This is a genomic window from Streptomyces physcomitrii (genome assembly GCF_012273655.1).
Taxonomy (GTDB): Bacteria; Actinomycetota; Actinomycetes; order Streptomycetales; family Streptomycetaceae; genus Streptomyces; species Streptomyces physcomitrii.
The window spans coordinates 56919-113620 of the sequence record NZ_JAAWWP010000015.1; the positions used below are offsets into that span (position 1 = coordinate 56919).

The 56702-nt window shown below is 73.5% G+C and carries 51 protein-coding genes and 1 riboswitch (1 of these 52 only partly in view); of the genes, 11 read left to right on the forward strand and 40 right to left on the reverse strand.

Annotated features, from left to right (window positions below; all coding sequences use genetic code 11):
* Positions 1–1588 carry the 3' portion of an AAA family ATPase gene (locus HFV08_RS22335; RefSeq protein ID WP_168541776.1) on the forward strand. It extends 290 nt beyond the left edge of the window, so 1588 of the gene's 1878 nt are visible here — the last part of the coding sequence; its start codon lies beyond the left edge, outside the window; its stop codon occupies positions 1586–1588.
* Positions 1589–1614: 26 nt separating this feature from the next.
* Here HFV08_RS22335 and HFV08_RS22340 read toward each other — a convergent pair whose 3' ends face one another.
* From HFV08_RS22340 to ribD, 10 genes are all read right to left on the reverse strand, one after another.
* A complete protein-coding gene (locus tag HFV08_RS22340) occupies positions 1615–2700 on the reverse strand; it encodes a hemolysin family protein (RefSeq protein ID WP_168541778.1) in 1086 nt (361 codons plus the stop codon).
* A complete protein-coding gene (locus HFV08_RS22345) occupies positions 2697–4022 on the reverse strand; it encodes a hemolysin family protein (protein ID WP_168541780.1) in 1326 nt (441 codons plus the stop codon). Before HFV08_RS22345 ends, HFV08_RS22340 begins: the two co-directional genes overlap by 4 nt.
* A gap of 240 nt (positions 4023–4262) precedes the next feature.
* Complete coding sequence (locus tag HFV08_RS22350) at positions 4263–4739, reverse strand: PH domain-containing protein (protein ID WP_168541935.1); 477 nt, start codon at positions 4737–4739, stop codon at positions 4263–4265.
* Between the two features lie 5 nt (positions 4740–4744).
* On the reverse strand, positions 4745–5593 hold the full coding sequence (gene hisG / locus HFV08_RS22355; RefSeq protein WP_168541781.1) for an ATP phosphoribosyltransferase: 849 nt from the start codon (positions 5591–5593) through the stop codon (positions 4745–4747).
* Positions 5594–5671: 78 nt separating this feature from the next.
* Positions 5672–5944 carry a phosphoribosyl-ATP diphosphatase gene (locus HFV08_RS22360; protein WP_016434182.1) on the reverse strand — a complete coding sequence of 91 codons (273 nt, stop codon included), beginning with the start codon at positions 5942–5944 and terminating at the stop codon, positions 5672–5674.
* 79 nt (positions 5945–6023) lie between these two features.
* Positions 6024–6509: a 6,7-dimethyl-8-ribityllumazine synthase gene (ribH, locus tag HFV08_RS22365; protein WP_168541782.1), complete on the reverse strand. Its 486-nt coding sequence runs from the start codon at positions 6507–6509 to the stop codon at positions 6024–6026.
* Between the two features lie 73 nt (positions 6510–6582).
* The gene (locus tag HFV08_RS22370) at positions 6583–7920 is read right to left on the reverse strand and encodes a bifunctional 3,4-dihydroxy-2-butanone-4-phosphate synthase/GTP cyclohydrolase II (RefSeq protein ID WP_168541784.1); all 1338 of its coding nucleotides are present in this window, start codon (positions 7918–7920) and stop codon (positions 6583–6585) included.
* The gene (locus HFV08_RS22375) at positions 7917–8570 is read right to left on the reverse strand and encodes a nicotinamide mononucleotide transporter family protein (protein WP_168541785.1); all 654 of its coding nucleotides are present in this window, start codon (positions 8568–8570) and stop codon (positions 7917–7919) included. Before HFV08_RS22375 ends, HFV08_RS22370 begins: the two co-directional genes overlap by 4 nt.
* The gene (locus HFV08_RS22380) at positions 8567–9172 is read right to left on the reverse strand and encodes a riboflavin synthase (protein WP_168541786.1); all 606 of its coding nucleotides are present in this window, start codon (positions 9170–9172) and stop codon (positions 8567–8569) included. Before HFV08_RS22380 ends, HFV08_RS22375 begins: the two co-directional genes overlap by 4 nt.
* Positions 9173–10231 (reverse strand): bifunctional diaminohydroxyphosphoribosylaminopyrimidine deaminase/5-amino-6-(5-phosphoribosylamino)uracil reductase RibD, encoded by a 1059-nt coding sequence (gene ribD / locus HFV08_RS22385; RefSeq protein ID WP_168541937.1) that lies wholly within the window; start codon positions 10229–10231, stop codon positions 9173–9175.
* Between the two features lie 187 nt (positions 10232–10418).
* Positions 10419–10549, reverse strand: a riboswitch (FMN riboswitch).
* 160 nt (positions 10550–10709) lie between these two features.
* Between ribD and HFV08_RS22390 the strand changes: the two genes are divergently transcribed.
* Positions 10710–11456 carry an SDR family oxidoreductase gene (locus HFV08_RS22390; RefSeq protein WP_168541787.1) on the forward strand — a complete coding sequence of 249 codons (747 nt, stop codon included), beginning with the start codon at positions 10710–10712 and terminating at the stop codon, positions 11454–11456.
* Between the two features lie 58 nt (positions 11457–11514).
* Positions 11515–12720, forward strand: coding sequence for an MFS transporter (locus HFV08_RS22395; RefSeq protein ID WP_168541788.1), 1206 nt, complete (start codon positions 11515–11517; stop codon positions 12718–12720).
* Here HFV08_RS22395 and HFV08_RS22400 read toward each other — a convergent pair.
* Entirely contained in the window at positions 12686–13132 is a 447-nt protein-coding gene (locus HFV08_RS22400) for an acyl-CoA thioesterase (protein ID WP_168541789.1), read from the reverse strand. The two genes, HFV08_RS22395 and HFV08_RS22400, sit on opposite strands and share 35 nt — an antisense overlap.
* 207 nt (positions 13133–13339) lie before the next feature.
* Between HFV08_RS22400 and HFV08_RS22405 the strand changes: the two genes are divergently transcribed.
* Positions 13340–15508 carry a SpoIIE family protein phosphatase gene (locus tag HFV08_RS22405; protein WP_168541790.1) on the forward strand — a complete coding sequence of 723 codons (2169 nt, stop codon included), beginning with the start codon at positions 13340–13342 and terminating at the stop codon, positions 15506–15508.
* A gap of 90 nt (positions 15509–15598) precedes the next feature.
* Complete coding sequence (locus HFV08_RS22410) at positions 15599–16357, forward strand: DUF5995 family protein (protein WP_246341950.1); 759 nt, start codon at positions 15599–15601, stop codon at positions 16355–16357.
* Here the strand turns inward: HFV08_RS22410 and HFV08_RS22415 are convergent.
* The 7 genes from HFV08_RS22415 to rpe all read right to left on the reverse strand — a co-directional run bounded on the left by HFV08_RS22415 (position 16318) and on the right by rpe (position 23913).
* Positions 16318–18027, reverse strand: coding sequence for a flavin monoamine oxidase family protein (locus HFV08_RS22415; RefSeq protein ID WP_168541791.1), 1710 nt, complete (start codon positions 18025–18027; stop codon positions 16318–16320). The two genes, HFV08_RS22410 and HFV08_RS22415, sit on opposite strands and share 40 nt — an antisense overlap.
* Positions 18028–18146: 119 nt before the next feature.
* Positions 18147–18944 carry a carbon-nitrogen hydrolase family protein gene (locus HFV08_RS22420; protein ID WP_168541793.1) on the reverse strand — a complete coding sequence of 266 codons (798 nt, stop codon included), beginning with the start codon at positions 18942–18944 and terminating at the stop codon, positions 18147–18149.
* 389 nt (positions 18945–19333) lie between these two features.
* Positions 19334–19789, reverse strand: a complete 456-nt coding sequence (locus HFV08_RS22425) for an Lrp/AsnC family transcriptional regulator (protein WP_168541794.1) — start codon at positions 19787–19789, stop codon at positions 19334–19336.
* 192 nt (positions 19790–19981) lie between these two features.
* On the reverse strand, positions 19982–21433 hold the full coding sequence (locus HFV08_RS22430; protein ID WP_040255121.1) for a GuaB1 family IMP dehydrogenase-related protein: 1452 nt from the start codon (positions 21431–21433) through the stop codon (positions 19982–19984).
* 231 nt (positions 21434–21664) lie between these two features.
* Positions 21665–22006, reverse strand: a complete 342-nt coding sequence (locus HFV08_RS22435) for a barstar family protein (RefSeq protein WP_168541796.1) — start codon at positions 22004–22006, stop codon at positions 21665–21667.
* Positions 22007–22093: 87 nt separating this feature from the next.
* On the reverse strand, positions 22094–23137 hold the full coding sequence (locus HFV08_RS22440; protein ID WP_168541797.1) for a sugar-binding transcriptional regulator: 1044 nt from the start codon (positions 23135–23137) through the stop codon (positions 22094–22096).
* Positions 23138–23226: 89 nt separating this feature from the next.
* A complete protein-coding gene (gene rpe, locus HFV08_RS22445; RefSeq protein ID WP_168541799.1) occupies positions 23227–23913 on the reverse strand; it encodes a ribulose-phosphate 3-epimerase in 687 nt (228 codons plus the stop codon).
* 141 nt (positions 23914–24054) lie between these two features.
* Between rpe and HFV08_RS22450 the strand changes: the two genes are divergently transcribed.
* Entirely contained in the window at positions 24055–26208 is a 2154-nt protein-coding gene (locus tag HFV08_RS22450; protein ID WP_168541800.1) for an MMPL family transporter, read from the forward strand.
* A gap of 166 nt (positions 26209–26374) precedes the next feature.
* Here HFV08_RS22450 and HFV08_RS22455 read toward each other — a convergent pair whose 3' ends face one another.
* Positions 26375–27214, reverse strand: coding sequence for a universal stress protein (locus tag HFV08_RS22455; protein ID WP_312885785.1), 840 nt, complete (start codon positions 27212–27214; stop codon positions 26375–26377).
* A 622-nt stretch (positions 27215–27836) separates the two neighbouring features.
* Between HFV08_RS22455 and HFV08_RS22460 the strand changes: the two genes are divergently transcribed.
* Positions 27837–28859, forward strand: a complete 1023-nt coding sequence (locus HFV08_RS22460; protein WP_168541802.1) for a universal stress protein — start codon at positions 27837–27839, stop codon at positions 28857–28859.
* Between the two features lie 132 nt (positions 28860–28991).
* Here the strand turns inward: HFV08_RS22460 and HFV08_RS22465 are convergent, their stop codons facing one another.
* On the reverse strand, positions 28992–29741 hold the full coding sequence (locus HFV08_RS22465) for an NUDIX hydrolase (protein WP_168541803.1): 750 nt from the start codon (positions 29739–29741) through the stop codon (positions 28992–28994).
* A gap of 219 nt (positions 29742–29960) precedes the next feature.
* A complete protein-coding gene (locus tag HFV08_RS22470; RefSeq protein ID WP_168541804.1) occupies positions 29961–31424 on the reverse strand; it encodes an RsmB/NOP family class I SAM-dependent RNA methyltransferase in 1464 nt (487 codons plus the stop codon).
* Between the two features lie 70 nt (positions 31425–31494).
* Here HFV08_RS22470 and HFV08_RS22475 point away from each other — a divergent pair.
* Positions 31495–32450, forward strand: a protein-coding gene (locus HFV08_RS22475; RefSeq protein WP_210430647.1) for an IS5 family transposase whose coding sequence is annotated in 2 segments (ribosomal slippage) — positions 31495–31888 and positions 31888–32450 — 957 coding nt in all. Because the reading frame shifts where the segments join, the coding sequence is not laid out codon by codon here.
* A gap of 344 nt (positions 32451–32794) precedes the next feature.
* Here the strand turns inward: HFV08_RS22475 and fmt are convergent.
* Complete coding sequence (gene fmt, locus HFV08_RS22480; protein ID WP_168541805.1) at positions 32795–33742, reverse strand: methionyl-tRNA formyltransferase; 948 nt, start codon at positions 33740–33742, stop codon at positions 32795–32797.
* Positions 33743–33974: 232 nt separating this feature from the next.
* Between fmt and HFV08_RS22485 the strand changes: the two genes are divergently transcribed.
* Positions 33975–34532 (forward strand): hypothetical protein, encoded by a 558-nt coding sequence (locus tag HFV08_RS22485; RefSeq protein WP_040255114.1) that lies wholly within the window; start codon positions 33975–33977, stop codon positions 34530–34532.
* 435 nt (positions 34533–34967) lie between these two features.
* Here the strand turns inward: HFV08_RS22485 and HFV08_RS22490 are convergent, their stop codons facing one another.
* Complete coding sequence (locus HFV08_RS22490) at positions 34968–37124, reverse strand: primosomal protein N' (protein ID WP_168541806.1); 2157 nt, start codon at positions 37122–37124, stop codon at positions 34968–34970.
* A 232-nt stretch (positions 37125–37356) separates the two neighbouring features.
* Here HFV08_RS22490 and HFV08_RS22495 point away from each other — a divergent pair, with 232 nt between their 5' ends.
* Positions 37357–38022: a hypothetical protein gene (locus tag HFV08_RS22495; RefSeq protein WP_168541807.1), complete on the forward strand. Its 666-nt coding sequence runs from the start codon at positions 37357–37359 to the stop codon at positions 38020–38022.
* A gap of 65 nt (positions 38023–38087) precedes the next feature.
* On the opposite strand, the gene metK is transcribed toward HFV08_RS22495, so the two are convergent.
* From metK to pyrR, 13 genes are all read right to left on the reverse strand, one after another.
* Positions 38088–39311, reverse strand: coding sequence for a methionine adenosyltransferase (gene metK / locus HFV08_RS22500; protein ID WP_168541808.1), 1224 nt, complete (start codon positions 39309–39311; stop codon positions 38088–38090).
* A gap of 348 nt (positions 39312–39659) precedes the next feature.
* Entirely contained in the window at positions 39660–40865 is a 1206-nt protein-coding gene (gene coaBC, locus HFV08_RS22505) for a bifunctional phosphopantothenoylcysteine decarboxylase/phosphopantothenate--cysteine ligase CoaBC (RefSeq protein WP_376770692.1), read from the reverse strand.
* Positions 40866–41062: 197 nt separating this feature from the next.
* Complete coding sequence (rpoZ, locus tag HFV08_RS22510) at positions 41063–41335, reverse strand: DNA-directed RNA polymerase subunit omega (RefSeq protein WP_003970369.1); 273 nt, start codon at positions 41333–41335, stop codon at positions 41063–41065.
* A gap of 83 nt (positions 41336–41418) precedes the next feature.
* Positions 41419–42012, reverse strand: a complete 594-nt coding sequence (gene gmk / locus HFV08_RS22515) for a guanylate kinase (protein WP_168541811.1) — start codon at positions 42010–42012, stop codon at positions 41419–41421.
* Positions 42013–42050: 38 nt separating this feature from the next.
* On the reverse strand, positions 42051–42374 hold the full coding sequence (locus tag HFV08_RS22520; protein ID WP_005319887.1) for an integration host factor: 324 nt from the start codon (positions 42372–42374) through the stop codon (positions 42051–42053).
* A 357-nt stretch (positions 42375–42731) separates the two neighbouring features.
* A complete protein-coding gene (gene pyrF / locus HFV08_RS22525; protein ID WP_168541812.1) occupies positions 42732–43574 on the reverse strand; it encodes an orotidine-5'-phosphate decarboxylase in 843 nt (280 codons plus the stop codon).
* Complete coding sequence (locus tag HFV08_RS22530; protein ID WP_168541814.1) at positions 43571–44674, reverse strand: quinone-dependent dihydroorotate dehydrogenase; 1104 nt, start codon at positions 44672–44674, stop codon at positions 43571–43573. Before HFV08_RS22530 ends, pyrF begins: the two co-directional genes overlap by 4 nt.
* Before the next feature lie 58 nt (positions 44675–44732).
* A complete protein-coding gene (carB, locus tag HFV08_RS22535) occupies positions 44733–48041 on the reverse strand; it encodes a carbamoyl-phosphate synthase large subunit (protein WP_168541815.1) in 3309 nt (1102 codons plus the stop codon).
* Positions 48034–49176: a glutamine-hydrolyzing carbamoyl-phosphate synthase small subunit gene (gene carA, locus HFV08_RS22540; protein WP_168541817.1), complete on the reverse strand. Its 1143-nt coding sequence runs from the start codon at positions 49174–49176 to the stop codon at positions 48034–48036. The genes carB and carA overlap by 8 nt, the downstream gene beginning before the upstream one ends.
* A complete protein-coding gene (locus HFV08_RS22545) occupies positions 49173–49757 on the reverse strand; it encodes a PH-like domain-containing protein (RefSeq protein ID WP_168541818.1) in 585 nt (194 codons plus the stop codon). The genes carA and HFV08_RS22545 overlap by 4 nt, the downstream gene beginning before the upstream one ends.
* Complete coding sequence (locus HFV08_RS22550) at positions 49754–51040, reverse strand: dihydroorotase (RefSeq protein WP_168541820.1); 1287 nt, start codon at positions 51038–51040, stop codon at positions 49754–49756. Before HFV08_RS22550 ends, HFV08_RS22545 begins: the two co-directional genes overlap by 4 nt.
* 5 nt (positions 51041–51045) lie before the next feature.
* Positions 51046–52035 carry an aspartate carbamoyltransferase catalytic subunit gene (locus HFV08_RS22555; RefSeq protein ID WP_168541821.1) on the reverse strand — a complete coding sequence of 330 codons (990 nt, stop codon included), beginning with the start codon at positions 52033–52035 and terminating at the stop codon, positions 51046–51048.
* Between the two features lie 102 nt (positions 52036–52137).
* Complete coding sequence (gene pyrR, locus HFV08_RS22560) at positions 52138–52758, reverse strand: bifunctional pyr operon transcriptional regulator/uracil phosphoribosyltransferase PyrR (protein WP_168541823.1); 621 nt, start codon at positions 52756–52758, stop codon at positions 52138–52140.
* A 243-nt stretch (positions 52759–53001) separates the two neighbouring features.
* Between pyrR and bldD the strand changes: the two genes are divergently transcribed.
* Positions 53002–53505, forward strand: a complete 504-nt coding sequence (gene bldD, locus HFV08_RS22565; protein WP_040255100.1) for a transcriptional regulator BldD — start codon at positions 53002–53004, stop codon at positions 53503–53505.
* A gap of 102 nt (positions 53506–53607) precedes the next feature.
* Here bldD and nusB read toward each other — a convergent pair whose 3' ends face one another.
* The 4 genes from nusB to HFV08_RS22585 form a co-directional block, all read right to left on the reverse strand.
* On the reverse strand, positions 53608–54045 hold the full coding sequence (gene nusB / locus HFV08_RS22570) for a transcription antitermination factor NusB (RefSeq protein WP_168541825.1): 438 nt from the start codon (positions 54043–54045) through the stop codon (positions 53608–53610).
* Positions 54046–54047: 2 nt separating this feature from the next.
* On the reverse strand, positions 54048–54614 hold the full coding sequence (efp, locus tag HFV08_RS22575) for an elongation factor P (RefSeq protein ID WP_040255098.1): 567 nt from the start codon (positions 54612–54614) through the stop codon (positions 54048–54050).
* 48 nt (positions 54615–54662) lie between these two features.
* Positions 54663–55778, reverse strand: a complete 1116-nt coding sequence (locus HFV08_RS22580; RefSeq protein ID WP_168541826.1) for an aminopeptidase P family protein — start codon at positions 55776–55778, stop codon at positions 54663–54665.
* 102 nt (positions 55779–55880) lie between these two features.
* A complete protein-coding gene (locus HFV08_RS22585; RefSeq protein WP_312885787.1) occupies positions 55881–56684 on the reverse strand; it encodes an AAA family ATPase in 804 nt (267 codons plus the stop codon).
* Between the last annotated feature and the right edge of the window lie 18 nt (positions 56685–56702).

Consider the following 56702-nt stretch of genomic DNA (forward strand, 5'->3'; position numbering starts at 1 on the left):
CCTGGAGTCCTCCCGCGATCTGCTGCTGGCGCACGCCTCGCACTGGCTGGACGGGCGGCACGTGCCCGAGCTGGACCGGGCGCTCGCCGGGCTGCCCCCGGTGGACGCCGACCGCCAGGTCCGCTTCCTGCACGCCTGCCGCGCCTATCTGGTCAAGGACTGGGAGCAGCTCGTACGGCACACCGACCCGCTGCTCGACGATCCGCTGCTCGGCATCGAGGCGGGGCTGTTCGGCGGCATGGCCCGGGTCCGCCTGGAGATGTACGGGCAGTCCGAGCCGCTGCTCGCCGCCGCCCTGATGCGCTGCCGCAGCGAGCAGCCCCAGCGCAAGGAGCTGCGCTACTGGCTGGCCCGCGCCCACGAGGGCACCGGCCGCAGCGCCGCCGCCCTGCCGCTGTACCGCGCGGTGCACCGGGTGGACCCCGCCTTCATGGACACCTCCGCGCGGCTCGCCGCGATAGCGGAGGGCGACGGCTACGACGAGGCGGCGGACTTCGCGGCCGTCACGCTGCCCGGGGCCGGTCAGGACGTCCTGGACGGCCAGGACTCCCTGGACCCGCTCTTCCCCGCGGAGGGGCGCGATCTGCGCTCGGCGGGCGAGTCCGGCGGGTCCCCGCCGACCGCCTCGCGCGCGGGCGCGGACCCGGTGCGCGAGAAGGCGGTGTTCCCGGTGCAGCCCGCCGTGCCGCGTCCTGCCGAGGGCCCGGCCGACCCGGCGCTGCTCGCGCGCACTCTCGCCGAGCTGGAGCGGATGGTCGGCCTGGAGCCGGTCAAGCGCCAAGTACGGGCCCTGTCCGCCCAGTTGAACATGGCGCGGCTGCGGTCCGTACAGGGTCTTCCGGTCCAGCCGCCGAAGCGGCACTTCGTCTTCTCGGGGCCCTCGGGCACCGGCAAGACCACCGTGGCCCGCATCCTCGGCCGGGTCTTCCACGCGCTCGGGCTGCTCGGCGGCGACCACCTGGTGGAGGCCCAGCGCTCCGACCTGGTCGGCGAGTACCTGGGCCAGACCGCGGTCAAGGCCAATGAGCTGATCGACTCGGCCCTCGGCGGGGTGCTCTTCGTCGACGAGGCCTATTCGCTCTCCAACGCCGGGTACGGCAAGGGCGACGCCTACGGCGACGAGGCCCTGCAGGTGCTGCTCAAGCGCGCCGAGGACAACCGCGACCACCTGGTGGTGATCCTCGCCGGGTACCCGGAGGGCATGGACCGGCTGCTCGCCGCCAACCCGGGCCTGTCCTCCCGCTTCACCAGCCGGGTCGACTTCCCCTCGTACCGGCCGCTGGAGCTGACCGCGATCGGCAAGGTGCTGGCGGCCGAGAACGGCGACGTCTGGGACGAGGAGGCGGCCGACGAGCTGCGCTCGATCAGCGGGCACGTGGTCGACCAGGGCTGGATCGACGAGCTGGGCAACGGCCGCTTCCTGCGCACCCTCTACGAGAAGAGCTGCGCCTACCGCGATCTGCGGCTCTCCGGCTACACCGCGCCGCCCACCCGCGACGACCTCGCCACCCTGCGGCTGCCCGATCTGATGCAGGCCTACGGCGAGGTGCTCTCCGGGCGCGGACCCCAGGACCCGTCCTCGCGCTGACGGGTCCCGGGGGTCCCGGGTCCGGCTCAGCCCGTGAGGGCCGACCGGGCGCCGCCGGAGCGGGGGCCGCCGACCTTGGGTGCCGGTTCGGCGTCGCGGTGGGCGGGGTCGTGCACCTCGCCGACGAGGAGTTCCAGTACGTCCTCCAGGGCGACCAGGCCGAGCACCCGGCCCGCGGAGTCCGCGACCTGCGCGAGGTGGGTCGCGGCGCGGCGCATCACGGTCAGCGCGTCGTCCAGCGGGAGTTCGGCACGCAGGGTGGTCATCGGCCGCCAGACCTGCTGGGGCACCGCCCGCTCGCTCTCCTCCAGGTCGAGGACGTCCTTCACATGCAGATAGCCCATGAAGGCACCGCCCTCGGCGCAGACCGGGAACCGGGAGTACCCGGTGGCCGCGGTCAGCGCGACGACCTGGCCGGGGGTGACCGAGGGCTCCACGGTGACCAGTTCGGCGCGCGGCAGCAGGACCTCGGTCACCGGCCGGGAGCCGAGCTCCAGGGCGTCCCCGAGGCGTTCCTGCGCCTCCGGTTCGAGGAGCCCGGCCTCGCCCGCGTCGGCGACCAGGCGGTTGAGCTGCTCGCTGGTGAAGACCGCCTCCACCTCGTCCTTGGGCTCGACCCCGAAGAGCCGCAGCACCACCCGGGCGCAGGCGCCGAGCGCGGCGGTGACCGGGCGGCAGAGCCGGGCGAAGGCGACCAGGCCCGGGCTCAGCCAGAGCACCGTCTTCTCGGGGGCCGCCATCGCCAGGTTCTTCGGCACCATCTCGCCGATCACCAGGTGCAGGAAGACGACCACGGCGAGGGCGAGGACGTAGCCGAGCGGGTGGATCATGCCGTGCGGCAGGTGGGCGGCCTCGAAGACCGGCTCCAGGAGGTGGGCCACCGTCGGCTCGGCGACCGCGCCGAGGGTCAGCGAGCACACCGTGATGCCGAACTGCGCGGCGGCCATCATCTGCGGCAGGTGTTCGAGTCCGTAGAGCACCTGCCGGGCCCGGGTGGAGCGCAGCGGCTCGATCTGGCTGCGGCGCACCGAGACGAGCGCGAACTCGGCGCCGACGAAGAAGCCGTTGGCGAGCACCAGGAGTATCGCGAACAGGAGTTGGAGCAGGCTCATCGCGCCGCCTCCGTGGCCTTCGCGGTCTGCACGAAGCGGACCCGCTCGGCCCTGTAGTGCCCGACCTGGCGCACCACCAGCCGCCAGCCGGGCAGTTCGGCCCGGTCGCCGGGGGCGGGGATGCGCCCGAGCAGATCGGCGACCAGCCCGGCGACGGTCTCGTACGGGCCCTCGGGCACGTCGAGGCCTATGCGCTGGAGCACGTCGACCCGGCAGCTGCCGTCCGCGTCCCAGGCGGCCCTGCCGTCCTCCTGCGGGACGGTGGCGAGCTGCGGCACGTCGTGGTCGTCGTGCTCGTCGCGGACCTCGCCGACGAGTTCCTCCACGATGTCCTCCAGGGTGACCACTCCGGCGGTGCCGCCGTACTCGTCGACGACGACCGCCATCGGCTGCGCGCTGCGCAGCTGGGCGAGGAGCGGCGCCACCGGCAGCGTCTCCGGGACGAGGAGCGGGGGCTGCGCGATCCGCACCACGAGGGTGCGCAGCCGCTCCGGGGCCGGGACCGCGAGGGCGTCCTTGAGGTGGACCATGCCGACGATCTCGTCGATGCGCTCCCGGTAGACCGGGAAGCGGGAGAGTCCGGTGGCCCGGGTCAGGTTGACCACGTCCTCGGCGGTCGCGGTGGACTGCAGGGCGCTGACCTTCACCCGCGGCGTCATCACGTGCTGCGCGGTCAGCTCGCCGAGCGAGAGGGTGCGCACGAAGAGGTCCGCGGTGTCCTGCTCCAGGGTGCCGGCCTGCGCGGAGTGCCGGGCCAGCGAGACGAGTTCGCCGGGGGTGCGGACCGAGGCCAGCTCGTCCGCCGGTTCCACGCCGAAGAGCCGCACCAGGCGGTTGGCCACCGCGTTGAGTCCGGCGATCACCGGGCGCAGCAGCCGGGAGAAGAGGTACTGCGGACCGGCCACGAAGCGGGCCACCTGCATGGGGTGGGAGACCGCCCAGTTCTTGGGCACGAGTTCGCCGATGACCATCTGCACCGCGGAGGCGAGCAGCATGCCCACCACCACGGCGAGGGTGGAGACCGCGCCCTCGGGCAGCCCGGTGGCCCCGAGCGGCCCGCCGAGCAGTTCGGCGAGGGCGGGCTCGGCGAGCATGCCGACCACCAGGGAGGTGATGGTGATGCCGAGTTGGGTGCCGGAGAGCTGGAAGGAGAGCTCCTTCAGCGCGGCCACCACGGTGCCGGCGCGCTTGTCGCCGGCCGCGGCCGCCTCCTCGGCGTCCGGGCGGTCCACGGTGACCAGGCCGAACTCGGCCGCCACGAAGAAGCCGTTGGCCAGGATCAGCAGGAACGCTGCTCCGAGGAGCAGCAGGGGGATGATCATGCCGCCGCCTCCACACGGGTGCGGACACGGTCCGCTCGGTGTCGGGAGGGGGCGGCGCAGGTACTACAGGACGATCCGTCCATCGCCGGAGGGAGTCACTCCTCGTTCCGCAGGAGCCCCTGGGCCCGACTCTGGCGTGGGCGGCAGGGGCGGGGCGCGGTGCGCGCCACCGTCCACCAGATTAATCACGAGGTGCCGGGCGGCGGGAGTCCGTCCGGCCGGTCCGCCACGGGTTGTTCGTCACCTCTGGCCCTGTGGTGCCCGGGGTTCACTGCCGCCCCGGGACTCGGCGAGGGCGCGCAGGGCCTGCGCGTCGCGGACGGCGTGCTGCCGGGCGAGGCCGGGCTGGATGCCGAGCACGGGCAGGCTGCTGCCGTCGCTGAGGTCGAGGAAGACCCAGGGGTCGCCGGAGCGCAGGTTCACCCTGACGATCTCCGCCCAGTCGAGCCTGCGGCTGCTGGCGATGTTGACGACCGTCACCCCGGACTCCTCGGCCAGCACCCGCGGCCGGCTCAGCAGGGCGAGGGCGCCCCAGAAGAGCGCCGCGGTGAACACGAAGCTGGTCCGCTCGGCCGGACCGAGCCCCGGCAGCAGCAGCGCGATGACCGTGAGGACGAGGAAGAGGGCGCAGCCGCCGCCGAGCAGGATCGCCCGGGTCCGGCCGGGCCGGAAGGTGCGCGGCAGCGGGGGCGGCTCGGCGGCGGACTCGCCGTTCACGGCGCTCACAGGCGGCAGGCGTGGATGGCGGTGGTGAGGATGGCCCGGGCGCCGAGGGCGTAGAGGCCGTCCATGATGCGCTGCGCCTCCTTGGCGGGGACCATCGCGCGGACGGCGACCCAGCCCTCGTTGTGCAGCGGGGAGATGGTCGGCGACTCCAGGCCGGGGGTGAGGGCCACCGCCCGCTCCAGGTGCTCGGCGCGGCAGTCGTAGTCCATCATCACGTACGTACGGGCGACCAGGACGCCCTGGAGGCGGCGCAGGAACTGCTGCACCTTGGGGGTCTCGGTGTCCTCGCCGGTGCGGCGGATCACCACCGCCTCCGAGGTCATGATGGGCTCGCCGACGACTTCGAGGCCCGCGTTGCGCAGCGAGGTGCCGGTCTCCACGACGTCGGCGATGACCTGGGCGACGCCGAGTTCGATCGCGGTCTCCACGGCGCCGTCGAGGTGGACGACGGTGGCGTCGATGCCCTTCTCCGCGAGGTGCTTGTCGACGATGCCCTCGTAGGAGGTGGCGACCGTCATGCCGCCGAAGTCCTCGACGCCGCGGGCGGTGCCGGGCCGGGTGGCGAAGCGGAAGGTGGAGCGGGCGAAGCCGAGCGGCAGGATCTCCTCGGCGCCGGCCCCGGAGTCGACGAGCAGGTCGCGTCCGGTGATGCCGATGTCGAGGCGGCCGGAGGAGACGTAGATGGCGATGTCGCGCGGGCGCAGGTAGAAGAACTCGACCTCGTTGTCCGGGTCGACGATCACCAGCTCCTTGGACTCCCGCCGCTGCTGGTAGCCGGCCTCATGGAGCATCGCCGACGCGGGGCCTGAGAGGGAACCCTTGTTGGGGACGGCGATGCGCAGCATGCGGGCGGCTTCCTTTGCGGTAGGTGAGCGGAGGCTTCGGGTACGGGTGCGCGTCCGCCGGGAGGAGCGGGCGGCGGCTCAGAGATGGGCGTAGACGTCGTCGAGGGAGATGCCGCGGGCGACCATCATCACCTGTACGTGGTACAGGAGTTGGGAGATCTCCTCGGCGGCGGCCTCCTTGCCCTCGTGTTCGGCCGCCATCCAGACCTCGGCGGCTTCCTCGACGACTTTCTTGCCGATGGCGTGGACGCCCTTGCCGACCAGTTCCGCGGTGCGGGAGGTGGCGGGATCGCCGTGGGCTGCCTTGTGCTGGAGCTCCGTGAAAAGCTCCTCGAACGTCTTCTTGGACATGGTGCGGCCTACTTTACGCGGAGCTGCGGGGCCGATGTGCGGCGCCTCCCTCGCGGGCGGCGCCGCACCGGGCAAGGGATCAGTGCCAGGGCTCGGCCAGGCTGCGCAGGGTGACCGCGGTGGCCACGGCGGCGGTGACCGCCTCGTGGCCCTTGTCCTCGCGGGAGCCCTCGATGCCCGCCCTGTCCAGGGCCTGCTGCTCGTCGTCGCAGGTGAGCACCCCGAAGCCGATCGGCACCCCAGTGTCCACCGAGACCTGGGTGAGCCCCTGGGTGACGCCCTGGCAGACGTACTCGAAGTGCGGGGTGCCGCCGCGGATGACCACGCCGAGGGCGATCACCGCGTCGTAGCCGCGGCCCGCGAGCGCCTTGGCGGCGACCGGCAGTTCGAAGCTGCCGGGGACCCGCAGCACGGTGGGCTCGCTGATGCCCAGCTCGCCGAGGGCGCGCAGGGCGCCGTTCACGAGGCCGTCCATGACCTTCTCGTGCCACTGCGCCGCGATCACCGCGACCCGCAGGTCGCCGCAGTTCTTCACGCTCAGTTCGGGTGCGCCTTTGCCGCTCACGCGCTTCTCCTCGTACGTACCGGGTGGTGGGGGTTGCTGCTGCCGGGCGCCGCGGCCCGGGGGATCGCGGAGGTCACTGGTTGCCGCAGGCCGCGGCCGGGGCCGTCTCCAGCCAGGGCAGGTCGTGGCCCATGCGGTCCCGCTTGGTGCGCAGGTAGCGCAGATTGTGCTCGCCGACCGGGCCCGGCATCGGCTCCCGGCCGGTGACCTCCAGGCCGCCGCGGACCAGGGCCGCGCTCTTCTCCGGGTTGTTGGTCATCAGGCGCAGGCTGCGCACCCCGAGGTCGGTGAGGATGCGGGCGCCCGCGGCGTAGTCCCGGGCGTCGGCGGGCAGGCCGAGTTCGAGGTTGGCGTCGAGGGTGTCGTGGCCGCGCTCCTGGAGTTCGTAGGCGCGCAGCTTGGACAGCAGGCCGATGCCTCGCCCCTCGTGGCCGCGGAGGTAGACCACCGCTCCCCTGCCCTCGGCGGCGATGCGCTCCATGGAGGCCTGGAGCTGGGGGCCGCAGTCGCAGCGCTGGGACTGGAAGATGTCGCCGGTCAGGCACTCGGAGTGGACGCGTACGAGGAGGTCCTCGCCGTCGCCGATCTCGCCGTGGACCAGGGCCACGTGCTCCACCCCGTCGACGGTGGAGCGGTAGCCGTAGGCGGTGAACTCACCGAAGGCGGTGGGGAGTTTGACCTCGGCCTCGCGGCGGACGGCGGGCTCGCTGCCGCGCCGGTAGGCGATCAGGTCCTCGATGGAGATGATCGTCAGACCGTGCTTGCGGGCGAAGGGCACCAGTTCGGGCAGCCGGAGCATGGTGCCGTCCTCGCCCGCGATCTCCACGATCGCCCCGGCGGGCCGCAGTCCGGCGAGCCGGGCCAGGTCGACCGCGGCCTCGGTGTGGCCGTTGCGCGCCAGGACGCCGCCGGGCCGCGCGCGCAGCGGGAAGACGTGGCCGGGGCGCACGAAGTCCGCGGGCTCCGAGCCGCCCTCGGCGAGCAGCCGCAGGGTGGTGGAGCGGTCGGCGGCGGAGATGCCGGTGGTCACGCCGTGGGCGCGGGAGGCGTCCACGGAGACCGTGAAGGCGGTGCTCATCGACTCGGTGTTGTGCTCGACCATCTGCGGCAGGCGCAGCCGCTCCAGCTCCTCGGCCTCCATCGGCGCGCAGATCAGTCCGCGGCACTCGCTCATCATGAAGGCGACGATCTCGGGGGTGGCCTTCTCGGCGGCGACGACGAGGTCGCCCTCGTTCTCGCGGTCCTCGTCGTCGACGACGACTACCGGGCGCCCGGCGGCGATGTCTGCGATGGCCTGCTCCACCGGGTCCAGGCGGAGGTCCTCGGCCCCGGCGGACAGCCAGGCGGCCAGCTCGGGAGCACCGGCGGGCGCCTCGGGCGCCGTGGTCACGGGTGACGGATGGGTGGTCATGCCGGTGCTCCTTCCATGAGGGGCTGGGCGTCCCTGCGGGAGCGCAGCCACCAGTCGCGCAGGCCCCACAGGACCAGGGCGCCGTAGACGAGGTAGATGAATCCGGAGAAGGCGAGGCCGCTGGAGAAGTTGAGCGGGACCCCGACACAGTCCACGAGGAGCCAGGCGAGCCAGAACTCGACCAGCCCGCGGCCCTGCGCCACCATCGCGACCAGGGTGCCCACGAACACGTAGGCGTCCGGCCAGGGGTTCCAGCTGAGCGAGGGGTACGCGGTGAAGAGGCCGCCGACCGCGAGGGTGCCGACGGCCGCGCCGCCGAGCAGGAGCAGCCGCTCGCGCCAGCTCGCGAAGCGCACGGCGACGCTGCCGTCCTGCGCCCGCTGCCGGCCCCTGCTCCACTGCCGCCAGCCCCAGACGGCGGTCACGATGATGACGAGCTGCTTGCCGACGCTGCCGGACTGGTGCACCGAGACGTTGGCGGCGACCAGGACCGCGGCGGACAGCAGCTGGGCGGGCCAGGTCCAGATCGAGCGGCGCCAGCCGAGGGCGAGGCCGAGCAGCCCGACGGTGTTGCCGATCAGGTCGGAGTAGATGATGTGCTGCCCGAAGGCCGTGAAGGCCTCGGAGTTGAGCCAGTCGAGGGCGCTCACCGGGCCGCCTCCCCGCCGTGCGCGAGCAGCCGCTCGACGTACTTCGCGATCACGTCGACCTCCAGGTTGACCGGGTCGCCGGGCTGCTTGGTGCCCAGGGTGGTCAGCGCGAGGGTGGTCGGGATCAGGCTGATGGTGAACCAGTCGGGTCCCGCCTCGACCACGGTGAGGCTGACCCCGTCCACGGTGATGGAGCCCTTCTCCACCACATAGCGGCCGAGCCCGTCCGGGAGCGAGACCTTGACGATCTCCCAGTGCTCGGAGGGGGTACGGGCGAGGATCGCGCCGGTGCCGTCCACGTGCCCCTGCACGATGTGGCCGCCGAGCCGGCCGCCGACCGCGGTGGGGCGCTCCAGGTTGACCCGGGAGCCGGTGGCGAGCGCGCCGAGGCTGGAGCGCTTGAGGGTCTCGGCCATCACATCGGCGGTGAACTCCTCGCCCTCGTGCTCGACCACGGTCAGACAGACCCCGTTGACGGCGATCGAGTCGCCGTGCTGCGCGCCCGCGGTGACCTTGGGGCCCCGCAGCCGGAAGCGGGAGGCGTCGCCGAGTTCCTCGACGGCGGTGACCTCACCCAGCTCTTCGACGATTCCGGTGAACACTCAATGCTCCTTCGGGGAGAGGTTCGCGGTGATGCGCAGGTCGTTTCCGAGGCGCACGGTCTCGGTGGTCCGAAGCCGGAACGCCTCGCCGAGGGTGGTGATTCCGGCGTCGGCGAGGGCGGTGGGCCCGGCGCCGAGCAGGACGGGGGCGAGGTAGCCGACGACGCGGTCGACGGCGCCCGCCGCGAGGAAGGCGGCGGCGAGGGTGGGCCCGCCTTCGAGGAGGACGGCGCGGACCCCGCGCGCGTACAGGGCCGCCAGGAGCGCGGTCAGGTCCAGGCCGCCGCCCGCGCGGGGCAGCCGCAGCGGCTCGGGCAGATGGGCGGCGGCCGGGGCGTCCTCGGCGACGGCGACCAGGGTGGGCGCCGCTCCGTCGAGCACCCGGGCGCCCGGCCGCACCGCGCGCGCCTCGGTGTCCACCACGACGCGCAGCGGCTGTACGGCGCCCTCGACGCCGCGCACCGCGAGGTGCGGGTCGTCGGTGCGGGCGGTGCCGGAGCCGACCAGGACGGCGTCGGACTCGGCGCGCAGCCGGTGCACGTCCGCGCGGGACTCGGCGGAGGTGATCCAGCGGCTGGTGCCGTCGGCGGCGGCGCTGCGGCCGTCGAGGGTGGCGGCGTACTTCCAGGTGACATGGGGGCGGCCGAGCCGGACCGCGGTGAGCCAGGCGGCGTTGGTCTCGGCGGCCTCGTCGGCGAGCAGCCCCTCGACGACCTCGACCCCGGCCTCGCGCAGCCGCCGGGCGCCGCCGGAGGCACCCGGGGTGGGGTCGGCGACCGCGTAGACGACCCGGGCGATGCCCGCGTCGAGGAGTGCCCGGGTGCAGGGGCCGGTGCGGCCGGTGTGGTCGCAGGGTTCGAGGGTGACCAGGGCGGTGCCGCCGCGGGCGCGTTCGCCGGCGGCGCGCAGGGCGTGCACCTCGGCGTGCGGTCCGCCCGCGCGCTGGTGGAAGCCCTCCCCCGCGACCTCGCCCCGGGCGTCGAGCACGACGCAGCCGACGACGGGGTTGGGGCTGGTGGCGCCGAGTCCGCGCGCGGCGAGGGCCAGGGCACGGCGCATGGCGGCCTGTTCGGTCGCGGGCGCGGGGACGGCCACCGGTTCTCCTGCCTCTCGGGCACGGACTCCGGGGCCTGTCGGTGACGACAGAATTCGACGAGCGGCACCGGGAGTCGTCGCCGAGAGCCAGGGTGCGCCTTGCGGGAAGGCGGACCCGAAACCGACGGCGGCGTGCACGAATGCCCGCCCGCCGCGCACTGCCTCCCATCCGGACTTTCACCGTCGGTCCAGGAATTTCACCTGGTCAACCGGCCACTGGATGCGGCCGGGTCGCGGACTGTAACCGCCGGTTCGGAATTGCACCGACCCCGGAGTGCGCTGCTTCTGGTACGCACTCAGTCTGCCATCCCAGGGGCGGGCCGTACGAGTGAACAGCTGTGCGGTGGCTCACAACAGCCCCTCGGGCCGGTCACCGTATCCTTACCCGCAGTGACAAACGCGTGGCCGCGGGCTTGCGCGCAGGCGAAGGGACGGACGAGGGATGAGCACGATTCTGGTCACCGGCGGGACCGGGACACTCGGGAGCCTGGTCGCCGAGAAGCTCGGCGCCCGCGGCCACGAGGTCCGGGTCCTGAGCAGGCACGCCGAGCCCTACGCGGTCGATCTGCGGGACGGCCGCGGTCTCGACGCGGCGGTCGAGGGCGCCGAGGCGATCGTGCACTGCGCGAGCACCCCGCGCGGCGGTGACGAGCGCGCCGCCGGGCATCTGATCGCGGCGGCCCGCAGGCACCGGGTGCCGCATCTGGCGTACATCTCGATCGTGGGGGTCGACCGGGTGCCGCTGCCGTACTACCGGGCCAAGCTCGCCGTGGAGAAGCAGTTGGAGGAGTCGGGGCTCGGCTGGAGCGTGCTGCGCACCACGCAGTTCCACGAGCTGGTCCTGATGATCCTGGAGAGCAGCGCGCGGCTGCCGGTGATGCTGCTGCCGAAGGAGGTCAGCGACCAGCCCATCGAGGTGGCCGAGGTGGCCGAGCGCCTCGCCCGCCTCGCGGAGGGCGAGGCGGCGGGCCGGGTCGCGGACATGGGCGGCCCGGAGGTCCTGAGCTTCACGGAACTGGCCGAGGCCTATCTGCGCGCCTCCGGCCGCCGCCGTCGTACGGTGTCGGTGCCACTGGTCGGCAGGACGTACGCGGCGCTGCGCGAGGGCGGTCATCTGACGCCCGAACACGCCGTGGGCAAGGGCACGTTCGGGGAATTCCTCGGGACGCGGTTCGCGCGCGCCGCATGAACCGGGGGCCCCGGCGGGCAGAAGCTCCCGGGCGATTCCTTGCGGAGGGGGACGGCGGATGTCCGGGGCCGAGCGGATACGGCGCGCGCGGTGGGCGGTAGCCGCCGTCTTCTGTGTGCACGGCGCGGTCGCCGGGTCCTTCGCGACCCGGGTGCCGTGGATCCAGGACCACACCTCGGCCAGTGCCGCGCAGCTCGGCCTGGCCCTCGCCTTCCCCGCGCTGGGCGCCTCGGTGGCGATGCCGATGGCGGGCCGGGTCAGCCACCGCTTCGGCAGCCGCACCGCCCTGCGGCTGCTGCTCTCGCTGTGGACCCTCGCCCTGGTGCTGCCCGCGCTCGCGCCCGACCTGGTGCTGCTCTGCCTGGCCCTCGCGGTCTACGGGGCGACCTCGGGCATGGCGGACGTGGTGATGAACGCCCTCGGGGTGGAGACCGAGAACCGGCTCGGCCGCTCGATCATGTCCTCGCTGCACGGCTGGTGGAGCGCGGGCGCCCTGATCGGCTCGGCGGCGGGCACCCTCGCCGCCCACCTCGGCTCGGACGCCCGGCTGCACCACCTGCTCGCCGCGCTCACGCTCACCGCTCTCGGCCTGACCGTCTGCGGCGGGGTGCTCGACGTACGGGCCGAGGAGGACGAGTCGCCGCCGCCGCGGTTCGCGCTGCCGCCCGCCGCGGCGCTGCTGATCGGCGCGGTCGGCTTCTGCGCGGTCTTCGCGGAGGGGGCGAGCCTCGACTGGTCGGCGGTCTATCTGCGCGAGCAGCTGGGCTCCTCGGCGGGGGTGGCGGCGGCCTCCACCACCGGGTTCGCGCTGACCATGGCGCTGGCCCGGTTCGCGGGCGACCGGGTGGTGGACCGGCTCGGCCCGGTGCGCACGGTGCGCGGCGGCGGGGTGCTCGCCACCGCGGGCGGTCTCCTCGTGGTGCTCGCCGGGCACCCGGCGGTGGCGATGGCCGGGTTCGCGCTGATGGGGCTCGGGATCGCGGTGGTGGTCCCGCTCGCCTTCGCCGCGGCGGGCCGCAGCGGCCCCAACCCCTCGCAGGCGATCGCGGGCGTGGCCACGGTGACGTACACCTCGGGCCTGATCGCCCCCTCGGTGATCGGCGGCCTCGCCGATCTGACCAGCCTGGTGACCTCCTTCGCCCTGGTGAGCGCGCTCGCCTTCGGCCTGGTGCTGTGCGCGGGTGCCCTGCGCGGCGGACCGGCGCGGATCGGCGCGGACCGCGCGGGGACTAAGGCTTCACCAGCTCCTGAGCGGAAGACCTGAGGCGCTCGCTCCAGGGCTCGGGGCGCAGCGTGTCCGGGTGCAGGCGGACCAGGACGCGGGTGCCCCGGGCGTAGGTCAGCGCGCCGTCGGCGGAGCAGAAGCGGAAGCCGTAGGTGAGGCCGGTGCGGCCGAGGCGCTCGATCCACAGGTGGACGGCGTAGTCCCCGGTGCGGTTGACCGGGGCCTGGTAGCTGATGTGCAGCTCCTTGACGGCGTTGCACATGTCCCCGGCCGCGTGCCAGTCGCCCTCGAAGACGAAGCCGCGCTCGTTCCAGAAGGCGGTCCAGGCGCGCTCGACCATCAGCGGGTAGCGGGCGTTGTGCAGCAGCCCGAGGGCGTCGAGGTCGTCGAAGTGCACCTCCACCGGGACCAGGCTTCCGTACCGGAGGACGGAGGGGGCTTCGGTGGTCACGGGTGGCTCCTGGGTCGCGCGGCGGGTTCCCCCTCATCCTAAGCGGCTGCTCAGCAGGGATGCGGGGGCCGGGGCTGCGCCGCATCTCACATCCGCGGACCGCGCCGCGGTGCCCTCGCTCGCCGCGGGAGCCGTCCTGGGCGACGATGGCTGGGCGGGGTGCCCGCCGCCGTGCGCGGGCGCCCGAGGACCCCACCGAGGAGTGCGGTGCGCGAGGGCAAGGGCGAACGGCGGACGGATCCGGCCGGGGCCGCACAGGGCCCGCGGACCCTCGCCGACACCATGCTCGGGCTGCTGCGGAGCCCGGATCCCGGCTCCCTGCTCGCGGCCGCGATGGACGGCTGCCTGGCCCGCACCGGGGCCCGCGCCGGCACCGTGTACCTGCTCCAGGACGACGGCTGGCTGCGGCTGGCCAAGGGCCTCGGCCTCTCCGAGGAGCTGCTCGCCACGGTCCGGCTGATCCCGCCCGAGGCGGACCTGCCGCCGGTCGAGGCCGTCCGCACCCGGCGCCCGGTGCACATCCGCGCCGAGGAGTACCGGGGCCGCTACCCGCGCGCCCAGCTGCCGCCGGAGCCGACCGCCTTCGGCTGCCTGCCGCTGCTGGTGGACGGGCGCTGCCTGGGCACCCTGGCCGTGCAGCTGCCCGGGACCGAACCGCTCCCCCGCTCCGGGCAGCGCGAGCTCGAACTGATCGCGGCCACCTGCGCGCACCGCCTGGACCATCTGCTCGCCCAGGGCGCCGGATCCGAGGACGCCCGGCTCGACCAGGCGCTGCGGCTGCTCCAGGGGCGTTCGCGGGCGGCCCGGCTCGAACTGGCCATGGCCAACGCGGAGATCGGCTCCTTCGACTGGGACTTCGCCTCCGGCCGCGTCATCGGGGACGAGCGGCTCTGCCGGATCTTCGGCATCGGCCCGCACCACTACGACGAGGGCGCCGAGACCTTCTTCCGCGCCATCCACCCCGACGACCGGGTACGGGTCAACCGGCTCGTCCGCGAGAGCGTGGACACCGGCGTCTATCGGGCCCAGTACCGGATCGCCCGGCCGGACGGGGCCGAGCGCTGGATCGACGCCAGCGGCAAGGTGGTCCCCGACTCCCACGGCCGCCCCGCGGGCATGCTCGGGGTGGTCCAGGACCGTACCGAGCAGCATGCCCGGGAGGCGGGCAGCGCCGCCCGGCAGCAGTTCGTCCTCGACCTCTCGCGGGCTCTCAGCGAGGTCCTGTCGGTGCAGGCCATGGTCGAGAAGGTCTTCGACATCGTGCTGCCGGGACTCGGCGGCCTCGCCACCGCCCTGTACCTGCGCGAGGAGCGGGGCCTGCGCCTCGCGGGCTCCCGCGGCCCCGCCGGACGTGAGGCCCGGCGGCCCGACTGGCTCGCCCGCCCCGACCACGCGCTGCCGCGGGACCCGCAGGGCGAGCACCCGCTCTTCCTCGGCAGCCGGGCGGAGCTGATCCGGCGCCTGCCTCACCACGGCCCGCCTCCGGAGTCCGTGCACGCCGCGGCGCTGCTGCCGCTGACCGTCGAGGGCGAACCGGTCGGCCTCTGGATGATCTGCTACGCCGAGCCGCGGGAGTTCACCGCCGATGTGCAGGTGGCGCACACCGCGGCCGCCGGGCTCCTCGCCCAGTCCCTGGCCCGCGCCCGGCAGTTCGAGTCCCGCAGGCGCCAGCTGAACGAGCTCCAGCACCTGATGCTGCCGCGGCGCGTGCCCGGGGCCCCCGGGATCGAGACCGTGGTGCGCTATGTGCCCGCCGCCGAGGGCCTGTACGTCGGGGGCGACTGGTACGACGTCCTGCCGATGCCGGACGGCCGGGTGGTCCTCGCGATCGGCGACGTCCAGGGCCACAGCGCCGAAGCCGCCGCCGTCATGGGCCAGTTGCGTACCGCGATGCGGGCGCAGGCCAAGCCGGGCCCGCCGGTGGACGAGCTGCTGGCGCTCGGCAACCGCACCCTGTGCGAGCTGGACACCGAGCTGCTCGCCACCTGCTGCCTGGTCGAACTCGACCCGTCCCGCTCCGCGTTGACCGCGGTACGTGCCGGGCATCCCCCGCCGCTGCTGCTGCGCCCCGACGGGCGGGTACGGGAACTCGCGGTGCCCGCGGGGCTGCCGCTGGGCGCCTTCGCCGACACCGGCTACCCGGCCCTGACCGGCGCCCTCGCCCCGGGCGAAGTGCTGCTGCTCTTCACCGACGGCATGCGGGAGCCGCCCGGCGGCGGCCCCGAGGAGACCTTCGCCGAACTGCGGACGGCCCTCGTCCGCTGGGCGCACGGGGACGTCCCGCTCGGCACCCTCGCGGACCGGGCGGTGGCCTCCGCCCTGTCGCACGACACCTACGACGACCTCGCCGTGCTCCTCGTCCACCGCACCGGGTGAACTCCGCGCGGGCGGACGGCTTTCCCCCGTACGGAGGAAGCCGGTGCCGCGTTCGCGGTGCCCGGTCCCCGCTGCTGCCACGCTGCCTGCATGGCGCAGCTGGAAGAGTCCACGGTTGCCTCCGCGCGGCGGGTCGACGCGGTGGCGGCACGGCTGCGCGCCCTCGGCGCCGGCTGGCACGCGGCGGACGGGGTCGGGGTCTTCAACCGGGTCTATCTGACGGTCACCGAGGAGGTGGGCCGCCGTCTGGCGCGGGGTGCCTTCCGCGATCCCCGGGCCGCCGCCCTGCTCGACGTCCGCTTCGCCGAGCGGTACCTCGCGGCGGTCGAGGGCGCCGACCGCGGCGGCCATGTCCCGGCCTGCTGGCGGCCGTTGTTCCAGTACCGGCGGCATCCCGGGGTGCACCCGCTGCAGTTCGCGCTGTGCGGGATCAACGCGCACATCGGGCACGACCTCGCGCACGCGCTGCTCGACGCCTGCCACGGCCTCGGCTGCGATCCGCTGGAGCTGGAGGACGAGTTCGAGCAGGTCGGCGAATTGCTCCTGGCCCTGGAGGAGCGGATCCGGGAGGACCTGATGCCGGGGCCCGATCTGCTCCAGGTCGCCGATCCGCTCACCCATCTGCTCGGCTCCTGGAGCCTGGAGCGCGCCCGGGACGGCGCCTGGTCCGCCGCCCGGGCCCTGTGGGCGCTGCGTGAATTCCCGGGCCTGGCCGACGAGTTCGGGCAGCGGCTGGACGCGGCGGTGGGCCTGGTCGGCCGGATGCTGCTCACGCCGCTGCCGGACCGAACCGCCCGCCCCGGCGCCGCTCAGTCCTCCGGCAGCTCCACCGGCGCGATCTCCTCGTAGCGGTCGCCGGGTCCCGGATTGGTGGGATCGGTGGCACCGCCGAACTGGTGCATGACGCCCCAGACGGCGTTCAGGGCGGTCTGCACGGCGCCCTCGGCCCAGCCCGCGGTCCAGGAGACGTCGTCGCCCGCGAGGAAGATGCCGCGCTTGTCCGTCGGCAGCCGGTCCTGCATGAAGTGGGTGAACAGGCGCCGCTGGTAGCGGTAGTGGCCGGGCAGATTGGCCTTGAAGGCGCCCATGAAATACGGCTCGTTCTCCCAGGAGACGGTCACCGGGTTGCCGATGACGTGCTTCTTGATGTCCACCCCCGGGTAGATCTCGCCGAGCGATTTCAGCATGACCTCCATCCGCTCCCCGGCGGAGAGCGGCAGCCATTTGAGGCTGTCGTCGCACCAGGTGTAGGAGAGGCAGATCACCGCCGGGCGGTCGGGACCGTCGTCCAGGAGGTAGGTGCCGCGGGTCATCCGGTCGGTGAGCGTCATCGACATCGTGTCCCGCCCGGTCGGGCGGCCCTGCGCGTCCACCGCCTCGTCGAGCCAGAACGGCCGGTCCACCGGCACGAACAGCTTCGAGGACTCCATGTAGTGGGTGCGCTCCATCGCCGTCCAGTGGTCGATGGGGAAGAGCGCGTCGTCGCAGTCGATCTTCGAGAGCAGCAGCCAGGACTGCGCGGTGAAGACCGCGGCGCGGTAGGTGCGGATGTCCCCGGCCGCGTCCGTGACGGTGATCCGGTTGCCCGCGGTGCGGCGCAGCCGGGTCACCGCGGGGCGCGGGTCCCCGCCGTGCAGCGAGGAGAGCGAGGTGCCCGGCGCCCAGTGCACGATCTTGCCCGGCTCACGCGCCCAGAGCCGCAGCGGGAGTTGCTGGCTGCCGCCGACGATGCCCCGGTGGTGGTCGTCGGCCTCGGTGTAGACGACGCGCAGGATCTCCAGGATCGAGTTGGGGAAGTCGGTGTCCCAGCCGCCGGTGCCGAAGCCGACCTGGCCGAAGATCTCCCGGTGCCGGAAGGAGCGGAAGGCCTCGGAGGCGCAGAGGAAGCCGTAGAAGGTCTGGTCGTCGAGCTTCTCCACCAGGCGGGCCCAGATCTCCCGGATGCGCGGGACGTCCCGCTCGCGCAGGGCCCGGTTCATCTCGGAGAACTCGGCGCCCTCCTCCAGGCAGGCCGCCCAGGCCTCGGCCACCTGCCGGTAGACCTCGGGGAGGTCGTCGAGGGTGCGGGCGTAGTGGCTCTCCCCCTTGAGGTCGACCACGGTGGAGGGGGTGGACTCGGCCAGCGGGTTGGGGAAGGGCCGGGTGTCGAGGCCGACGAGGTCGATGTAGTGCTGGAGCGCGGTGGAGGACGGCGGGAAGCGCATGGCGCCCATCTCCGCGGTCAGTTCCGGGTCGCAGCCCTCGAAGCCGACGGTGCGCAGCCGCCCGCCGATCCGGTCGGCCTCGTAGACGACCGGCTTGAGGCCCATCTTCATCAGCTCGTACGCCGTGATGATCCCGGAGAGGCCGCCGCCGATCACCGCGACCTCGCTGCCGTGCTCGGTGGCGGGGATCTGGCCGAGCCCGGCCGGGTGGGCGAGGAAGTCGTCGTAGGCGTAGGGGAAGTCCGGACCGAACATGGTGATCGGCGGCTGCCGGCCGTCGCCGTGCGGGAGGGCGGTGGGCACCGTGGACGTCATGGGGTACGGGCTCCTTGCGCGGGTGGGTGCTGAGGGTGGAGACGTGCGGGGTCGGGGGGTGGAGACACGGGGGTGCCGGGGGTGGAGACCGGGGGTGCGGCCGCCGGGGCGCGGCGGGGTCAGTGGCCGGGGCCGTACAGCTCCGGGCGGCGGTCGGCCAGATAGGGGTTGGCCGCGCGGGAGGCGGCGAGCAGGGCCGGGTCCACGTCGGCGAGCAGCAGTTCCTCGCCGGGGCCCGCGCAGGTACTGGCGGCGGGCGAGGGTCCGGAGAGCGAGGAGTACCCGGTGAAGGTGAACTCCCCTTCCGTGCCGGTGCGGTTCACATAGGCCAGGTAGAGCTGGTTCTCGAAGGCGCGGACCGGCACCACGGAGCGGGCCACGAAGCGGTAGGGCTCCATCAGGGCGGTCGGCACCAGCAGCAGGTCGGTGCCGGAGAGGGCGTGGGCGCGGACGTTCTCCGGGAACTCCACGTCGTAGCAGACCAGCAGGCCGAGCCGCAGGCCGCCGAACTCGGCCTGCACGACGAGCTGTTCACCCGGGGTGAACCAGCGCTGCTCGTACTCCCCGTAGAGGTGCGTCTTGCGGTAGTTGGCCAGGCGCTCGCCCGTGGGGCCGATCAGCTGGGCGGAGTTGTACAGGCGCGTGCCCGCGCGCTCCGGGTAGCCGTAGGCGACGGCGAGCCCGTGGCGGACGGCGATCTCCGCGATCCCCCGGGCGCCGGGGCCGTCGGCGGGTTCCGCCAGGCGGGCCACCTCCTCGCCGATGGCGTAGCCGGTGAGGTACAGCTCCGGCGCGGCGAGCAGCGCGGCCCCCTCGGCGGCGGCGCGGGCGGCGGCCTCGTCGAGGAGCTTGAGATTGTCGGCGGGGAACCCGGGCCGTCCGGAGCTCTGCAGCAGAGCGGCGCGCAGCGCGGGCATGCGGAAACCTCGTGGTGCGGTGGGTGCGGGGAACGTCTCGACGGTACGGGCGGGAGCCGCCGTCGAACAAGGCGCGAGCGTTGCTCATCGCCGGGCCATTCATTGCGCGGCCACCGCGCTGAACAGCGATTTGTTGCGCCGGCGCCCGGAGGCGGGACCGGACGCCCGCCGCCTGTGGCCGCCGTCACGCGGCGGCCCGGGAGAGCGCCGGTGTCCACCTGCGGCGAGGGCTCCGCCTCCACCCGCCGGGGGACGCCGCCTCCCCCGTGCCGGAGCCCCTGCCCCTCGCGGTACGCATCCGCTTCCACCCGCAGGTGGAGGGCACGGGTGGAGAGCACAGGTGGAGGGCGCGGTGGGAGAGCGCGGTGGACGGCCGGGTGGGAAAGTCCTCAGCCCGGGGAACCGGAGGAGAAGCGGCGCAGCAGCGGGGAGAGGACGAGCACCGATTTGGTGCGCTCGACGAAGGGCTCGCCCGCGATGCGTTCGAGGACCCGCTCGAAGTGCCGCATATCGGAGGCGAAGACCTGGACGAGGGCATCGGCCTCCCCGGTGACCGTGGAGGCGGAGGCGATCTCGGGGTAGCGGGCGAGTCCGCGCTCGATGGCCTCGGGCGAGGTGTTGCTGCGGCAGTACAGCTCGATGAAGCCCTCGGTCTGCCGCCCGAGCGCCGCCGGGTCCACCCGTACGGTGAAGCCGGTGATCGCGCCGGTGGCCCGCAGCCGGTCCACCCGCCGTTTCACCGCGGGCGCGGAGAGGCCGACGAGCTGGCCGATGTCGGCGAAGGAACGCCGGGCGTCCTCGGCGAGGGCGTGCACGATGCGTTCGTCGAGTTCGTTCAGTGGCACCAGGGGTCGTTCATCTCTGTGCGGGGCGCCGGCGGTGCGGAAGGCGTCCAGGGTGGCGCCGCGTCCCTGGTCGCAGGGGCAGTAGAACACGCGCGCCCGGCCGGGAGGTTCCGGCCGGGCGGCTCGCGCCCCGGCGCCCGCGCGCGGACGGCGGGGCCGGGGCCCTCGGGTCCGGCCCCGGCGCCGGAGACCTCAGGTCCAGCTGGCGTGCAGCGGCTTGCCCTCGGCGTATCCGGCGGCGCTCTGGATGCCGACGATGGCCTTCTCGGCGAACTCCGCGAGCGAGTCGGCGCCCGCGTAGGTGCAGGAGGAGCGCACCCCGGCGACGATCGAGTCGATCAGGTCCTCCACGCCGGGCCGCTCCGGGTCGAGGAACATCCGGGAGGTGGAGATGCCCTCCTCGAAGAGCGCCTTGCGGGCGCGATCGTACGCGGACTCCTCCGAGGTGCGGTTGCGCACCGCGCGGGCCGAGGCCATGCCGAAGGACTCCTTGTACAGGCGTCCGTCGGGGGCCTGCTGGAGGTCGCCGGGCGACTCGTAGGTGCCCGCGAACCAGGAGCCGATCATCACATTGGAGGCTCCGGCGGCCAGCGCCATGGCGACATCGCGCGGGTGCCGCACCCCGCCGTCGGCCCAGACGTGCTTGCCGTGCTTCCTCGCCTCGGCCGCGCACTCCAGGACCGCGGAGAACTGCGGGCGGCCCACCCCGGTCATCATCCGGGTGGTGCACATGGCGCCGGGCCCGACGCCCACCTTGACGATGTCGGCGCCCGCCTCGATCAGATCGCGTACCCCGTCGGCGGCGACGATATTGCCCGCGACGACCGGCACCCGCGGGTCGAGGGCGCGCACCGCGCGGACCGCGGCGAGCATCGACTCCTGGTGCCCGTGCGCGGTGTCCACGACGAGGGTGTCCACCCCGGCCGCGAGCAACTGCCCGGCCTTGCCCGCCACATCACCGTTGATCCCGACCGCGGCGGCGATGCGCAGCCGCCCCTCGGCGTCGGTGGCGGGCGTGTAAAGGGTGGCCCGCAGGGCGCCGCGGCGGGTGAGGATGCCGGCGAGCCGTCCCTCGGCGTCCACGGCGGGGGCGTAGCGGCGGTTGGCGCCGTCCAGGCGGTGGAAGGCCTCGCGCGGGTCGATCCCTGCGTCCAGGAGCAGCAGGTCCTTGGACATCACCTCGGACAGCTGGGTGAAGCGGTCCACGCCGGTGAGGTCGGCGTCGGTGACCACGCCGAGCGGGCGGTGTTTCTCGTCGACCACGACCCCGGCGTTGTGGGCCCGCTTGGGCAGCAGCGCGAGCGCGTCGGCGACGGTCTGGGTGGGGGCGAGCACGATCGGGGTGTCCAGGACGAGGGGGCGGCCCTTGACCCAGGAGACCACCTCGGCGACGACCTCGATCGGGATGTCCTGCGGGAGCACGGTCAGTCCGCCGCGGCGTGCGACCGTCTCGGCCATCCGGCGCCCGGCGATCGCGGTCATGTTCGCCACCACGAGCGGGATGGTGGTGCCGGAGCCGTCCGGCGAGCTGAGGTCGACGCCCTGCCGGGAGCCGACGGCGGAGCGGCTCGGCACCATGAAGACGTCGTCGTACGTCAGGTCGTACGGGGGACGGATGTCGTTGAGGAAACGCACGTGCTGCACATCCCGGTGGATCAGAGGTGGCCCCCGGACAGGACAGCCAGGGGGAAGAGCACGTACCTCATTCTCCCACGCCGGGCCCGGGACCTGGCGTCCCGGAGAATCCTCCAGACCGGGCCGGGGCGGCTGGTGCGATCCGCCGGGGGTCTGTCCGCAGCCTCGCGTCCTCGCCCGGCGGGCGCCCGTACGGCCGCGTACGGCAGCGGCGCGGTGTCCGGCGGCGGACGCGCGGCGTCAGGCGGGCCCCAGGGCGAGGGCCACCGTCAGGGCGCCGTCCTGCCGCGCGGCCTCGCCGAAGATCTCCTGGGCGGTGTGCCACTCCCCCGGGGCCGCCCGGGCGAAGTCCTGCCAGCCGGTGACCAGCAGCAGCCGCCCGCCCGTGCCGCCGGTGAGGGCGGGGCTGTCGGTGAGGCTGTCGGCGAGCGCGTCCCAGTTCCGCCCGAACCAGTCGGGCAGCGCGAGGGCGCTCGCACAGCGGTCCATGAAGGCGGACTTGCCGCGCACCCCCGCCAGGTCGAGCCGTACCGCGCTCCAGCCCGCCTCGGCCGCCGCGGCGGTCAGGGACTGCTCGGTCATCTCGGCACCGCCTCTCAGAACGCCTTGTGCGCCTCGGTCTCGTACGGGCCGTGGCCCCGAAGTGGGCCGCGGGTCCCCCGCCCCTCCTCAGTCGCCGTCCGGGTCGGTCCTGGCGAGCGCGGACCGGGGCGCGGAGCCCGCGCCGAGCAGGAAGTCGGCCGCGGCGGTGTCCGTGACCAGGCTGGTGACCAGGCCCGAGCGCAGCACCGCGTCGATGGCGCCGGCCTTGCGCTGGCCGCCCGCGATCGCCACCACCTCGGGGATGCGGCGCAGCCGGTCGGCCTCCACGGTGATGCACCGCTCCCCCAGATCGCGCCCGACCCGGCGGCCCTGGGTGTCGAAGAGGTGCGCGGACATCTCGGCGGCGACGCCGAGCGAGGCGTAGTGGGCCCGCTCCTCGTCGGTGAGCATGTCGTGGACGGTGGAGATGCCGGGCTCCCAGGAGCCGATCGAGACGCAGGCCACGGTGACCTTGTCGAAGTACTCGAAGGCCCGGGCGATGCCGGTCTGGTTGCGCAGCGCCGCCGCGGTCGCGCTGTCCGGGAGCAGCATCGGGGCGTAGATCGGATGCGCCTCGCCGCCGGAGACCTGGGCCGCGCGGCGGACCGCCTCGACGGAGCCGCGCTCGGCGGTGCCCGCGTCGTAGACGCCGGTCAACTGCACGACGGTGCACGGCGGCAGGCGGTCCAGGGCCGCCGCCATGTGGATCGTGGAGCGGCCCCAGGCGAGGCCGAGCACATCGCCCTCGGTGACGAGTTCGCCGAGGAGTTCGGCCGCGACCTCGCCGAGGTTCTCCGGGTCGGGCGACTCCTCGGCCTCGGCCGGTGACTCGACGACGACGGCGTGCCGCAGCCCGTAGCGGGAGCGCAGGGCGTCGGAGCGCTCGGCGTCGAGTTCGGCGGGCACCCGGATCTCGATCCGGACGAGGTCGCGTTCGAGCGCGGTCTCCAGGACGCGGGCGACCTTGAAGCGGCTGACCCCGAACTCCTCCGCGATCTGGATCTTGGACTTGCCCTCCAGGTAGAACCGACGGGCCATCGCTGCTGCCTGTACCAGCTCAGCAGGCCCCATCCGCATGGCTGAACGCCCCCCTGACGTGCCAGACACGGCGGTCTCCTCACTGCTTGTCACACTGCGGGTTCGCGGTTCATCCTCGCAGATCCCGCGGGGTCGATCAGCCGCGGCGAAGGGCGTTCACATTCCCGTGGCCCGGCCGTGGCTCAGTGGCCGTGGGCCCAACTCGCCGCGGCGGTCGCCTTCTCGGCCTGCTCGCGCAGCGCCCGTACGGCCACCGCGGGGTCCTCGGCGCCGTAGACGGCGGACCCGGCGACGAAGACATCGGCCCCCGCCTCGGCGCAGCGCTCGATGGTGGCCGCCGAGACGCCGCCGTCCACCTGGAGCCAGAGTTCCAGGCCGTGCCTGCCGATCAGCTCCCGGGTGCGGCGGATCTTGGGCAGCATGATGTCGAGGAAGGCCTGGCCGCCGAAGCCGGGCTCGACCGTCATGATCAGCAGCATGTCCAGCTCGGGCAGCAGATCCTCGTACGGCTCGATCGGCGTCGCGGGCTTGAGCGCCATGGACGCCCGCGCGTTCTTGGCCCGGATCTCACGGGCCAGGCGCACCGGGGCGGCGGCGGCCTCCACGTGGAAGGTGACCGAGTCCGCGCCGGCCTCCACGTACTGCGGGGCCCAGCGGTCGGGGTCCTCGATCATCAGATGCAGGTCCAGCGGCGTCGAGGTGGCCCGGCTGAGCGACTCGACCACCGGCACGCCGAGGGTGAGGTTCGGGACGAAGTGGTTGTCCATCACGTCGACGTGCAGCCAGTCCGCGCCTGCTGCGGCTGAGGCCTCCTCCGCCAGGCGCGAGAAGTCGGCGGAGAGGATACTGGGGCTGATCTGAACGGCCATGGTGCCAAGACTGCCACGGCCGTGGGCCGCGGGTGTGGGCGGTGCCCCGCTCACCGCGCCGGGCGGCCGCCGCAGGACGCACTCGGGGTCCACTGCGGGAGCGGGACCCCCGTCCGCCACCCGCCCGGCCGAAGGACGTACATGGCCCACGCACCGGAGCAGCAGGTCCCGGCGGCCAGGAGCCGCTGGGCACGGCTGGTGTGCGGCAGGCGCACCAAGTGGCTGACGGTCCTGCTGTGGCTGGTCGTCATCGTGGCCCTGGCCCCGCTGGCGCAGAAGCTCACCGACGCGCAGGACAACGACTCCCAGTCCTGGCTGCCCGGCAGCGCGGAGTCCACCAAGGTGCTCGACGCCTCCAAGGACTTCCGCGCCGAGAACATCCCGGCGGTGGTGATCTACGCCCGCGAGGGCGGCCTCACCGCCGCGGACCGGGAGCGGATCACCGAGGCCGCGGCCGAGGTGAAGCCGCTGCGGGACCACGGCATCCGGGGCTGGGAGTCCCGGGGCCCGGTGTACGACAGGCCGCGCGACCCGCAGGCCGCCCAGCTCTACATCCCGATCACCATGAACGAGGAGAGCTGGGAGCGGATCTCGCCCGCCGTGGACTCGATCCGGGACGTGACCGGCCGCAGCGACGACGGCCTCTCGGTGCACATCACCGGTCCCGGCGGCACCTCCGCGGACTTCTCCAAGGCCTTCGCGGGCATCGACTCGACCCTGCTGCTGGCCGCGCTCGGCGTGGTGATCGTCGCCCTGCTCGTCACCTACCGCAGTCCGACCCTGCTCCTTGTCCCGGTGATCTCGGTGCTCGGCGCGCTGCTGACCGCGCAGGCGATCATCTATCTGCTCGCCGAGCACGCGGGGCTGACGGTCAACGGCCAGAGCGCGGGCATCCTCACCGTGCTCGTCTTCGGCGCCGGTACGGACTACGCCCTGCTCCTGGTCGCCCGCTACCGGGAGGAGCTGCGCCGCCACCACGACCGCCACGAGGCGATGGCCCTGGCCCTGCACCGGGCCGGACCCGCGGTCCTCGCCAGCGGCTCCACCGTCGTCATCAGCATGCTGGTGCTGCTCTTCGCGGAGATGAACTCGACCAGCGGGCTCGGCCCGGTCTGTGCGATCGGTGTCGCGGTGGCCCTGCTCGCGCTGCTCACCCTCTTCCCGGCGCTGCTCGTCATCTTCGGCCGGTGGATCTTCTGGCCGGTGATCCCGCACGAGGGCTCCGCGGAGCCCACCGAGCGGGGCCTGTGGGCGCGGATCGGGCAGCGCATCGACCGCAGGCCGCGCACGGTCTGGATGGTCACGGCCCTGGTCCTCGCCGCGCTCTCCTTCGGCATCATGCAGCTGCGCGCCGCGGGCCTGTCCAACGAGGACGCCTTCACCGAGACCCAGGACTCCACCACCGGCCAGAAGATCTCGGCACGCTACTTCCCGGCGGGCAGCGGCGACCCCCTGGTCGTCCTCGCCGACGCCGACCGGTCCGCCGAGGTCAAGCGCGCGGTGGCCCGCACCGAGGGCGTCGACCCGGCCTCCCTCGGCACCCCGCCGGGCACCGCGCGGGTCGAGGACGGACGGGTCCTGTTCGAGGCGACGATGACCGACCCCTCGGACAGCGCCGCCGCGAAGCAGACCGTGGAACGGGTCCGCGACGCCGCCCACGCGGTGCCCGGCGCCCAGGCCCAGGTGGGCGGCGGCACCGCCGCGCTGCTCGACGCCGACAAGGCCTCCACCCGGGACAACAAGGTGGTGATCCCGCTCGTCCTGGTGGTGGTGATGCTGGTCCTCACCGTCCTGCTGCGCGCGCTGGTGGCGCCCCTGGTCCTGATCGCGACCGTGGTGCTCTCCTACGCGGCCGCGCTCGGCATCAGCGCGCTCGCCTTCCGGCACCTCTTCGACTACGCGGGCGAGGACACCTCGTACCCGCTCTTCGTCTTCGTCTTCCTGGTCGCCCTCGGCATCGACTACAACATCTTCCTGGCCACCCGGATCCGCGAGGAGACCCGCAGACGGGGCACCCGCCCGGGCACCCTGACCGCCCTCGCGGCGACCGGCGCGGTGATCACCTCCGCGGGCCTGGTGCTCGCCGGCACCTTCGCGGCGCTCGGCACGCTGCCGGTCACCGGCTTCGCCGAGATCGGCTTCGCGGTCGCGGTCGGCGTGCTCCTCGACACCTTCGTGGTCCGGTCCGTCCTGGTGACCTCGCTCTTCCTCGACCTCGGCTCCCGGGTCTGGTGGCCCCACCCCCTCTCCCGCGCCCACCCGGAGGAACGCCCGCGGCAGGGCGCGCTGGACTGAGCCCGTCCGGGCCGAGACGTACTGGCCCGAGGTGCTCCGGACCCAGACGGACCGGCCCAAAGGCGCCCCGGACCGAGACGCTCTGCAGACGACCTCCGGGTACGCGTCGTACGTACGGTCGCGGTATCCGGCGATGGTGTCCGGCGGCGCGGTGCCGGGGCCCCGCTCAGTGCGGGACCGGTACCACCGCGACCGGGCAGTCGGCGTGGTGCAGGGCGACATGGCTGGTGCGCCCGAGCTGGAGGCCGTGCGCCGACTCGCCGCGGGGGACGGCGAGGACCAGCAGGGCGGCCTCGGCGGCGGCCTCCACGAGGACCAGCGGCGGCGGTCCCTGGACGGTCTGCGCGCTGACCCGGACCCCCGGGTGCTCCCCGCCCGCCTCGGCGAGGACCGCGCCGAGGTGCCGCTCGGCCCACCGCCGCTCCGCGGGCCCGGCCGCCCGCGTGCTCCCGGCCGGGGCCCGCCAGGCGCGTACCGCGACCAGTTCGCCGCCACGGCGGGCCGCCTCCCCGAAGGCGAACCGCAGCGCGGCCACGGCACCGGGCCCCTCGCCCACGCCCACCACCACGGGCCGGTCGGCCGCCTCCCGGTTGCGGGCGGTGCCGCGGGCCACCACCACCGGGCAGAGCGCGCGGGCGGCGACCGACAACCCGACCGAGCCCAGCATCATGCCGACCATGCCGCCGTCACCGCGGGGCCCGACCACCAGTTGCGCGGCCCCGCGCGCCTCCCGCAGCAGCACCTCGACCGGCTCACCGGCCTCGGTGACGGCGCTGAGCGGGACCTGCGGCTGCCGGGTGCGGGCCCGGGCCAGGGCGGTGCCGAGCAGCTGGTCCGCGTAGGCGTGCTCGTCGGGGCGGCGCCGCCCGGCGGCGGGCAGACGGCGCGCGTAGTGCTGCCACAGGGAGGCGTAGACGATCCGCAGCGGCAGCCCGGTACGGGCCGCCTGGTCCACCGCCCAGTCGACGGCCTGCCACCCACCCGCCGAACCGTCCACCCCGACCACCAGCTGCCGCGCCCCCGGCCGGTGGAGGCCCGCGGGGCGGCCCGCGAAGGCCGAACGGGCGGGCGGCTGCCGCCCGTTGGGAGTACGGGGCGGGGACGTGGGGGCGTCGGCCGTACGGCGGTGAGGCTCGTGACCATTGCTCGTACGGGGTGGAGGATCACGATCGTTGCTCGTACGAAGTGGTAGCTCACGACCGTTGCCCGTACGGGGTGGAGGCTCGCGACCGTCGCGCGTACGCGGAGGGAAGCCCCGGCCGTCGGCCGTATCGGCGTCGCGCGTACGGGCAGCGGGGTGCGGCCCGTCGCCGGGGCGGGGCGGGGCTGCTGCTGCGGCCGTGCTCGCGGTGATGCGGATCAGCTCCCGATCGTCAGCACCTGGTCCGCCGCCGGACGGTCCGTGGGCGGGGCGCCGCGGCGGAATGCGGTGATTTCACCGTGCCTCACCCGGGGCGGTCGGCGCCAGGGCCAGAACCGATCGGGGTTTTCGCCCGGCTTGTGCATCCGGGTCGCGCGCGGCCCATCCTGGAGTGGGGGCCCCGGGCCGTACGGCCGGGAGGACCGGCGCGGGAGCCGGGGCAGGAAGCACGCCGCGGGCTCCCGGGGGGAGAGAGCGAGGCAGGGCCATGAACGCCGACATCACCGTAGGTCTGGACGGGACCCCGGAGTCCCTGGCCGCGGCGGACTGGGCGGCCCGGGAGGCGCGGGCGCGCGGTGCGAAGCTGCGGCTGCTGCACGCCTGGGTGCTCCTGGAAGCCGAGGGCGCACCCGGCGACTCCCGGACCGGCATCCCGGAGGAGGACCGCAACCACTGGGCGAAGAAGACCGTCACCGACGCGGAACACCTGCTGGCGGAGGCGTACCCGGGGCTCCCGCTCAGCACCGAACTGGTCGCCGCCGACCCGGAGTCCGCGCTGCTCGACGCGGCCCGGGAGTGCGCGCTCCTGGTCCTCGGCTCCCAGGGCCTCGGCCGGACCGCCAGCTATCTGCTCGGCGCCGTCGCCCTGCGGGTGGTCGCACGATCCGCCGCCCCGGCCGTCCTGGTCCGCGCGGAGCCCGCCGGGGGATCCGCGTCCGTACCGCAGGCCGGTCCCGCGGACGCCTCCGCGCCGTCGCCCGGGCCGGGGGCGGGCGACCTCTCCGCACGGCCCGACGACCTCAGCGGCCCCGGCGATCCGGACCGACCCGGCGGGAAGGACCCGACCGGCCGGAGCACCCCGGCCGTACTCGTCGGCGTCTCCCCGTACGAACCGGCCGCCGCCGAGGTGCTCGACTTCGCCTTCGCGACGGCGGACCGGCACTCGGCGCCGGTGCACGCCGTGCATGTGCGGCAACTGCCCGTACCGATCTACGCGCAGGGGGATCCGGCCGTCGCGCCCGCCCTGGTCGAGAAGGCCCTGAACGGTTCGCGGGAGCAACTTCGGACGGTCCTCGCACCCTGGCGCGACAGGTATCCGCGGGTGCCGGTGCGCGAGACGGTCCGGCCCGGTTCCGCCGCCCGGATCCTGGTCGGCGAGAGCGCCGGGGCCCGGCTGCTCGTGGTCGGCCGCGGGCGCCACCCGGCCCGGCTGCGCCCGCGGCTCGGACATGTGGTGCAGGCCGTCGCCCACCACGCGCCCTGCCCGCTCGCGGTCGTCCCGCACGACTGAGGACGGGTGAGCGCCGTCCGGGCGTCAGGGGCCTCCGGGGCGGGAGCGGGCCCCGGCCCCCGCCTCATCAGGGCGCCCGGTCCCGCTCACGGCTCGCCGCACCACCGCCCACCGCCCGCTGTCCGCCGTCCGCTACCCGGTCCGGGCCGCGTACCGGCCTACGACCTTCTCCAGGTAGTTCACCCGCCTCCCGCCGAGACCGGGCAGCTCGGCGGGGGAACGGACGAAGGCGATCCGGTCCAGTTCCGGGTCGCGCCCCTGCGCCCGCTCCGCGGCGACCAGGGCCGCGAAGCGCTCGCGCAGCAGTCGGGCCGGACGGACGGGGGCGCGGAACAGGAGCCCGAGGGCACGGCCCGGGGCATGGGTGAGCAGCCACAGCGACAGCTCCTCGGGCGGGGTCAGGAGGCCGGTCTCCTCGGCCAGTTCGCGGGCCGCGTGCCGCCGCAGGGTGTCGAGGTCCAGGGGCTGGGCCCCGGCCGGTGGTTCGGCTCCCCCGCCCGGCAGTTGCCAGCGGCCGGGGGCGGCCGTCGAGGAGGACATCCGCCCCACCAGCAGGCCCCCGTCCTCGGCGGACTGCACCACGCCGACGAAGAGCGAGGGCAGCACGGTGTCGCCGCCCACCCGGCGCAGCGCGTGGATCCGGTACGTCGCCCTGGTCCAGGTGACGACCAGGCGGCCCGGCCCCTCCCAGTCGAGCCCCGACGCCCCGCAGACCGGCCCGTCGAAGAACCCGGGGTTGCCGCGGACCGCCTCCTCCCAGGCACGGTCCATGGCCTGCCGCTCCCCGGGCGGCAACCGGAGCGGGGGCCCTTCGACGAAGCGGATCCCCCGCACCTCCAGAAGATCCACCGGGCCGGAGGGCGGCGGCAGTTGCTCGCTCATGGGGGCATGCTTCCACGCCCGCCACGCCTCTCGGCGCCTCTCGGCGCCTCTCGTCTCCCGACGCCCGATGCCCGACGACTCTCGACGCCTGACGCCTGACGCCGCTTGGCGCTTCACGTCTCCCGGCGCCTCACGACTCCCGGCGCTCTCGGCCATCCGCCAGGTTCGGCCACCCGGCGAGATGTCCGGACCCGGCTCAGGACGGCGACCGGTCCCCGCTCAGGCCGTCCTCCGCAGCAGGGCCAGATACATCGCGTCGGTCCCGTGCAGATGCGGCCACAGCTGTACGTCCGGGCCCTCGCCGAGGGAGGGGACCGAGGGGAACAGGGGCCGTGCGTCGAGGAGTTCGGTGGTGCCGTCCTTGTGCACGTCGTCCACCACGGCGCGGGTCTCGGCCAGGTGCGGTGAGCAGGTGGCGTACCCGACGACGCCCCCGATCCGTACCGAGGCGAGCGCGCTGCGCAGCAGGGCACGCTGCAGCGGCGCGAAGCCCTCCAGGTCCTCGGGGCGGCGCCGCCAGCGCGCCTCCGGGCGCCTGCGCAGCGCCCCGAGGCCGGTGCACGGCACGTCCATCAGCACCCGGTCGAAGCTGCCGGGCGCCCACGGCGGGCGGGTGCCGTCGGCCGTGACGACCTGGTACGGGCCGGGGTTGCCGGCCAGGGCCTTGGCGACAAGCCCCGCCCGGTGCGGCTGCTTCTCGGCGGCGAGCAGGCTCGCGCCGCGCCGGGCGGCGAGCCCCGCCAGCATCGCCGCCTTGCCGCCGGGCCCCGCGCAGCCGTCGAGCCAGCGGGTGTCGCGGCCTTCGAGCGGAGCGGCGGCCAGGGCGAGCGCCACCAGCTGGCTGCCCTCGTCCTGCACGCCCGCGCGGCCCTCGCGGACCATGTCGAGGGCGCCGGGCTCACCGCCCTCGCTGAGCCGCACAGCATAGGGCGACCAGCGCCCGGGCAGCCCCTGCTCCTCCCCCAGCGAGTCCAGGACCTCCTCCGCCGTGGCCCGTCCGGGCCGGGCGGCGAGGGTGACCTCGGGGCGGTCGTTGTCCGCCTCCAGGAGGTCCTCGATCCCGGCGCGACCGCCGCCGAGCGAGTCCCACAGCGCGGAGACGATCCAGCGCGGGTGGGAGTGCATCACGGCGAGGTGGTCCTCGGGATCGTCCTCGTACGGCGGCGCCACCCGCTCCAGCCAGCCGCCCAGGTCGTACCGGGCGATCTTGCGCAGCACGGCGTTGACGAACTTCGCTCTGCCGTCGCCGAGCACCACCCGCGCCAGCTCCACGCTCGCCGAGACCGCGGCGTGCGAGGGGATACGGGTGCCGAGCAACTGGTGCGCCCCGAGCGTGAGGACGTCCAGGACCGGCGGATCGACCTCCCGCAGTGGCCGGTCGACGCAGTCCGCGATCACGGCGTCGTAGGTCCCCTGGCGCCGCAGCGAACCGTAGACCAGCTCGGTGGCGAGGGCGGCGTCCCGCGCGTCGAAGTCGCCCTTGGCACGGGCGGCGCGCAGCAGCGGGGGCAGGACGAGGTTGGCGTAGGCGTCGCGTTCGTCGACGGCGCGCAGGGCCTCGAAGGCGAGGATCCGCACCGGGTCCTTCTGGGGACGCCGGTAGGGCTTGGCGGACTTGCCGTGACTGCTGGACTTGCCGGGCTTGCCGCTCTTACGGGGACGCCGGTCGGGCTGGTCGTTCAAAGGTGCTCCGCTGCAGGATGGCCGCCCGGGAGGCTCCTCCCGGACGCGAGCCCGCCGGGGTGGCGGACGGATGGGTCGGACGCTCCAGCCTAGGTCCTGTCTGATAATTGATCTTGTGGTGGGTCGTGGTGAGTTGACGGATGCGGCGTGGTCGCGGATGGCGCCGCTGTTGCCGGGTGTTGATGGGCGGGGTCGTCCGTGGCGGGATCACCGGCAGGTGATCAACGGGGTGTTGTGGCGGTTGCGGACGGGTGCTCCGTGGCGTGATCTGCCGGAACGGTTCGGGCCGTGGCAGACGGTCTATGAGCGGTTCGCCCGGTGGGAGGCGGACGGGACTTGGGCCCGCCTGCTCGAGGAGGTCCAGGTCCGCGACGACTCGGTCGGGGCGGTGGAGTGGAGCGTGTCGGTCGACTCCACGATCAGCCGTGCCCACCAGCACGCATCCGGCGCCCGCAAAAAGGGGCAGCGTCGGGGGACGAACTGGAAGATCCGGAACGCGCGGCGGATCGTCAGGCGCTCGGCCGGTCCCGCGGCGGGCTGACCACCAAGGTCCACCTCGCCTGCGACGGCCGGGGCCTGCCTCTGGCCGTCCTCGTCACGCCGGGCAACATCAACGACTCCACCGCCTTCGACGCGGTCCTGGACGCGGTGAGAGTACCCCGGGCCGGCGTCGGTCGGCCGCGCCGCAGGCCCGACGCGGTCATCGCCGACAAAGCGTATTCGTCACGGGCGATCCGCCAGACGCTGCGGCGCCGGGGCATCCGAGCCGTCATCCCCGAACGGGCGGACCAGAAGGCCAACCGGATGCGGCGCGGCCGGGCCGGCGGCAGACCACCGGCATTCGACCGCGACCTCTACAAGGCCCGCAACGTCGTCGAACGCTGCTTCAACCGTCTCAAGCAGTTCCGCGCGATCGCCACCCGCTTCGACAAACTCGCCGACCGCTACAAGGCCGGCATCCGCCTCGCGTCCCTCATCCTCTGGCTCCGCAAACCCAGCCAAGATCATTTGTCAGACAGAACCTAGGGCCTGTCGTCAGAACTCCCCTCGTCGCCCGGAGGGCGGCGTCGCGGCGTCTGGTGCGTGCTCGCCGGGGGTACCCCCTGCTCGAAGAGCTGGGCGGAGTGCCGGGTGCAAGGCCTCGTACCGGACGTACTCGGCCTTGCACCCGGTGCGGCGAGAGCGCGTGCCAGGCGCCGCGACGCAGAGGGGAGTCCGACGGCAGGCCCCAGGGCCTGCCGGACACTGCGCGCCCGCCGGACAAGCGCCCCGTGCACACACTCCCGGCCGCGCCGAGCGCCGTAGGGCCGTCCCTCCGGGCGACGGCGCGCGGCGTACGAAGGCCCTGGAGGCGCGGTCTCCGAAAGTCCCTAGCGAGACGCGTCCGGCGCGCCCACCCGCTCGGCCGCCGCGATGCGCACCCCGCGGGCCCAGTCCGGCGCGCGCATCGGCTTCTTGCCCTGCGGCTGGACCCACAGCAGTTCGACGGCGTACGAGCCGGTGCCCACGTACACATTGTTCTTGCCGGCGGACAGCTCGCCCGGGGCCAGGTCGGTGTGGGCGGGGGCGGGGATCGCCTGGATGAGTTTGAGGCGCTCGCCGCGGAAGACGGTCCAGGAGCCGGGCGCGGGGGTGCAGCCGCGTACCAGCCGGTCGACGCGGAGCGCGGGGGCCCGCCAGTCGATCTCGGCGTCCTCCACGGTGATCTTGGGGGCCAGGCTGATCCCGTCGGCGGGCTGCGGCACGGCCTTCAGGCTGCCGTCCGCGATGCCGTCCATGGTCGCCGCGAGCAGTCCCGAACCGGCGAAGGCGAGCCGGGTCAGCAGGTCGCCGCTGGTGTCGGTGGGCCGGATCTGCTCGGTGACGGTGCCGTAGACCGGGCCGGAGTCGAGGCCCTCCTCGATCAGGAAGGTCGAGGCCCCGGTGATCTCGTCGCCCGCCATCAGCGCGTGCTGCACGGGGGCGGCGCCGCGCCAGGCGGGCAGCAGCGAGAAGTGGAGATTGACCCAGCCGTGCGCCGGGATGTCGAGGGCGACGCGCGGCAGCAGGGCGCCGTAGGCGACGACCGGGCAGCAGTCGGGGGCGATCTCCCGCAGCCGCGCGAGGAAGTCCTCGTCCTTGGGCCGCCCCGGCTTGAGCACCTCGATCCCGGCTTCCTCGGCGCGCTGGGCGACCGGGCTCGCGACCAGCCGCCGCCCGCGGCCCGCGGGGGCGTCGGGCCGGGTCACGACCGCGGCCACCTCGTGCCGGTCGGAGGCGAGCAGGGCGTCCAGAGCGGGTACGGCGACCTCGGGGGTCCCGGCGAAGACGAGCTTCATGGGTGGAGTGCGGCCTCTCGGGCGGAGCGTGACGGGCAACTCCTCAGTCTATGGGCCGGATGGACCGCCCGCCGCGGGGGCGTGCGTCCCGCCGCGCGCCATCCGCATATGCCCACGCGCCCCCTGGGCGTGACCATGGCGGGGGTGGCGCGTTGGTCAAGGAAGAGTTGACCAAGGGGTGCCTACGCGTACGCATCCCATCCGCTTCAACGCCGGTTCGAGAGGCTTGTTCATGGCCGACCACGCAACGCACGACGCCCAGGCACGGGCCAGCCTGCATCTGTTGGTGCGGGACATCGAGCGGGTCCGCCGGCAGGTGGACGCACTGCGCACCCTCACCGCCCAGTTGGGCAACGTCTACCGCCCGCGCCGCTCCGGGCCCTCCACGGGCTTCGTCGTCTACGGGCGGGCCCCGGCGCCCACCGTCCGCCTCGCCCAGGAACTCCGGGACAGCGTCGAGACCCTGGTGACCGCCGCCGTCGACTTCGACCGCTCGCTCGGCTTCTCCTGGGACGCGGTCGGCTCCGCGCTCGGAGTCACCAAGCAGGCCGTGCACCGGCGTTACGGTTCCCGGCGCGCCGCCACCACCCAGCCCGTCCCCGTCGACTCCGAGCACCCCGCGGAGACCCCCGCACCGGTCACCGTCGCCCAGCCGCTCCCCACGGTCCCGGCCGCCCGCACCATGCCGCCCCAGCCCTCGGCGGGCCCCCTGCGCGAGGAGCCCCGCCGCCCGCTCCGCGAGGACCAGCAGCCCCGCCCCGGCGCCTTCCCCGGCCCCCGCGGCGGCTGAACCAGCCGTCCACAGCACCCGGTCGAACCATCCACCCACCGGACCCGGCTGGCTCAACCACCCGGAGAACCACGGCAGTTGCGCCCCTCACGGGCTTGCGGTGAGGGGCGCCGTCGCGTCGGGGCGGGGTCTGCTCCCTTGACTTGAGAACGGCGCTGGGTACGTGAGAAGGGCGTCGGCGGCTCGGCATCGGATGCGTGGCGATCAGCCCGAGAGTCGGTGCGGGGCGCATGGCCGGAGAGGCAGGTGGACGACTGCCGCACGACCGGGGCCAGGCCAGGCCGGGGCCCGGTCTGGGGCGGGGCGGGGCGGCTGAAGACCGCCCGGCGGGCCTGCCCGAGATGCTGTCCGGCGGTTGTCGGCGACCCACCGGGGGCAGGGCCCTCCGGCAACCAGCAGCCCTCCGCCGGGAGTTCCCCTCCCCCTCTCCCCTCCTCACCCGATGTCCGGCGGATCCACCCGGATCCGTACCGGCTCCGCCCCGCTCCCCCCTGACCGCGCCAGTCGTCCCGCCTGCGCCGTCTTCAGTGCCGCGGCGAGGGCGGCGCCGCTGCCCGGCGGTACCCGGATCAGGGCCCGCTCCCACTGCTCCCCCGGCGGCGGGGCCCCCGTCCTGCGGGGCCGTGCGGGGTCGGTGACGGGCAGCGGGACCGGCCCCAACAGCTCGGCGTCGGTGGGGAGTTCGGCCTCGCGCAGGAAGGAGGACACCGCCTGCGGGGCACCGGAGACCGCGGCCATCCGGGAGACCGGGGGGAAGCCCAGCTCGGCCCGCTCGCCGAGTTCGCGTACCGCGTGCCCCACCGGATCCCAGCGCACCAGCGCCTGGACGGGACGCAGCCCCGGCTCGGCGACCACCACCACGGTGCCGCCCGCCTCCTGGCCCCGTACCAGCGCGGCCGCGCCGATCCACCGCCGCAGTGCCTCCTCGCCCGCCCGCAGATCGGGCCGCCCGAGCAGCGCCCAGCCGTCGAGCAGCAGCGCGGCGGCATAGCCCCCCTCGGCCACCGGCTCGGCCCCCGGAGTGCTGACCACCAGCGCGGGCGAGTCGGGAACCGTGTCCAGTACGTGCTCCCGCCCCGAGGTCCGCACCGGCACCGCGGGAAAGGCGCGGCCCAGCTCCTCGGCGGTCCGCCGGGCCCCGACGATCTGGGCCCGCAGCCGGAAGGCCCCGCACTCCTGGCAGTGCCAGCGCGGCTCCGGCTTTCCGCACCAGGCGCAGTGCAGGGTGCCGTCCTCGCAGGCCTGGAGCGCGCCCGCGCAGTGCCGGCAGCGGGCGGGCGTACGGCAGCGTTCGCAGGCGAGCTTGGGTACGTAGCCGCGCCGGGGCACCTGGACGAGCACGGGCCCGTGCCGGAGCCCTTCCCTCGCCGCCTGCCAGGCGAGACTCGGCAGCCGCGCGGCGCGGGCCGCCTCGTCCCGGGCCAGCTCGGCGTCGCCGACCGTGCGGATGAGGGGGGCGGCCCGGCGCACCTCGGCCCGTTCGGCCGTCAGCGGCTGCGCCCAGCCGGTGGAGACCAGCTGGGCCGCCTCCACCGTGCAGCTCCAACTTCCCAGCAGGAAACCGCATTGGGCGTGGGCGGCGCGCAGCAGCAGCACCTCGCGGGCGTGCGGCTGGGGGGCGTGCTGCTCGCTGTGGCTGCCGTCGCCGTCCTCCCAGAGGGCGACCAGACCGAGGTCGCGGACCGGGGCGAACATCGCGGCGCGGGTGCCGATCACCGCCCGTACCGAGCCCCGGTGGACGGCGAGCCACTCCCGGTAGCGCTTGGCGGGCCCGGCGTCGGCGGTGAGGACCGCGTGCCGCCCCTCGCCGAGCACGGCCTGCAGGGCGGCGTCCAGCCGTGCCACCGCGCGGCCGTCGGGCAGCACGACCAGCGCCCCGCGCCCGGAGGCGAGCGCGGCGGTCACCGCGAGCGCCAGCTCGGCCGCCCACTCGGGCCCCGGCAGCGCGGTCCACACCGCCCGCGGCGACTCACCGGCGCCGAGCGCCGCCACGAAGCCCGGCCCGCGCGCATACCGCTCCCAGCTCCCGGCCCCGGGCACCCCGGGCGGCGGCAGCGGCTCGGGGGAGGCCTTCTTCTCCGCCTGTGCGTTGCGCGGTGGAACGGCGAGCTGGAGCACATCCGCGAGGCTGCCCGCGTATCTGTCGGCGACCGCGCGGGCGAGGCCGAGCAGCTCGGGGCTGAGGACCCGCTCCGGCGACACCACCTGGGCGAGCGCGGCCAGCGGCCCCTGGTAGTCGGACTCGGCCCGCCGCTCGACCAGGAAGCCGCCGACCAGCCCGCCCCCTTCGCGGCGCCCCTTGTGCACCTGCCCCTTGCCGGCCCCGAACCGGACGCGCACCCGCACCCCCGGCTGGGCCTCGGCGTCGAGCTCCTCCGGGATCGCGTAGTCGAAGTACCGGTCCAGGTGCAGCGCCCCCCGGTCCACGAGCACCCGGCCGACCGGCAACTCCGGCGCCAGCGCCGCCCCCCGCCAGGTACGCGGTTTCGCCCGCGGCTTCTTCGCCTCCCGCACACTCTCCCGAATCAGCGCAAGCTGCTCCGGCGGCGCCCCCTTCCCGCCCCGCTCCTCCTGCTCGTCCCCGCTGCTCACACAGGAATTCCTACCAGACGGAACGGACAGCGCCGGAGTTGTCCACAGGCCGGCGACAACGACGGAAGCTCGTTGTCCACAGGCCTGGCGCCCTCCCCGTACCGCCTGGCCGAATGTGCACCCTCGACACCGCGGACGGTCCCGAGTTCGCTTCCGACCCGGACGAATCGGATGAGGCGGAAGCATTCCCCACCGGACGCGGAGTCTCCCAGGCATGCGCTTGGATGGGTGCGTGACCGTTCATGACACCGCCCGACAACTGCCTGCAATACCTGTCCTCCGTGATCACTGCCGTTCCATGGCCATGCTGGAGGCGATCCTCAGCCCTGAGTGGGAGTACCGCTACTACTCCTTCGACGCCCGCTGGTCCGAGGCGGAGGCCATGGCCTCGATGCGCGATGGGTCCGGCGACGAGTACTCGATCGTGTTCTCGGCGGCCGGCGCCTATGTGCGCGGGTTCGCGCATGAGTCACCCATGAGTCCGTATACCGAGGACGGGCCGTGGCCCGGCGTACTCGACGATGTGCCCGCTGTCTTCCAGTCGTGTGTCGAGGAACCGGCCTTCTCGGACAAGGACGGGATGCCTGTCGTCACCGCCTGCATATGGCGCGAGGCGGGGGACGATCACTGGAAGACCGGGACGATCGACTTCCCCGAAGCGGGAACGGGTGACCCGGACGGCGCCGCGGACTTGTTCGGTCTGCTGGTGGACCGCTCCGCGGAAGCATTTCAGCGCTGGGCCGAGGAATACTACGAGGCCTCGGTCGACTTGGTGGCGGTTCGGCACGTCCTCTCCTCGCGTCCGCTGACCGAAGCAGTGGTCCACGCGTTGAATCCAGAGATCACACCGGCGGACCTGGCAGAAGACGTCACGGAGATCGGCTATCCGCTGGACTGAAGCACAGAGCAGGGCCCGGCCCCTCCGAAGAGGTGCCGGGCCCTGGCTCGTCTGCGCGGAACTGCTCAGAGCCCCGCGGCCGCCTTGAGGGCAGGTACGCGGTCCGTCCGCTCCCAGGTGAAGTCCGGGAGTTCGCGGCCGAAGTGGCCGTAGGCCGCGGTCTGGGCGTAGATCGGGCGGAGGAGGTCGAGGTCGCGGATGATCGCGGCGGGGCGGAGGTCGAAGACCTCGGAGACCGCGGACTCGATCTTCTCCGGGGCGATCTTGTGGGTGCCGAAGGTCTCGATGAACAGGCCCACCGGCTCCGCCTTGCCGATGGCGTAGGCGACCTGGACCTCGCAGCGCGAGGCGAGGCCCGCGGCGACGACGTTCTTGGCGACCCAGCGCATCGCGTACGCGGCGGAGCGGTCCACCTTGGACGGGTCCTTGCCGGAGAAGGCGCCGCCGCCGTGGCGGGCCATGCCGCCGTAGGTGTCGATGATGATCTTGCGCCCGGTCAGGCCCGCGTCGCCCATCGGGCCGCCGATCTCGAAGCGGCCGGTCGGGTTGACCAGGAGGCGGTAGCCCTCGGTCTCCAGCTTGATGCCGTCGTCCAGGAGCGCCTTCAGTTCGGGCTCGACGACGAACTCGCGGATGTCGGGGGCGAGCAGCGAGTCCAGGTCGATGTCCGAGGCGTGCTGCGAGGAGACGACCACGGTGTCGAGGCGGACCGCCTTGTCACCGTCGTACTCGATGGTGACCTGCGTCTTGCCGTCCGGGCGGAGGTAGGGGATGGTGCCGTTCTTGCGCACCTCGGAGAGGCGCCGGGAGAGGCGGTGGGCCAGGCTGATCGGGAGCGGCATCAGCTCGGCGGTCTCGTCGCAGGCGTAGCCGAACATCAGGCCCTGGTCGCCGGCGCCCTGACGGTCGAGCTCGTCCCCCTCGTCCCTCTGGGAGGCACCTTCGACCCTGCTCTCGTAGGCCGTGTCCACGCCCTGCGCGATGTCGGGCGACTGCGCGCCGATGGACACCGAGACACCGCAGGAGGCGCCGTCAAAGCCCTTCTTCGAGGAGTCGTAGCCGATCTCCAGGATCTTGTCCCGGACGAGCTGGGCGATCGGGGCGTACGCCTTGGTGGTGACCTCTCCGGCCACGTGCACCAGGCCGGTGGTGATCAGCGTCTCGACGGCGACGCGGGAGGTGGGGTCCTCCCGCAGCAGGGCGTCGAGGATGGTGTCGCTGATCTGGTCAGCGATCTTGTCGGGGTGGCCCTCGGTGACGGACTCCGAGGTGAACAGACGGCGGGACACATCGCTCCCTGGGGTTGCAGCGGCTGCTGGCTGAGCATTGACGGACCCGGCCGGGAGCTGCGCCCGGCGTGGTGGTCCGCGACCAGTTTATCGGTCGGTACGCGCCGCCGGACCAGGTGTCTCCCTAGTTGAGAGCCCTGTGACCTGCGGCACGGGCATTCTGCTTCAGCAACACCCGGGATAGCCAGGGCCACGCCGCGTGATTCGGGCCCGTTCACAAGCCCGCCATATACCGGGTGACCGGCCACGGAACACCCGATTGTCGGCCACGCGGCGGCCAGGACCGGCCATGCTCCGGAGGGCTCCCGCGGACTCCGCGATTCCGGGGTCAGGAGGCGTCAAGCGGCGTCAGGAGACCAGACGGGCGGCGACCAGATCCCAGACGGTGTCGGCGAGGGCTTCCTTGGGACCGTTCGGCACGGGGGTCTCGCTGCCGTCCGCGCCGAGGACCACGGCCTCGTTCTCCTCGGCGCCGAAGGTCTTGGCCTCGCCCACCTCGTTGACCACCAGCAGATCGCAGCCCTTGCGGGCCAGCTTGGCGCGCCCGTTGACCAGGACGTCGTCGGTCTCGGCGGCGAAGCCCACCACGAGCTGGCCCGGGCGGGGCCGCGCGGCCGCGATCTCGGCGAGGATGTCCGGGTTGCGGACCAGCGCCACGGGCTCCGGCTCCTGGCCGTCCTTCTTCTTGATCTTCCCGGTGGCGTACGAGGCGGGGCGGAAGTCGGCCACGGCGGCGGCCATCACCACGGCGTCGGCGTCCGTGGCCGCCTTCACCACGGCCTCCCGCAGCTCCTTGGCGGTGCCCACGGGGACGACGTCCACCCCGGCCGGGTCGGGCAGTTGCGGGTTGGCGGAGACCAGGGTGACCCGGGCCCCGCGCGCGGCGGCGGTACGGGCGAGGGCGTACCCCTGCTTCCCGGAGGAGCGGTTGCCGAGGAAGCGCACCGGGTCCAGGGGCTCGCGGGTGCCGCCCGCGCTGATCACCACATGGCGCCCCGCGAGGGCGGGCTCGCGGATGCCGCGGGCGAGCACCCGGCGGGCCAGGGCGAAGATCTCGGCCGGGTCGGGGAAGCGGCCCTTGCCGGTGTCGGCGCCGGTGAGGCGGCCGACGGCGGGCTCGACGACCAGGGCGCCGCGGCGGCGCAGGGTGGCGACGTTCTCCTGGGTGGCGGGGTGCTCCCACATCTCGGTGTGCATGGCAGGGGCGAAGAGCACCGGACAGCGGGCGGTGAGCAGGGTGTTGGTGAGCAGGTCGTCGGCGAGGCCGTGGGCGGCCTTGGCCAGGATGTCGGCGGTGGCCGGGGCCACGACGACCAGGTCGGCCTGCTGGCCGATGCGCACGTGCGGCACCTCGTGGACGTCGGACCAGACCTCGGTGGCGACCGGGTTCCCGGACAGGGCCGCCCAGGTCGCCGAGCCGACGAAGTGCAGGGCCGCCTCGGTGGGCACGACGCGGACGTCGTGGCCGGATTCCGTGAGCCGCCGCAGCAGCTCGCACGCCTTGTACGCGGCGACTCCGCCGCTGACCCCGAGAACCACCTTGGGTTTGTCCACCGTCTGCCTCTCCCTGCTCGCCACCGTTGCCTGCCCGCCGAGGACAGCGCACGGCCGTGTCCACGCCACGGCCGGGTCCTGACACACCACAGGCCCGGCGGACACTCTTCCAGCTCTCGCTGGGAGGTGACCGCCGGGCCTGTCGTGAAGTTCACGATCTGGCGCCCGCGGGCGTCCCGATCCTGCTCGTCGGCTGCTTACTGCGCCGGGCCCTCGATGGCCTCGGAGGTGAGCAGACCGGCGTTGATCTCGCGCAGGGCGATCGAGAGCGGCTTCTCGTGGACGTGGGTGTCCACGAGCGGACCGACGTACTCAAGGAGGCCCTCACCGAGCTGCGAGTAGTACGCGTTGATCTGGCGGGCACGCTTGGCCGCGTAGATCACCAGGCTGTACTTCGAGTCGGTGGCCTCGAGGAGCTCGTCGATCGGCGGGTTGATGATGCCCTCGGGCGTGGTGATGGAAGAGGACACGCTCTACCTTCCGAACGATGAGACAGAATGAGACGGAACCGTGGAGTGACGGTGAGTGGTTCTCGGAGGCCGGGCCCCCGGTGTCACACCACGTCCATCAAGGCTAGCAGCTCGCGGGCCACGTCCTCGACGGCGGTGTTGACCAGGGTGGTGTCGAACTCCGACTCCGCGGCCAGTTCGATCTTCGCGGCGTCGAGCCGGCGCTCGATGACCTCCGGCGCCTCGGTGCCCCGGCCGGTGAGCCGGCGCACCAGTTCCTCCCAGGAGGGCGGGGCGAGGAAGACCAGCCGGGCGTCCGGCATCGACTCGCGGACGAGCCGGGCGCCCTGGAGGTCGATCTCCAGGAGCACCGGCTCCCCCGCGCCGAGCCGGTCGAGGACCGCGCCGCGCGGGGTGCCGTACCGGTTGCCCGCGAACTCGGCCCATTCGAGGAGTTCGCCGTTGGCGACGAGCTTGTCGAACTCCTCGTCGGTGACGAAGAAGTACTGCACGCCGTGCTTCTCGCCGGGGCGGGGCTTGCGGGTCGTCGCCGACACCGAGAGCCAGACCTCGGGGTGTTCTTTGCGCATATGGGCGACGACCGTGCTCTTGCCGACCCCGGAGGGGCCGGAGAGCACGGTCAGCCGCGGACGAGCGTCCGGGGGTACGGGGGTCGTCCCCCGGGATGTTGCAGCCATGGAGCGATTATCCAGGTTCCCGGCGGTGCCCGGAAACGTCAGGCCGCGCCACCGCCGAACTCGCGCTCCAGGGAAGCGATCTGGTTGGAACCGAGACCCCGCACACGACGGCTCTCGGAGATGCCGAGCCGTTCCATGATCTGCTTGGCGCGGACCTTGCCGACGCCGGGCAGCGACTCAAGGAGGGCGGAGACCTTCATCTTGCCGATGACGTCGTTCTCCTGACCCTGCTTGATGACCTCGTGGAGCGAGGCGCCGGAGTGCTTGAGTCGATTCTTCACCTCGGCCCGCTCCCGGCGAGCCGCGGCGGCCTTTTCGAGCGCGGCTGCGCGCTGTTCAGGGGTAAGGGGCGGAAGAGCCACGCCTACGTCACCTCGGATGTCGAACTGTCGGATACGGACCGGTGAGGAACCTAGCGGCACCCCACCTGGTGAGCAACGTGCAACGCGCTTGCCCGTTCACTCTCGACGGAGACTAGCGGCCATGACCGCTCCAGTCAGCGAGAACAGACGAAAAGTCCTGGTCAGCCTCGACCGAGCCCGACATTAACGGCATAACACCCGAGAATTTTGAGTTCCTGACCCCGCCGGGGGCGCCGAGCGGCGGCGGGCGGGCTCCGCCGGAGCGGTTCCGGCGCGCGCCGGGCGTCCCCGAGCGCGCCGGAGCACGCCCCGACCGGCCCGGCCGCGGCGGCTCCCGCCACGGCCGGGGCCGCCGGTTCAGGCCGTGCCGAGGGCCGCCCGGATCCCGTCCGCGTACCGGTCGGCGGCCGCGCGCAGCCCCGCCGGGTCCGGGCCCGCGCCGAGCACCGCGCGGCTGACGGCGGGCAGCACCCGGTCCGCCGCGCCCGCGAAGAGCCGGGGCAGATCCGCGGGGGTCGCGCCCTGGGCGCCGATGCCGGGGGCGAGCAGGGGGCCGTTGACCGCGAGGTCCTCTCCCGCTTCGGCGAGGGTGGCGCCGATGACCGCGCCGACCGAGCCGAGCGGCCGTGCGCCCGCGTTCTCGGCGGCGATCTGCCGCAGCATCAGCCCGGCCACGCTGCCGCCGTCCGCGGCGCGGGCCCGCTGCACCTCGACGCCCTCCGGGTTGGAGGTGAGGCCGAGGACGAAGACTCCGGTGCCGTGCGCGGCGGCCAGGTCCAGGGCGGGCCGCAGCGAGCCGAAGCCCAGGTACGGGGAGAGGGTCACCGCGTCCGAGAAGAGCGGGGCACCGGGGCGCAGATAGGTCTCGGCGTAGGCGGTCATGGTGGAGCCGATGTCGCCGCGCTTGGCGTCCATCAGGACCAGGGCGCCGGCCTCCCGGGAGCGGGCCACCGCCGTCTCCAGGACCGCGATGCCGCGCGAGCCGAAGCGCTCGAAGAAGGCCGACTGCGGCTTGAACACGGCCACCCGGTCGGCGAGGGCCTCCACGACGGTGTACGTGAAGCGTTCGAGGCCCGCGATGTCGTCGCCGAGGCCCCAGTCCGCGAGGAGCGAGGCGTGCGGGTCGATGCCGACGCAGAGCGGGCCGCGGGTGTCCATGGCCGCCCTGAGCCGGGTGCCGAAGGGTGCGAGCGGGCTCATGTACGGGCCTTCCGGGTGTCGGCGCCGACGGCGTCGGCGAGGGTGGCGTGGCCGCTGGCGCGCAGCCGGGCGGCGAGTTGCTTGTGCAGGGCCCGGGACCAGAAGGGGCCCTGGTAGACGAAGGCGCTGTAGCCCTGGACCAGGCTGGCCCCGGCGAGGATGCGCTGCCAGGCGTCCTCGCCGGTCTCGATGCCGCCGACCCCGATCAGGGTGAGGCGCCCGCCGGTCCGGGTGTAGAGGCGGCGCAGCACCTCCAGGGAGCGCTCTTTCAGGGGGGCGCCGGACAGGCCGCCGGTCTCGGCGGTGAGCTGCCCGGGCGAGCTGAGGCCCGCGCGGCCGATGGTGGTGTTGGTGGCGATGATGCCGTCCAGGCCGAGTTCGAGGGCGAGGTCGGCCACCGCGTCGATGTCCTCGTCCGCGAGGTCGGGCGCGATCTTGACGAGCAGCGGTACCCGGCGGTGCAGGACCGCCCGGTCCGCCGCCTCGCGCACCGCGGTCAGCAGCGGCCTGAGGTGCTCCACGGCCTGGAGGTCGCGCAGGCCCGGGGTGTTCGGGGAGCTGACGTTGACCACCAGGTAGTCCGCGTGCGGGGCGAGCCGCTCGGCGGACTTCACGTAGTCGGCGGCGGCCTCCGCCTCGGGGACCGCCTTGGTCTTGCCGATGTTGACGCCGACCACGGCCCGGAAGGCGGGCCTGCGGGCGGCGAGGCGGGCGGCGACCGCGGCGGAGCCCTCGTTGTTGAAGCCCATCCGGTTGATCAGCGCGCGGTCGGCGACCAGCCGGAAGAGGCGCTGCCTCGGATTGCCGGGCTGGGGCTCGCCGGTGACGGTGCCGATCTCGATGTGGTCGAAGCCGAGCATGGCCATGCCGTCGACGGCGGCCGCGTTCTTGTCGAAGCCGGCGGCGAGCCCGAAGGGGCCGTGCATGCGCAGGCCGAGGGCCTCCGTGCGCAGCTCCTCGAAGCGGGGCGCGAGGAGGGCGGCGAGGAAGGTGCGCAGGACGGGGACGCGGGCCGCGCGGCGGATCCAGCCGAAGGCCAGGTGGTGGGCGGCCTCGGGGTCCATCCGCCGGAAGACGAGCCGGAAGAAGAGTGCGTACATGGTGGTGGTGTCCTCATGAAGAGGGGGACACCTCTTCGGTGTCCCCCTCTCTCGGGTGCTAGTCGCGGTTCGCGGTCAGGTGCTCCGCGTGTTCCTGGAGGGAGCGCACTCCGACGTCGCCCTGGTTGAGCGCGTCGATGCCCTGGACGGTGGCCGCGAGCGCCTGGACCGTGGTCAGGCAGGGCACCGAGCGGGCGACCGCGGCGGTACGGATGTCGTAGCCGTCGAGGCGGCCGCCGGTTCCGTAGGGGGTGTTGACGATGAGGTCGATCTCGCCGTCGTGGATGAGCTGGACGATGGTCTTCTCGCCGTTCGGGCCCTCGCCCTCGGAGTGCTTGCGGACCACCTTGGCGTGGATGCCGTTGCGCTTGAGGACCTCGGCGGTGCCGGAGGTGGCGCAGAGCTCGAAGCCGTGGGCGACCAGCTCCCGCGCGGGGAAGATCATCGAGCGCTTGTCCCGGTTGGCGACCGAGATGAAGGCGCGGCCCTTGGTCGGCAGCGGACCGTAGGCGGCGGCCTGCGACTTGGCGTAGGCGGTGCCGAAGACGGAGTCGATGCCCATGACCTCGCCGGTGGAGCGCATCTCCGGGCCGAGCACGGTGTCCACGCCGCGGCCGCGGACGTCGCGGAAGCGCGACCAGGGCATCACGGCCTCCTTCACCGAGATCGGCGCGTCCAGCGGCAGGGTGCCGCCGTCGCCGCTCCTCGGGAGCAGGCCCTCGGCGCGCAATTCGGCGAGGGTGGCGCCGAGCGAGATCCGGGCGGCGGCCTTGGCCAGCGGCACCGCGGTGGCCTTCGAGGTGAAGGGGACGGTGCGCGAGGCGCGCGGATTGGCCTCCAGGACGTAGAGGATGTCCCCGGCCATGGCGAACTGGATGTTGATCAGTCCGCGGACCCCGACGCCCTTGGCGATGGCCTCGGTGGAGGCGCGCAGCCGCTTCACGTCGAAGCCGCCGAGGGTGATCGGGGGCAGCGCGCAGGCCGAGTCGCCGGAGTGGATACCGGCCTCCTCGATGTGCTCCATGACGCCGCCGAGGTAGAGCTCGGTGCCGTCGTAGAGGGCGTCCACGTCGATCTCGATGGCGTCGTCGAGGAAGCGGTCGACCAGGACCGGGCGGCTCGGGCTGATCTCGGTGGACTCGGCGATGTACGCGGCGAGCCGGGCCTCCTCGTAGACGATCTCCATGCCGCGCCCGCCGAGGACGTAGGAGGGGCGCACCAGGACCGGGTAGCCGATCTCGTCGGCGATGGCCTTGGCCTCGGCGAAGGTGGTGGCGGTGCCGTGCTTGGGCGCGGGCAGTCCGGCCTCGGCGAGGACCTGGCCGAAGGCGCCGCGGTCCTCGGCGGCGTGGATGGCCTCCGGCGGGGTGCCGACGACCGGGACGCCGTTGTCCTTGAGCGCCTGGGACAGGCCGAGCGGGGTCTGCCCGCCGAGCTGGACGACGACCCCGGCGAGCGGTCCGGCCAGCGACTCGGCGTGCACGATCTCCAGTACGTCCTCCAGGGTGAGCGGCTCGAAGTAGAGCCGGTCGGAGGTGTCGTAGTCGGTGGAGACGGTCTCCGGGTTGCAGTTGACCATGACGGTCTCGTAGCCCGCCTCGCTCAGCGCGAAGGAGGCGTGCACACAGGAGTAGTCGAACTCGATGCCCTGGCCGATGCGGTTGGGGCCCGAGCCGAGGATGATCACCGCGGGCCGCTCGCGCGGGGCGACCTCGCTCTCCTCGTCGTAGGAGGAGTAGAAGTACGGGGTCTTCGCGGCGAACTCGGCGGCGCAGGTGTCCACGGTCTTGTAGACCGGGCGGATGCCGAGGACGTGCCGTACCTCGCGGACGACGTCCTCGCGCAGCCCGCGGATGCCGGCGATCTGCGCGTCGGAGAAGCCGTGCCGCTTGGCCTCGGCGAGGAGTTCGGGGCCGAGCTTGTCCGCGGCGGCCAGTTCGTCGGCGATCTCCTTGAGCAGGAAGAGCTGGTCGACGAACCAGGGGTCGATCTTGGTCGCCTCGAAGACCTCCTCGGGGGTGGCGCCCGCCCGGATGGCCTGCATGACGGCGTTGATCCGGCCGTCGGTGGGGCGCACCGCCTCGCGCAGCAGGTCCGCCTTGTCGCCGGGGTCGCCGGTGAAGGCGAACTGCGAGCCCGCCTTCTCCAGGGAGCGCAGCGCCTTCTGCAGGGCCTCGGTGAAGTTCCGGCCGATCGCCATGGCCTCGCCCACCGATTTCATGGTGGTGGTGAGGGTGGAGTCGGCCTGCGGGAACTTCTCGAAGGCGAAGCGGGGGGCCTTGACGACGACGTAGTCGAGGGTCGGCTCGAAGGAGGCCGGGGTCTGCTCGGTGATGTCGTTGGGGATCTCGTCGAGGGTGTAGCCGACGGCGAGCTTGGCGGCGATCTTCGCGATCGGGAAGCCGGTCGCCTTGGAGGCGAGCGCGGAGGAGCGGGAGACCCGGGGGTTCATCTCGATGACGATGACCCGGCCGTCCTCCGGGTTGACCGCGAACTGGATGTTGCAGCCGCCGGTGTCGACGCCGACCTCGCGGATCACCGCGATGCCGATGTCGCGCAGGATCTGGTACTCGCGGTCGGTCAGCGTCATCGAGGGGGCGACGGTGATCGAGTCGCCGGTGTGCACGCCCATCGGGTCGAAGTTCTCGATGGAGCAGACGACCACGACGTTGTCGTGCTTGTCGCGCATCAGCTCCAGCTCGTACTCCTTCCAGCCGAGGATGGACTCCTCCAAGAGCACCTCGGTGGTCGGCGAGAGGGTCAGGCCCTGGCCGGCGATGCGGCGCAGCTCCTCCTCGTCGTGCGCGAAGCCGGAGCCGGCGCCGCCCATGGTGAACGAGGGGCGGACGACCACGGGGTAGCCGCCGAGGTGGTCGACGCCCGCGAGGACCTCGTCCATGGTGTGGCAGATCACCGAGCGGGCGGACTCGCCGTGCCCGATCTTGCCGCGGACGGCCTCGACGACCTCCTTGAACAGGTCGCGGTCCTCGCCCTTGTTGATCGCCTCGACATTGGCGCCGATCAGCTCGACGCCGTACTTGTCGAGGGTGCCGTTGCCGTGCAGGGAGATCGCGGTGTTCAGCGCGGTCTGGCCGCCGAGGGTGGGCAGCAGGGCGTCGGGGCGCTCCTTGGCGATGATCTTCTCGACGAACTCCGGGGTGATCGGCTCGACGTAGGTGGCGTCCGCGATCTCCGGGTCGGTCATGATCGTCGCCGGGTTGGAGTTGACCAGGACGACCCGCAGGCCCTCGGACTTCAGAACGCGGCAGGCCTGGGTGCCGGAGTAGTCGAACTCGGCCGCCTGGCCGATCACGATCGGGCCGGAGCCGATCACCAGGACGGACTGGATATCGGTGCGCTTAGGCACGCGAGGCCTCCATCAGGGAAACGAAGCGGTCGAACAGGTACGCGGCGTCGTGCGGACCCGCTGCCGCCTCGGGGTGGTACTGGACGCTGAAGGCCGGCCGGTCGAGGAGCCGGAGCCCCTCCACCACCTCGTCGTTGAGGCAGACGTGCGAGACCTCTGCGCGGCCGAAGGGGGTGTCGAAGGGACCGTCGAGGGGGGCGTCGACGGCGAATCCGTGGTTGTGCGCGGTGACCTCGACCTTGCCGGTGGTGCGGTCCTGGACGGGCTGGTTGATGCCCCGGTGGCCGTACTTGAGCTTGAAGGTGCCGAGCCCGAGGGCGCGGCCGAGGATCTGGTTGCCGAAGCAGATGCCGAACAGCGGGGTGCCGCGCTCCAGGACGCCGCGCATCAGGGCGACCGGGTGCTCGGCGGTGGCGGGGTCGCCGGGGCCGTTGGAGAAGAAGACCCCGTCGGGCCCGGCGGCGTACAGCTCCTCCAGACTCGCGGTGGCGGGCAGCACGCGCACCTCTATGCCGCGCTCGGCCATCCGGTACGGGGTCATGCCCTTGATGCCGAGGTCGACGGCGGCGACGGTGAACTTGCGGGTGCCGTGCGCGGGGACCGTGTAGGCCGTGGCGGTGGCGACCTCGGCGGCGAGGTCGGCGCCCTTCATCTCGGGCGCCTGGCGGACCTCGGCCAGCATGGTGCCCTCGTCGGGCAGCGCGTTGCCGGAGAAGATGCCGACCCGCATGGCGCCGCGTTCGCGCAGGTGCCGGGTGAGGGCGCGGGTGTCCACGCCGCTGATGCCGACGACGCCCTGCGCGGCCAGCTCCTCGTCGAGGGTGCGCCGGGAGCGCCAGTTGGAGGGCTTGCGGGCGGGGTCGCGGACGACATAGCCGGAGACCCAGATCCGCCCGGACTCCGGGTCCTCGTCGTTGACGCCGGTGTTGCCGACGTGCGGAGCGGTCATCACCACGATCTGGCGGTGGTACGAGGGGTCGGTGAGGGTCTCCTGGTAGCCGGTCATGCCGGTGGAGAAGACCGCTTCGCCGAAGGTCTCCCCCACGGCCCCGTAGGCGCGGCCACGGAAGGTGCGGCCGTCCTCCAGGACGAGGACTGCGGGGACCTTCGCGGTCTCCCTGGTGGGGGTGCTCATGGTGTGGCGCCTTCCGTGAGGTACGGGGTGGTGTCGGTGGTGGCCAGGGTGGTGACGGCGGTGACCCAGTCGGCCTGGGCGGCGGAGCGGTCGAGCCGGAAGCCGGAGTCGATCTCCCGCCCGCCGTGCCGCCAGGTGACGATCAGCAGGCCGCCCTCGGTGAGGACCTTGCCCGCGATGCCCTTGTCGAGCCGGGCCCCGCGCAGCCGCCCGCGCGGTACGGAGAAGTCGGCGGCGCCGGGTCGGCGTACGTGCAGCCCCTCGGCGGTGAGGGTCAGCTCCGCCCGGCTCCGGGTGCCCAGGCCGTGCGCGACGATGCGGTCCAGCCAGTGCCCGGCGGTGGTCGAGCCGTGGTAGCGGCCGCTCGCGGTGAGCAGCGGCTCGCCGGGCTCCTCGGGGGCGGCCGGCAGCGGGGGCAGGTCGCCCTGCAGGGTGCCGCGCCACTTCCAGCCCTGGCGCATCAGCCAGTAGAGGAAGGCGACGAACACCGCGAGGCCCACGAGCCAGCCGATCCGGGGGGCCCAGTCGGTGACCTCCGCCGGCTTCTGCGCGGCGGCGAGGGAGGAGAGCTGATGGATCACACGAGTTTCCCGTCTGCGACTGTGGCCCGGCCCCGCAGCCAGGTGTGCGTGACGCGACCCGGCAGCTCACGGCCCTCGTAGGGGGTGTTGCGGCTGCGGGAGGCGAAGCCCGCGGGGTCCACCGCTCCACGGTAGGCCGGATCGACCAGCGTGAGGTTGGCAGGCTCGCCGGGTGAGACGGGGCGTCCCTGGCCGGTCAGGCGGCCGATGGCGGCGGGCCGGAAGGACATCCGCTCGGCGAGCTGGGCCCAGTCGAGCAGCCCGGTGTCGACCATCGTGTGCTGGACCACGGAGAGCGCGGTCTCCAGGCCGACCATGCCCATGGCGGCGGCGGCCCACTCGCAGTCCTTGTCCTCGTGCGGGTGCGGGGCGTGATCGGTGGCCACGCAGTCGATGGTGCCGTCGGCGAGGGCCTCGCGCAGGGCGAGCACGTCCCGCTCGGTGCGCAGCGGCGGGTTGACCTTGTAGACGGGGTCGTAGCTGCGGACCAGTTCGTCGGTGAGCAGCAGGTGGTGCGGGGTGACCTCGGCGGTGACGTTCCAGCCCTTGGACTTGGCCCAGCGCACGATCTCCACCGAGCCCGCGGTGGACAGATGGCAGATGTGCACCCGGGAGCCGACGTGCGCGGCGAGCAGCACATCGCGGGCGATGATCGACTCCTCGGCGACCGCGGGCCAGCCGCCGAGCCCGAGTTCGGCGGAGACGACGCCCTCGTTCATCTGGGCGCCCTCGGTGAGCCGGGGCTCCTGGGCGTGCTGGGCGACCACGCCGTCGAAGGCCTTCACGTACTCCAGGGCGCGGCGCATGATGACCGCGTCGTCCACGCACTTGCCGTCGTCGGAGAAGACGACCACCCCGGCCGCCGAGTCGTGCATGGCGCCCAGCTCGGCGAGCTTCTTGCCCTCCAGGCCGACGGTGACGGCGCCGACGGGCTGCACATCGCAGTAGCCGGACTCCCTGCCGAGCCGCCAGACCTGCTCGACGACGCCCGCGGTGTCGGCCACCGGGAAGGTGTTGGCCATGGCGTGCACCGCGGTGAAGCCGCCGGCGGCCGCGGCCCTGGTGCCGGTGAGCACGGTCTCGGAGTCCTCGCGGCCGGGCTCGCGCAGGTGGGTGTGGAGGTCGACGAGCCCGGGCAGCAGCACCCGGCCCGCGGCGTCGACCACCTCGGCGCCCTCGGCGCTCAGCCCCTCGCCGACGGCCTCGATCCTCTCGCCGTCGATCAGTACGTCCTGCGGGGCGCCGCCGAGCACCTTCGCACCTCGGATCAGGGTCTTGCTCATATCGGTCACTTCTCCTCGGTGGCGGGGGCGGGGGCGGTCTGCTGGGCGGTCTGGTCCTGGCCGCCGAGCAGCAGGTAGAGGACGGCCATCCGGATGGAGACCCCGTTGGCGACCTGCTCGACGACCGTGCAGCGCTCGGAGTCGGCGACCTCGGCGGTGATCTCCATGCCGCGGACCATGGGCCCGGGGTGCATCACGAGGGCGTGTCCGGGCATCCGCGCCATGCGCTCGCCGTCGAGCCCGTACCGCCGCGAGTACTCGCGCTCGGTGGGGAAGAAGGCGGCGTTCATGCGCTCGCGCTGGACGCGCAGCATCATCACGGCGTCGGAGGCGGGCAGCACGCGGTCGAGGTCGTAGGAGACCTCGCAGGGCCAGCTGCCGACGCCGACCGGCAGCAGGGTCGGCGGGGCGACGAGGGTGACCTCGGCACCGAGGGTGTGCAGCAGGTCGACGTTGGAGCGGGCGACCCGGCTGTGCAGGATGTCGCCGACCAGGGTGACCCGCTTGCCCGCGAGGTCCTGGCCGAGCCCGGCGTCCCGGCCGACCAGGCGGCGCCGCATGGTGAAGGCGTCGAGCAGGGCCTGGGTGGGGTGCTGGTGGGTGCCGTCGCCCGCGTTGACCACGGCGGCGTCGATCCAGCCGGAGGTCGCGAGCCGGAAGGGCGCCCCGGAGGCGCCGTGCCGGATGACGACCGCGTCCACGCCCATCGCCTCCAGGGTCTGCGCGGTGTCCTTCAGGGACTCGCCCTTGGAGACCGAGGAGCCCTTGGCGCTGAAGTTGATGACATCCGCGGAGAGCCGCTTCTCGGCGGCCTCGAAGGAGATCCGGGTGCGGGTCGAGTCCTCGAAGAAGAGGTTGACGACGGTACGGCCGCGCAGGGTGGGCAGCTTCTTGATCGGCCGGTCGGCGACCCGGGCCATCTCCTCGGCGGTGTCGAGGATCCGGACGGCGTCGTCCTTGGTGAGGTCGGCGGCCGAGATGAGGTGACGCATCATCGGGAGGGCTCCGTAAGAACGTTCAGGATTTTTCCGGCATGCTCCGCGCAGGGGTGCGCGGCACGGGCCGGTCGGAGTCGGTACGTCGCGGCGAGGGGCGCGCTAGCGCTCGCCGGTCTCTTCCGCGGCGGCCGCGCCGAGCAGGACCGTGTCGCGGCCGTCCTCCTCGGCGAGCTGCACCTTGACCGTCTCGCGCAGCGAGGTGGGCAGGTTCTTGCCCACGTAGTCGGCGCGGATGGGCAGTTCGCGGTGGCCCCGGTCGACGAGGACGGCGAGCTGCACGGCGCGGGGGCGGCCGATGTCGTTCAGGGCGTCGAGGGCGGCCCGGATGGTGCGGCCGGAGAAGAGGACGTCGTCGACGAGGACGACCAGGCGGCCGTCGATGCCCTCGGCGGGGATGTCGGTGCGGGCCAGCGCGCGCGGCGGGCGCATCCGCAGGTCGTCGCGGTACATGGTGATGTCCAGCGAACCGACCGGGATCCGCGCGCCGGTGATCTCCTGGAGCTTGGCGCCGAGCCGCTGGGCGAGGAAGACGCCGCGGGTCGGGATGCCGAGGAGGACCACGTCGCCGGCGCCCTTGGCGCGTTCGACGATCTCGTGGGCGATGCGGGTCAGGACCCGCGCGATGTCCGGGCCCTCCAGTACGGGGCGGGCGGAATCGGGGGCGGAGGCGCGCTGCGAACCGCGCGGCGCACTGCTCTGCGAACTGCTCTGGGCGTCCATACGAAACGGACCTCCTTCTCCGTCTCACAGGACGGTGTTAAAGGACGTCGAAATTGCGCCAGCCATCCTACCAGCAGCGATCGGGTCTCTCCTCACCGGCCGTCCACCCCGGCACACTCTTCCCTCGGAAGGGGCGCTCGGACTCCGTTCGGCTTGACGCATCCAAGTAACGCTGCGTAACCTCACAGTGAGTTACCAGCCGCGCGGCGGAGCCGCACGTCGTTACTGCGTCCGGGGAGCCTTATGTCAAGCGAATACGCCAAGCAGCTCGGGGCCAAGCTCCGCGCCATCCGTACCCAGCAAGGACTTTCCCTCCACGGTGTCGAGGAGAAGTCCCAGGGGCGCTGGAAGGCGGTCGTGGTCGGCTCCTACGAGCGCGGCGACCGCGCGGTCACCGTGCAGCGCCTTGCCGAGCTGGCGGACTTCTACGGGGTCCCGGTGCAGGAGCTGCTGCCCGGCGGCACTCCCGGGGGCGCGGCCGAGCCGCCGCCGAAACTGGTCCTCGACCTGGAGCGCCTCGCGCACGTACCGCCGGAGAAGGCGGGCCCGCTCCAGCGCTATGCGGCGACCATCCAGTCCCAGCGCGGCGACTACAACGGCAAGGTCCTCTCGATCCGCCAGGACGATCTGCGCACCCTCGCGGTGATCTACGACCAGTCGCCCTCGGTGCTGACCGAGCAGCTCATCAGCTGGGGCGTGCTCGACGCGGACGCGCGCCGCGCGGTCGCCACCCACGACGAAAGCTGAGCTTTCGGAAGAAACGTCACATCGAAGGGCGGGCCCGGAATTCCGGACCCGCCCTTCGTCTGTGGTGCTCCCCCGGGCAGGCCGCGAGAGCACCGGAAACGGCTAGTGCGCCTCGTCCCGGCGCAGGCTGGGCTTGAGCTCCTTCAGCCGGCCGAGGAGTCCGTTGACGAAGGACGGCGAGTCGTCCGTCGAGAACTCCTTGGCGAGCTGCACGGCCTCGTCCAGCACCACGGCGTCCGGGGTCTCGTCGACCCAGAGCAGCTCGTACGCCCCGATCCGCAGGATGTTGCGGTCGACGACGGGCATCCGGTCCAGCGTCCAGCCGACCGCGTACTGCGCGATCAGCTCGTCGATCCGGGCGGCGCGCTCGGCGTAGCCCGCGACCAGCTCCCTGGCGTACTCGCTGACCGGCGGCTGCCGGGTGTCGGAGCGCGCGTGCCGGATCCAGTCGGCGAGCACCGTCAGGACGTCGGTGTCGCGCTGATCGGACTCGAAGAGGATCTGGAAGGCGCGCTTGCGGGCCGTATTGCGGGCAGCCACGGTTAGCTGTTCACCCGGCCGAGGTAGTCGCTCGAACGGGTGTCGACCTTGATCTTCTCGCCGGTGGTGATGAAGAGCGGCACCTGGATCTGGTGGCCGGTCTCCAGGGTGGCGGGCTTGGTGCCACCGGTGGAGCGGTCGCCCTGGACGCCCGGCTCGGTCTCCTGGATGACGAGCTCGACGGCGGCGGGCAGCTCGACGAAGAGCACCTCGCCCTCGTGCTGCGCGACGGTGGCGGTGAAGCCCTCGATCAGGAAGTTGGCGGCGTCGCCGACGGACTTGCGGTCGACGTGCAGCTGGTCGTAGGTCTCCATGTCCATGAAGACGAAGTAGTCGCCGTCCATGTAGGAGAACTGCATGTCGCGCTTGTCGACAGTGGCCGTCTCGACCTTGACGCCGGCGTTGAAGGTCTTGTCGACGACCTTGCCGGAGAGCACGTTCTTGAGCTTGGTGCGCACGAAGGCCGGGCCCTTGCCGGGCTTGACGTGCTGGAACTCGACGACGGACCAGAGCTGGCCTCCGTCGAGCTTGAGCACCATGCCGTTCTTGAGGTCGTTCGTGGAAGCCACGGTTGCGGAATCTCCTGGACTGACGCGATGGACGACAAAGGCCCCGCCTCAGAGCGCGAGCAATTCCTTTGTCGTGATGGTGAGTAGCTCGGGTCCGCCGTCCGCCTCGGGGCGCACGACGAGCGTGTCATCGATCCGGACCCCGCCCCGGCCCGGGAGGTGGACCCCCGGTTCGACGGTGACCGGCACACAAGCGTCCAGTTTACCCATGGCCGCGGGGCCGAGCCGCGGGTCCTCGTCGATTTCGAGTCCGACCCCGTGTCCGGTGCGCGGCGCGAGGCCCTCGGTGTACCCGGCGGAGTCGAGCACCCCGCGGGTCACCCGGTCCACATCGCGGCAGGCGGCGCCCGGGGCGAGGGTCTCCCGGCCGGCCCGCTGGGCGGCGAAGACCACCTCGTACAGCTCGATCTGCCAGGGGGCGGGCGAGGTCCCGATGACGAAGGTGCGGCCGACCTCGCAGCGGTAGCCGCGGTAGGAGGCGCCGAGGCAGACGGAGAGGAAGTCGCCCTCCTCGACCCGGCGGTCGGTGGGCCGGTGCGCGGGCATGCCCGAGTGCGGGCCGGTGCCCACCGAGGTCGGGAAGGCCGCGCCCTCGGCGCCGTGGTCGACCAGGCGGCGCTCCAGTTCGAGGGCGAGGTGCCGCTCGGTGCGGCCGACGAGGATCGACTCCAGGAGTTCGCTCAGCGCCTGGTCGGCGATCTCGGCGGCGATGCGCAGACAGGAGATCTCCTCCTCGTCCTTGACCAGGCGCAGCCGCTCGACGGCGCCGCCGAGGTCGGCGAGGCCGAGCCGGGGCGCGACCTGGGAGAGGGCGCGGTGCCGGGCGACCGTCAGATGGTCCTCCTCGACGGCGAGCGACCTGGCACCGTCCGCGCCCTCGCCGACCAGGAGTTCGGCCGCCGCGACCGCGGCGTCCGCGCCGGGCGCCGCGAGCACGTGCAGCCGCAGGCTCTCGTCGGGCCGCCCCGTCTCGCCCTGGGCGCCCGGGGCCTCGGGGCACAGCAGCACGTCCTCCTTGCCGCCGAGCAGGACCGCGGCGCCGCTCGGGGCCGCCCCCGCGAGATAGCGGACGTTGGCCGGGCGCGAGACCAGGGCGGCTCCGCTGCCCGTCGCCGTGCAGTGATCCCTCAGCCGCTCGCGGCGGGCCGCGTACACCTCTGACATGAACCGAGCGTACGAGCGGGGCGCCCGCCCGGCTTTCCGGGCGCGTCCGACCGGACGAAGCCGGGAGCGCCCCGGTGGCCCGCTACTCCCCCGGGCCGCGGCTCACCACTGGGGCGGGCTGGTGAGGGCGCGGGCGAGGACCTCGTCGAGTGCCTGGGCGGTGGCGGAGACGTCCAGCTGGGAGTTGTCGATGATCGGCAGCCCGGAGCCGTACCAGCCGGCCATCCGGCCGTGGATGCCCGCGACCTCCTCGTCGGAGAGCCGCCGGTTGCCGCTGCGCTGGGCGTTGCGCTCCAGGACGACCTCCAGGCCCGGCAGCAGGACCACCGGCAGCAGCCCCGGGCCCACGTGCCGCTTCCACCCGCCGAGGCCGATCACCGGGCGGTCCGGGAAGACGGCGTCGTCGAGGATGCAGGAGATGCCGTTGGCGAGGAAGTTGCGGGCGGCGAATCCGCAGGTGCGGCGCGCGAGCCGGTACTGCGCCTCGGAGTTGTCGTTCCACCCGGTCTGCGGGTCGGCGAAGCCGGAGCGCACCCACTCCCGTACGTCGTCCAGGCTGATGTGCGCGGTGGGCACCCGGCGCCGGTCCGCCCAGAACTTCGCCACGCTGGTCTTGCCGGCACCGGCCGGGCCGATGAGCAGCACGGCGAGGGTGACGTCGGCGGCTCCGGAGGCGTCGACCGCGGGCGGCGGGGTGGGCATGGCCACCGGGGCGCCGGGCGGGAGCTGGATGTGCCCGGTGGTCTCCGGGGACGGCTGGCCGCCGTGCGGCTGCGCGGGCGCGGGGTGCGCGGCGGCGGGCGGGGGCGGCGCGGGTGCCGGAGGCGGAGGCGGCGCGGGTGCGGGGGGCGGTACGGGTTCGGCCGCCGCGGGGCGCGGGTGCTCCGGCGCGGGGGTGTCCGGCACGGGCGGCACGGGGCCGGG

Bases quoted from the DNA above. Each gene is read 5' to 3' on its own strand.
- HFV08_RS22340 (WP_168541778.1), bottom strand. From the start codon at position 2,700: ATGAGCCTGCTCCAACTCCTGTTCGCGATACTCCTGGTGCTCGCCAAC.
- HFV08_RS22345 (WP_168541780.1), bottom strand. From the start codon at position 4,022: ATGATCATCCCCCTGCTGCTCCTCGGAGCAGCGTTCCTGCTGATCCTG.
- hisG (WP_168541781.1), bottom strand. From the start codon at position 5,593: ATGCTGCGCATCGCCGTCCCCAACAAGGGTTCCCTCTCAGGCCCCGCG.
- HFV08_RS22360 (WP_016434182.1), bottom strand. From the start codon at position 5,944: ATGTCCAAGAAGACGTTCGAGGAGCTTTTCACGGAGCTCCAGCACAAG.
- HFV08_RS22370 (WP_168541784.1), bottom strand. From the start codon at position 7,920: ATGACCACCCATCCGTCACCCGTGACCACGGCGCCCGAGGCGCCCGCC.
- ribD (WP_168541937.1), bottom strand. From the start codon at position 10,231: ATGCGCCGTGCCCTGGCCCTCGCCGCGCGCGGACTCGGCGCCACCAGC.
- HFV08_RS22390 (WP_168541787.1), top strand. From the start codon at position 10,710: ATGAGCACGATTCTGGTCACCGGCGGGACCGGGACACTCGGGAGCCTG.
- HFV08_RS22395 (WP_168541788.1), top strand. From the start codon at position 11,515: ATGTCCGGGGCCGAGCGGATACGGCGCGCGCGGTGGGCGGTAGCCGCC.
- HFV08_RS22410 (WP_246341950.1), top strand. From the start codon at position 15,599: ATGGCGCAGCTGGAAGAGTCCACGGTTGCCTCCGCGCGGCGGGTCGAC.
- HFV08_RS22415 (WP_168541791.1), bottom strand. From the start codon at position 18,027: ATGACGTCCACGGTGCCCACCGCCCTCCCGCACGGCGACGGCCGGCAG.
- HFV08_RS22420 (WP_168541793.1), bottom strand. From the start codon at position 18,944: ATGCCCGCGCTGCGCGCCGCTCTGCTGCAGAGCTCCGGACGGCCCGGG.
- HFV08_RS22435 (WP_168541796.1), bottom strand. From the start codon at position 22,006: ATGACCGAGCAGTCCCTGACCGCCGCGGCGGCCGAGGCGGGCTGGAGC.
- rpe (WP_168541799.1), bottom strand. From the start codon at position 23,913: ATGGCCGTTCAGATCAGCCCCAGTATCCTCTCCGCCGACTTCTCGCGC.
- HFV08_RS22450 (WP_168541800.1), top strand. From the start codon at position 24,055: ATGGCCCACGCACCGGAGCAGCAGGTCCCGGCGGCCAGGAGCCGCTGG.
- HFV08_RS22460 (WP_168541802.1), top strand. From the start codon at position 27,837: ATGAACGCCGACATCACCGTAGGTCTGGACGGGACCCCGGAGTCCCTG.
- HFV08_RS22465 (WP_168541803.1), bottom strand. From the start codon at position 29,741: ATGAGCGAGCAACTGCCGCCGCCCTCCGGCCCGGTGGATCTTCTGGAG.
- fmt (WP_168541805.1), bottom strand. From the start codon at position 33,742: ATGAAGCTCGTCTTCGCCGGGACCCCCGAGGTCGCCGTACCCGCTCTG.
- HFV08_RS22485 (WP_040255114.1), top strand. From the start codon at position 33,975: ATGGCCGACCACGCAACGCACGACGCCCAGGCACGGGCCAGCCTGCAT.
- gmk (WP_168541811.1), bottom strand. From the start codon at position 42,012: ATGGCTGCAACATCCCGGGGGACGACCCCCGTACCCCCGGACGCTCGT.
- pyrF (WP_168541812.1), bottom strand. From the start codon at position 43,574: ATGAGCCCGCTCGCACCCTTCGGCACCCGGCTCAGGGCGGCCATGGAC.
- HFV08_RS22530 (WP_168541814.1), bottom strand. From the start codon at position 44,674: ATGTACGCACTCTTCTTCCGGCTCGTCTTCCGGCGGATGGACCCCGAG.
- carA (WP_168541817.1), bottom strand. From the start codon at position 49,176: ATGAGCACCCCCACCAGGGAGACCGCGAAGGTCCCCGCAGTCCTCGTC.
- HFV08_RS22550 (WP_168541820.1), bottom strand. From the start codon at position 51,040: ATGAGCAAGACCCTGATCCGAGGTGCGAAGGTGCTCGGCGGCGCCCCG.
- HFV08_RS22555 (WP_168541821.1), bottom strand. From the start codon at position 52,035: ATGATGCGTCACCTCATCTCGGCCGCCGACCTCACCAAGGACGACGCC.
- pyrR (WP_168541823.1), bottom strand. From the start codon at position 52,758: ATGGACGCCCAGAGCAGTTCGCAGAGCAGTGCGCCGCGCGGTTCGCAG.
- bldD (WP_040255100.1), top strand. From the start codon at position 53,002: ATGTCAAGCGAATACGCCAAGCAGCTCGGGGCCAAGCTCCGCGCCATC.
- HFV08_RS22580 (WP_168541826.1), bottom strand. From the start codon at position 55,778: ATGTCAGAGGTGTACGCGGCCCGCCGCGAGCGGCTGAGGGATCACTGC.